This is a genomic window from Mycobacterium sp. GA-0227b, from assembly GCF_001499855.1.
Taxonomy (GTDB): domain Bacteria; phylum Actinomycetota; class Actinomycetes; order Mycobacteriales; family Mycobacteriaceae; genus Mycobacterium.
The window spans coordinates 56,352-99,662 of the sequence record NZ_LQIK01000010.1; the positions used below are offsets into that span (position 1 = coordinate 56,352).

At 68.6% G+C, this 43,311-nt stretch carries 46 protein-coding genes (1 of these 46 cut by a window edge); 17 read left to right on the forward strand and 29 right to left on the reverse strand.

Going from position 1 to position 43,311, the window contains the following annotated elements; all coding sequences use genetic code 11:
• Window positions 1-297, forward strand: partial view of an APC family permease gene (locus AU185_RS10010; RefSeq protein ID WP_059156968.1) — the 3' end only. 924 nt of this gene lie to the left of the window's left edge; only the last 297 of its 1,221 coding nucleotides appear in the window; its start codon lies off the left edge, out of view; it ends in the stop codon at window positions 295-297.
• Here AU185_RS10010 and AU185_RS10015 read toward each other — a convergent pair.
• The 6 genes from AU185_RS10015 to thiO are packed head-to-tail and all read right to left on the reverse strand — an operon-like array spanning window position 279 to window position 6,017.
• Window positions 279-1,730, reverse strand: a complete 1,452-nt coding sequence (locus AU185_RS10015) for a M28 family peptidase (protein WP_059099278.1) — start codon at window positions 1,728-1,730, stop codon at window positions 279-281. The two genes, AU185_RS10010 and AU185_RS10015, sit on opposite strands and share 19 nt — an antisense overlap.
• Window positions 1,727-3,241 (reverse strand): M28 family metallopeptidase, encoded by a 1,515-nt coding sequence (locus tag AU185_RS10020; RefSeq protein ID WP_059099279.1) that lies wholly within the window; start codon window positions 3,239-3,241, stop codon window positions 1,727-1,729. Before AU185_RS10020 ends, AU185_RS10015 begins: the two co-directional genes overlap by 4 nt.
• 6 nt (window positions 3,242-3,247) lie before the next feature.
• Window positions 3,248-4,036, reverse strand: coding sequence for an SGNH/GDSL hydrolase family protein (locus AU185_RS10025; RefSeq protein ID WP_059099280.1), 789 nt, complete (start codon window positions 4,034-4,036; stop codon window positions 3,248-3,250).
• A complete protein-coding gene (locus AU185_RS10030) occupies window positions 4,033-4,791 on the reverse strand; it encodes a thiazole synthase (protein WP_059099281.1) in 759 nt (252 codons plus the stop codon). Before AU185_RS10030 ends, AU185_RS10025 begins: the two co-directional genes overlap by 4 nt.
• The gene (thiS, locus tag AU185_RS10035) at window positions 4,784-4,981 is read right to left on the reverse strand and encodes a sulfur carrier protein ThiS (protein ID WP_059099282.1); all 198 of its coding nucleotides are present in this window, start codon (window positions 4,979-4,981) and stop codon (window positions 4,784-4,786) included. The genes AU185_RS10030 and thiS overlap by 8 nt, the downstream gene beginning before the upstream one ends.
• Window positions 4,982-5,003: 22 nt before the next feature.
• Window positions 5,004-6,017, reverse strand: a complete 1,014-nt coding sequence (thiO, locus tag AU185_RS10040) for a glycine oxidase ThiO (protein WP_059099283.1) — start codon at window positions 6,015-6,017, stop codon at window positions 5,004-5,006.
• A gap of 163 nt (window positions 6,018-6,180) precedes the next feature.
• Between thiO and thiE the strand changes: the two genes are divergently transcribed.
• Window positions 6,181-6,852 carry a thiamine phosphate synthase gene (thiE, locus tag AU185_RS10045; RefSeq protein WP_059099284.1) on the forward strand — a complete coding sequence of 224 codons (672 nt, stop codon included), beginning with the start codon at window positions 6,181-6,183 and terminating at the stop codon, window positions 6,850-6,852.
• Here the strand turns inward: thiE and AU185_RS10050 are convergent.
• Window positions 6,836-7,336, reverse strand: a complete 501-nt coding sequence (locus AU185_RS10050; protein ID WP_059099285.1) for an NUDIX hydrolase — start codon at window positions 7,334-7,336, stop codon at window positions 6,836-6,838. The genes thiE and AU185_RS10050 overlap by 17 nt on opposite strands.
• A gap of 112 nt (window positions 7,337-7,448) precedes the next feature.
• Here AU185_RS10050 and glnX point away from each other — a divergent pair, with 112 nt between their 5' ends.
• The 4 genes from glnX (at window position 7,449) to AU185_RS10070 (ending at window position 12,783) form a co-directional block, all read left to right on the forward strand.
• Window positions 7,449-8,768 (forward strand): protein kinase G-activating protein GlnX, encoded by a 1,320-nt coding sequence (gene glnX / locus AU185_RS10055; protein ID WP_059099286.1) that lies wholly within the window; start codon window positions 7,449-7,451, stop codon window positions 8,766-8,768.
• Window positions 8,769-8,785: 17 nt separating this feature from the next.
• Complete coding sequence (locus AU185_RS10060) at window positions 8,786-9,742, forward strand: glutamate ABC transporter substrate-binding protein (protein ID WP_156425472.1); 957 nt, start codon at window positions 8,786-8,788, stop codon at window positions 9,740-9,742.
• Window positions 9,742-12,012, forward strand: a complete 2,271-nt coding sequence (locus AU185_RS10065; RefSeq protein WP_059099288.1) for a serine/threonine-protein kinase PknG — start codon at window positions 9,742-9,744, stop codon at window positions 12,010-12,012. The genes AU185_RS10060 and AU185_RS10065 overlap by 1 nt, the downstream gene beginning before the upstream one ends.
• Window positions 12,013-12,336: 324 nt before the next feature.
• Window positions 12,337-12,783 (forward strand): STAS domain-containing protein, encoded by a 447-nt coding sequence (locus AU185_RS10070; RefSeq protein WP_059099289.1) that lies wholly within the window; start codon window positions 12,337-12,339, stop codon window positions 12,781-12,783.
• Here the strand turns inward: AU185_RS10070 and AU185_RS10075 are convergent.
• The 4 genes from AU185_RS10075 to fgd are packed head-to-tail and all read right to left on the reverse strand — an operon-like array spanning window position 12,718 to window position 17,991.
• The gene (locus AU185_RS10075) at window positions 12,718-13,860 is read right to left on the reverse strand and encodes an acetate kinase (RefSeq protein WP_059099290.1); all 1,143 of its coding nucleotides are present in this window, start codon (window positions 13,858-13,860) and stop codon (window positions 12,718-12,720) included. The genes AU185_RS10070 and AU185_RS10075 overlap by 66 nt on opposite strands.
• Entirely contained in the window at window positions 13,860-15,962 is a 2,103-nt protein-coding gene (pta, locus tag AU185_RS10080) for a phosphate acetyltransferase (protein WP_231740305.1), read from the reverse strand. Before pta ends, AU185_RS10075 begins: the two co-directional genes overlap by 1 nt.
• A gap of 21 nt (window positions 15,963-15,983) precedes the next feature.
• Window positions 15,984-16,955: an endonuclease/exonuclease/phosphatase family protein gene (locus tag AU185_RS10085; protein WP_059099291.1), complete on the reverse strand. Its 972-nt coding sequence runs from the start codon at window positions 16,953-16,955 to the stop codon at window positions 15,984-15,986.
• A 28-nt stretch (window positions 16,956-16,983) separates the two neighbouring features.
• Window positions 16,984-17,991 (reverse strand): glucose-6-phosphate dehydrogenase (coenzyme-F420), encoded by a 1,008-nt coding sequence (fgd, locus tag AU185_RS10090; protein ID WP_059099292.1) that lies wholly within the window; start codon window positions 17,989-17,991, stop codon window positions 16,984-16,986.
• Between the two features lie 35 nt (window positions 17,992-18,026).
• On the opposite strand from fgd, the gene AU185_RS10095 reads away from it, so the two are divergent.
• Window positions 18,027-18,764 carry an MBL fold metallo-hydrolase gene (locus AU185_RS10095; protein ID WP_059099293.1) on the forward strand — a complete coding sequence of 246 codons (738 nt, stop codon included), beginning with the start codon at window positions 18,027-18,029 and terminating at the stop codon, window positions 18,762-18,764.
• Here AU185_RS10095 and AU185_RS10100 read toward each other — a convergent pair.
• Both AU185_RS10100 and AU185_RS10105 read right to left on the reverse strand, forming a co-directional pair.
• Window positions 18,761-19,039 carry a hypothetical protein gene (locus tag AU185_RS10100; RefSeq protein ID WP_059099330.1) on the reverse strand — a complete coding sequence of 93 codons (279 nt, stop codon included), beginning with the start codon at window positions 19,037-19,039 and terminating at the stop codon, window positions 18,761-18,763. The genes AU185_RS10095 and AU185_RS10100 overlap by 4 nt on opposite strands.
• A gap of 53 nt (window positions 19,040-19,092) precedes the next feature.
• Window positions 19,093-19,599 carry a GNAT family N-acetyltransferase gene (locus AU185_RS10105; RefSeq protein WP_059099294.1) on the reverse strand — a complete coding sequence of 169 codons (507 nt, stop codon included), beginning with the start codon at window positions 19,597-19,599 and terminating at the stop codon, window positions 19,093-19,095.
• A 17-nt stretch (window positions 19,600-19,616) separates the two neighbouring features.
• On the opposite strand from AU185_RS10105, the gene AU185_RS10110 reads away from it, so the two are divergent.
• Both AU185_RS10110 and AU185_RS10115 read left to right on the forward strand, forming a co-directional pair.
• The gene (locus AU185_RS10110; protein ID WP_059099295.1) at window positions 19,617-20,480 is read left to right on the forward strand and encodes an SDR family NAD(P)-dependent oxidoreductase; all 864 of its coding nucleotides are present in this window, start codon (window positions 19,617-19,619) and stop codon (window positions 20,478-20,480) included.
• Window positions 20,481-20,500: 20 nt separating this feature from the next.
• A complete protein-coding gene (locus tag AU185_RS10115) occupies window positions 20,501-21,367 on the forward strand; it encodes an SDR family oxidoreductase (RefSeq protein WP_059099296.1) in 867 nt (288 codons plus the stop codon).
• Between the two features lie 85 nt (window positions 21,368-21,452).
• Here AU185_RS10115 and AU185_RS10120 read toward each other — a convergent pair whose 3' ends face one another.
• From AU185_RS10120 to AU185_RS10145, 6 genes are all read right to left on the reverse strand, one after another.
• On the reverse strand, window positions 21,453-21,872 hold the full coding sequence (locus tag AU185_RS10120; RefSeq protein WP_059099297.1) for a hypothetical protein: 420 nt from the start codon (window positions 21,870-21,872) through the stop codon (window positions 21,453-21,455).
• Window positions 21,873-23,099, reverse strand: coding sequence for an O-succinylhomoserine sulfhydrylase (locus tag AU185_RS10125; RefSeq protein ID WP_059099298.1), 1,227 nt, complete (start codon window positions 23,097-23,099; stop codon window positions 21,873-21,875).
• Between the two features lie 73 nt (window positions 23,100-23,172).
• Complete coding sequence (locus AU185_RS10130) at window positions 23,173-23,586, reverse strand: rhodanese-like domain-containing protein (protein ID WP_059099299.1); 414 nt, start codon at window positions 23,584-23,586, stop codon at window positions 23,173-23,175.
• A 20-nt stretch (window positions 23,587-23,606) separates the two neighbouring features.
• Window positions 23,607-24,065 carry an Rv0361 family membrane protein gene (locus tag AU185_RS10135; protein ID WP_059099300.1) on the reverse strand — a complete coding sequence of 153 codons (459 nt, stop codon included), beginning with the start codon at window positions 24,063-24,065 and terminating at the stop codon, window positions 23,607-23,609.
• 3 nt (window positions 24,066-24,068) lie between these two features.
• Complete coding sequence (gene purT / locus AU185_RS10140; RefSeq protein ID WP_059099301.1) at window positions 24,069-25,325, reverse strand: formate-dependent phosphoribosylglycinamide formyltransferase; 1,257 nt, start codon at window positions 25,323-25,325, stop codon at window positions 24,069-24,071.
• 27 nt (window positions 25,326-25,352) lie between these two features.
• Window positions 25,353-25,838: a MarR family winged helix-turn-helix transcriptional regulator gene (locus AU185_RS10145; RefSeq protein ID WP_502687985.1), complete on the reverse strand. Its 486-nt coding sequence runs from the start codon at window positions 25,836-25,838 to the stop codon at window positions 25,353-25,355.
• 55 nt (window positions 25,839-25,893) lie between these two features.
• Between AU185_RS10145 and AU185_RS10150 the strand changes: the two genes are divergently transcribed.
• From AU185_RS10150 to AU185_RS10160, 3 genes are read left to right on the forward strand one after another with little or no spacing between them, the layout of a single operon-like run.
• Window positions 25,894-27,912, forward strand: coding sequence for an MMPL family transporter (locus AU185_RS10150; protein ID WP_059099303.1), 2,019 nt, complete (start codon window positions 25,894-25,896; stop codon window positions 27,910-27,912).
• 53 nt (window positions 27,913-27,965) lie between these two features.
• Complete coding sequence (locus AU185_RS10155; RefSeq protein ID WP_059099304.1) at window positions 27,966-29,174, forward strand: cytochrome P450; 1,209 nt, start codon at window positions 27,966-27,968, stop codon at window positions 29,172-29,174.
• Window positions 29,175-29,178: 4 nt separating this feature from the next.
• Window positions 29,179-29,370 (forward strand): ferredoxin, encoded by a 192-nt coding sequence (locus AU185_RS10160; RefSeq protein WP_059099305.1) that lies wholly within the window; start codon window positions 29,179-29,181, stop codon window positions 29,368-29,370.
• Here the strand turns inward: AU185_RS10160 and AU185_RS10165 are convergent.
• From AU185_RS10165 to AU185_RS10175, 3 genes are all read right to left on the reverse strand, one after another.
• The gene (locus AU185_RS10165; RefSeq protein ID WP_082683818.1) at window positions 29,367-30,038 is read right to left on the reverse strand and encodes a hypothetical protein; all 672 of its coding nucleotides are present in this window, start codon (window positions 30,036-30,038) and stop codon (window positions 29,367-29,369) included. The genes AU185_RS10160 and AU185_RS10165 overlap by 4 nt on opposite strands.
• Before the next feature lie 91 nt (window positions 30,039-30,129).
• Window positions 30,130-30,765 (reverse strand): PaaI family thioesterase, encoded by a 636-nt coding sequence (locus tag AU185_RS10170; RefSeq protein ID WP_059099306.1) that lies wholly within the window; start codon window positions 30,763-30,765, stop codon window positions 30,130-30,132.
• Window positions 30,762-32,057: an adenylosuccinate synthase gene (locus AU185_RS10175; protein WP_059099307.1), complete on the reverse strand. Its 1,296-nt coding sequence runs from the start codon at window positions 32,055-32,057 to the stop codon at window positions 30,762-30,764. The genes AU185_RS10170 and AU185_RS10175 overlap by 4 nt, the downstream gene beginning before the upstream one ends.
• Before the next feature lie 79 nt (window positions 32,058-32,136).
• Here AU185_RS10175 and AU185_RS10180 point away from each other — a divergent pair, with 79 nt between their 5' ends.
• From AU185_RS10180 to AU185_RS10190, 3 genes are all read left to right on the forward strand, one after another.
• Window positions 32,137-32,715 (forward strand): hypothetical protein, encoded by a 579-nt coding sequence (locus AU185_RS10180; protein WP_059099332.1) that lies wholly within the window; start codon window positions 32,137-32,139, stop codon window positions 32,713-32,715.
• A 119-nt stretch (window positions 32,716-32,834) separates the two neighbouring features.
• On the forward strand, window positions 32,835-33,614 hold the full coding sequence (locus AU185_RS10185; protein ID WP_059099308.1) for a site-2 protease family protein: 780 nt from the start codon (window positions 32,835-32,837) through the stop codon (window positions 33,612-33,614).
• Between the two features lie 43 nt (window positions 33,615-33,657).
• A complete protein-coding gene (locus AU185_RS10190) occupies window positions 33,658-34,548 on the forward strand; it encodes a cation diffusion facilitator family transporter (RefSeq protein WP_059099309.1) in 891 nt (296 codons plus the stop codon).
• Here the strand turns inward: AU185_RS10190 and AU185_RS10195 are convergent, their stop codons facing one another.
• Complete coding sequence (locus tag AU185_RS10195) at window positions 34,549-34,965, reverse strand: DUF3151 domain-containing protein (protein ID WP_059099310.1); 417 nt, start codon at window positions 34,963-34,965, stop codon at window positions 34,549-34,551.
• A 116-nt stretch (window positions 34,966-35,081) separates the two neighbouring features.
• Between AU185_RS10195 and AU185_RS10200 the strand changes: the two genes are divergently transcribed.
• Complete coding sequence (locus tag AU185_RS10200; RefSeq protein ID WP_059099311.1) at window positions 35,082-35,972, forward strand: Rv0361 family membrane protein; 891 nt, start codon at window positions 35,082-35,084, stop codon at window positions 35,970-35,972.
• 19 nt (window positions 35,973-35,991) lie between these two features.
• On the opposite strand, the gene fbaA is transcribed toward AU185_RS10200, so the two are convergent.
• Window positions 35,992-37,032 carry a class II fructose-bisphosphate aldolase gene (gene fbaA / locus AU185_RS10205; protein ID WP_059099312.1) on the reverse strand — a complete coding sequence of 347 codons (1,041 nt, stop codon included), beginning with the start codon at window positions 37,030-37,032 and terminating at the stop codon, window positions 35,992-35,994.
• A 153-nt stretch (window positions 37,033-37,185) separates the two neighbouring features.
• Here fbaA and AU185_RS10210 point away from each other — a divergent pair, with 153 nt between their 5' ends.
• A complete protein-coding gene (locus tag AU185_RS10210) occupies window positions 37,186-37,869 on the forward strand; it encodes a DedA family protein (RefSeq protein ID WP_059099333.1) in 684 nt (227 codons plus the stop codon).
• Here the strand turns inward: AU185_RS10210 and nhaA are convergent.
• The 5 genes from nhaA to AU185_RS10235 are packed head-to-tail and all read right to left on the reverse strand — an operon-like array spanning window position 37,866 to window position 43,190.
• Window positions 37,866-39,722: a Na+/H+ antiporter NhaA gene (gene nhaA, locus AU185_RS10215; protein WP_502687788.1), complete on the reverse strand. Its 1,857-nt coding sequence runs from the start codon at window positions 39,720-39,722 to the stop codon at window positions 37,866-37,868. The genes AU185_RS10210 and nhaA overlap by 4 nt on opposite strands.
• Window positions 39,719-40,822, reverse strand: coding sequence for a glycoside hydrolase family 76 protein (locus AU185_RS10220; RefSeq protein ID WP_059099314.1), 1,104 nt, complete (start codon window positions 40,820-40,822; stop codon window positions 39,719-39,721). Before AU185_RS10220 ends, nhaA begins: the two co-directional genes overlap by 4 nt.
• A gap of 15 nt (window positions 40,823-40,837) precedes the next feature.
• A complete protein-coding gene (locus AU185_RS10225; protein ID WP_059099315.1) occupies window positions 40,838-41,509 on the reverse strand; it encodes a TrmH family RNA methyltransferase in 672 nt (223 codons plus the stop codon).
• Entirely contained in the window at window positions 41,502-42,401 is a 900-nt protein-coding gene (locus AU185_RS10230; protein WP_059099316.1) for a hypothetical protein, read from the reverse strand. Before AU185_RS10230 ends, AU185_RS10225 begins: the two co-directional genes overlap by 8 nt.
• A 12-nt stretch (window positions 42,402-42,413) precedes the next feature.
• Window positions 42,414-43,190, reverse strand: coding sequence for an SDR family NAD(P)-dependent oxidoreductase (locus AU185_RS10235; RefSeq protein WP_059156969.1), 777 nt, complete (start codon window positions 43,188-43,190; stop codon window positions 42,414-42,416).
• Window positions 43,191-43,311: the final 121 nt, after the last annotated feature.

Genomic DNA, 43,311 nt, shown 5'->3' on the forward strand with positions numbered 1-43,311 from the left:
TCGGCCGTGCACCCGCGGTTCGGCAGCCCGCACCGCGCCGAGGTGGTGGTCGGGGTGGCCGTCGCCGCGCTGGCCGTGGCCGTCGACGTACGCGACGCGATCGGGTTCTCGTCGTTCGCGGTGCTCCTCTACTACGCGATCGCCAACGCATCGGCCTGGACCCTGGGCCGCCGAACGATTCCGACGATCGGGCTGGCGGGCTGCCTGCTGCTGGCCGTCCTGTTGCCGCTCTCGTCTGTGCTTGTCGGCGGGGTCGTCGTGCTCGTGGGCGCCGTCGCCTACCGGCTGCGCCGCTGATCCCGTGGCGGAACGCCGTTGACCCCGTCGAGCGACCGCGCGTAGGTGCCGACGGCGTAGGCGACCGCCGGCCCGAGCACCGAGAGCGCGTCCCGGTTGATGCTGTCGACGGTGTCCCGTTTGGTCCGATAGTTCGGGTCGAACGGGACTCCCGCTCGGCCACCCCAAAGACGCGCCTGCACTTCACTTTTGCGTTGCGAGGCGCCGGCCGTCAGACCGCCGATCGGCACCCCCGCGGCGAGAAACGGGTAGTAGTCGGTGAACTGGCTCAGCGGCATGTCGGCGGGCCGCACGCCCGCGGTGTTGAGGTAGGCGGCCAGCGTGCGTTCGAGACCGGCCGAACCGGCAGGCACCGAGCGGGTGGGGATCTCCGGGTTGGGCTGGGCCGACTGGTCACCGTCGTAGGTGAAGTAGCCGGCATTGGGCGAGCCGAGCATGTCGAAGTTCAAATACAGCGCGATGTCGCGCAGTTCGTCCGGCGAGAGTCCCTGCAGGTATTTCGTCGGCCCGGCCGACCCGTTCTCCTCCGACGCCCAGAACGCGAAGCGCACCGCGTTGGCCGCCGGCGGCTGCGAACCCAACGCCGCCGCGGTCTCCAGCAGCGCAGCGATTCCCGTCGCGTCGTCGTTCACGCCCGGGCTGGCAGCGGAGCTGTCGAGATGTGCGCCGGCCAGGACGACGTTGTGAGGGTCTCCGGACCTGGTCTGCGCCACTACATTTCGGGTTCTCTTCATGACCGGCTCGCCGTCGAGGATCAGCCGCACCGGCGCCGTGGTCCGCCGCAGGGCGGTGTCGGCGTTCCGGTCGATCACCCCGACCGGAACGGTGAGGTCCTGGTAGTAGCCCGGCGTGAACAGACCGGCGGGGCTGCCGCCCGGTCCCGGGGTGCTGACCACGAGAAGGCCGACGGCGCCCTCGGAGACCGCCGCGTTCTGTTTGTCGACGACCGAGCAGCCGGTGTCGTCGACGACGGCGATCGCGCCCCGCACCGATGTGCCGTCGTAGTCGGACGCACGGCAGCCGGCGGCTTTGCGCGGCCGCAGCGTGACGGCGTTCAGACCGCCGGGCGGAGTGGTGATCAGTAGAGACGCCTGGTCGACGGGGAACTCGCGCCCGCCCACCCGCATCGCGGGGTTGCCGCCCTGGATACGGTCGAGCAGCTCGAACTCCGGAGTCGTGACGTCGAATCCCCTGTCGCGCAGGAAATTCGCGACATAGTCGACGGTGGCGTCGTAGCCGGCGGTGCCCTCGGCGCGGTTACCGTCGTTGCCGTCGGCGATCTCCTGCAGCTTGCGCAGGTGGGTGAACATTCCGTCGACGCCGACCTTGGCCGCCAGGTCCTGCGGCGTCGGCGGCGGCTCCTGCGATGAGCACGACGTCAGTGCCGCGACGACCCCGACAACGACTCCGATACTGGCCGCCCACCGTCTCATGAGGCGAGCGCGTGGCGGGTCCGCAGATCGCGGGTGGGCAAGCCGTTGGGGCCACCTTGATCTTGCGCGTAGATACCGATCGCGTACGACACCCCCGCGCCGTGGATGCCCAGCGCGGTGCGATCGATGTGGTCCAGGGTGTCGGAAGCCTTGTGGTAGTTGGGGTCGAACGGCTGGCCGGCCTCGCCGCCCCAACTCTCGGCCTGCTCGGGTGTCATGTCCTTCTCGGCGCCCGAGAAGGTGCCGCCTGACGGGATGCCGGCCAGGGCGAATCCGTCATAGTCGGAGCGGCCGTCGAAAGTCGTGTCCTCTGCCGGTTTTCCGGCCGCGTCGAGGTATGCCACCAGGGTGCGTTCGATGCCCGCCGAGCCTTCGGGTATCCGGCTCGGGGCGCCGTCCGCGTCGGGCGGCAGGGATAGGTTTCCGTCGTAGGTGAAGTAGCCCGGATTCGGCGATGCGACCATGTCATAGTTCAGGTACATCGAAATGTCTTTGAGCGCCTCGACATCCAGCGACTGCAGATAGTTGTTCGACCCGAACAGCCCGACCTCCTCAGCACCCCAGAAGCCGAACCGTACCGCGTTGCGCACGTCGGGGGAACCGCCCAACTGCACCGCGGCCTCGAGGACAGCTGCCACTCCGGAGCCGTTGTCGTTGATGCCGGGTCCCTCCGGGACACTGTCGAGATGGGCTCCGGCCATCACGACGTTGTGCGTGTCGCCGGTCTTGGTCTGGGCGATGACATTGCGGGTGTGTTCTGTACGCACGCCCGCATTGAGTTTGAGCGTGGTGTCGCCCGGAGCGGCCCGCAGCCGTTCGCCCTCGGCCTTGGAGATGCTCACGACGGGGATCTCCACCTCGGTGTCTTCCCCGAGGGTGCCTCCCATCTCGTCGTTCTCCTCGTTGTTGGCGACGATCAAGGCCACCGCTCCGCGTTCGGCCGCCGCCTGCTCCTTGTCCGAGAACGGGCACACGCCGCGGTCGACGAGCACGACGGCGCCCTTGACGGGTAGGCCCTCGTAGTCGGAGGCCGTGCATCCCGGCGTGTCCTCGACGCGGGCGGGCACCAGTGGCCCCGACACGCCGTCGGGCGGCGTGCCGATCGTGAAGTTCAACGGCTTCGCGGTGATCTCGGTACCGCCGACGGTCAGCGCAGGTTCGTCGGCGAACGGTAGCCGCACCTCGAACTCGGGTGTCTGCACGTCGAAACCGTTGTCGCGCAGTATGTCAGCGACGTACTCGACGCTGGCGTCGTAACCCGCTGTGCCCAGCGCCCGGTTACCGTCGTTGGCGTCGGCGATCTCCTGCAACCGGACCAGGTGCGCGTACATGGCGTCGGCGGAGGTTCGCTGCGCGAGCGTCCTGGCGAACTCCACGGCCGCGGGTGCGACGCCGGCCTGCGTGGTGGGCGGCTGCACCGTCGGTTGCTCTTTGTCGCGGCCGCATCCGCCGAGCACCACGACGGCGGCCGACATCAGCGCGATTGCTTTCGAAACCCTTGTGTGGCTCATTGCCCACTACGTTAGCGTCGCCGGGCCCGTCAGCTGAGCGACAACAAACTCCGCCACGGCGCGCATGCCCGCCGCGTTGGGATGCAAGGGGGCAGGGGTGCCAGGCTGGAAAAGTGTGAGCAGCCCGAAATTCGTGGCCCAGGGATCGGCCGACCAGGCGTGATGTGCGCGGCTGGGCTCGGCGACCCGTACCAGTCCGCAGCCGGTGGTGGCCGCCGCTTCGGCGGTCAGCCGCTCCAGCGTTGCGGCGACGTGACGGCCGGCCGCGACGTCGGTCTCGGACAGCGGCGGCGCCGCCGTACCGGCAGGCGGCAGCAAGGTGAGGTAGTCGACGAACAACACCGTCGCGCGCGGTGAGCGGGTACGCAAAGTCCGGCCGACCTCCTCGAGCGACGCGGCGACCTCGGTCAGCGCCGCCTCGCGGGCCCGCGGGTCCAGTTGTGCGCGCAGCAGCCCGCCCAGCAGCGGCACCTTTCGTAGGGCGGGCGGCAGGCCGGCGGCGAACAACATCTGTACGTAGCCGACATCGTTGCCGCCGATGGTCACGGTGACCAGGTCCTCGCTGCCGTCCAACGCCGAAACCTGCGGCGGCGCATCATATTGCGCCTCGTGCAGCACATTGGCTGTGGTCGCGCCGGAATACGTCACGTCGACGAGGTCGAGCCCCAACTTCTCGGCGACCAGGTGCGGGTAGTTGCGCGCCGATCGGCCCGCGCGCCGGGGTGCGCCATCGGCACGGGGCGCGATTCCCGGGCCGGCCGCCATCGAACTTCCCAGTGCGACATAACGACTCATGGGGCCGGACTGGAAGCCCGGGCCCAGAACCGCTTCGGAATGCGACCCGCCTGCCGCGCCAGATGACCGGCGGTGACGGCGGCGGCCATCGCTGCGGCCATGGCGGGCGGATCCGCGGCACGGGTGACGGCGGAGGCCAGGAGCACGGCGTCGCAACCGAGTTCCATCGCCAACGCGGCGTCGCTGGCGGTGCCGATGCCCGCGTCCAGCACCACGGGAACCGAAGCGGCCTCGACGATCATCTCGATGTTGTGCGGGTTGGCGATGCCCAGACCGGTGCCGATCGGCGAACCCAGCGGCATCACCGCCGCGCATCCGATGTCTTCGAGCCGGCGCGCGAGCACCGGGTCATCGTTGGTATAGGGCAGCACGATGAAGCCATCGTCGACCAATTGCTCTGCCGCCCTGACCAGTTCGACCGCGTCGGGTAGCAGCGTGCGTTCGTCGGCGATGACCTCGAGCTTCACCCAGTCGGAGTGCAGCGCCTCGCGCGCGAGTTGCGCGGTCAGCACCGCCTCGGCCGCGCCGCGGCAACCCGCGGTGTTGGGCAACGGCGTGATGCCCAGGCGGTTGAGCAGCTCGAGCACTCCGGTGCCGCCCTCGGCGTCGACGCGCCGCATCGCCACGGTGGTCAATTCGGTACCGGAGGCGACGAGCGCCTCTTCCAGCACAGCGAGGTTCGCCGCGCCGCCGGTGCCGAGGATGAGCCGCGAACCGAACTCGCGACCGGCGATGGTCAGTTTCGTATCAGCCACCCTGCACCGCCGTCACCACCTCGACGCGGGCGCCCTCGGACAGCGCGATATGCCACTCCGACTTCGGCAACACCGACCAGTCCACCGCGACCGCGATGCCCTTCTCCGGGAAGCCCAGTCGTTCCATGAGCGCGGCGACCGTCGTCTGCGCATCCACTTCAACCGCTTCGTCGTTGACAAGTACCTTCATCGCATTGCTCCTCGCGTACGCGTCATCGCATTGCTCCAACCATCACATCGAGTTCGGCCGCGATCCGTTCGGCGGTCCACGGCGCGAGAAGAAATCCGTTGCGCCCATGGCCCGCAGCGACCAGTGTGCGCTCATCGAGGCGTTCGACGAGCGGCAGTCCATCGACGGTCATCGGCCGAAGGCCCGCAGCGCATTCGGCGAATTCGTACTCGCCCAGGGCGGGCATCACCGCACATGCGTCGTCGAGCAGTTCGCGTACTCCCGTCACCGCCGGTGCGGTGTCGCGGCCGTGTTCGTATTGGGTCGCGCCGACCACGACTCCGTCGGCGCGGGGCACCAGGTACACCTGCCTGCCGTGAACCCGGGCGCGAACGACCCGCGTCGGTACGGGCATGCAGCCGCGGCGCCACCGCAGTCGCAGCACCTCGCCCTTGACCGGGCGGATCGGCAGATCGGGCCAAAGGGTGGGCGCGTCAACGCCGTTCGCGATGACCACGGCGTCGGCCTCTACCTGGGCGAGATCTGACACGGGCGGCGCCCACTGCACCCCGAGCCGCTCACACAGCGCGGCCAGCTCCCGCACCACCGCGCGGTTGTCGACGGCCAGTTCGGTTTCGGCGCGAAAGCCGTGCCGGATACCTTGTGCCAGCAGCGGTTCGATGTCCCGGGCGCTCGACGTCACCGTCACCGGATGCCCCTGGGCCGCCAGCCACTCGCCGACGGTCCTGAGGTCGGCGGCGTCGGCGCGGTCGACGGCGACGACCAGGGACTCACGTGCGGTGACGACGTCGTCGGGCAGGCCGTCGAGGAAGCCGCCGTGCCACAGGTGCAGCGACTCCAGCCCCAGCTGCAGCAGCTTCTCCTCGCCGGGCCAGCCCTCGCTGTGCGGGGCCAGCATGCCGCCCGCGACCCACGACGCGCCCCGTTCGTCGGTGCGGTGCACGCGCACGTTCCAGCCGCCCATCAGCGCGCGACGCGCCACGGCCAACCCGATGACGCCGCCGCCGATCACGGCGAGACTTGCGTTGGTCAACATCCCTCCCTTCGCCGGCATGACCCGGATCAGGTGCGACGGTAAGGGCAGGTGCGCATGCCCACTCTCAGTCCCCGGTCCCGGGACTCCCGCGTTCGTCAATCCACCCTACCCGGCGGCGTCAGCGACGATCGGGCGTGCGGCGCCGATCGGCTAGCGTCGCGGTGTGCACGAACCTCGGAAGCGCCTGGCCACCGCGTCGCTGTACCTGTGCACCGACGCCCGCCGTGAACTGGGCGATCTCGCGGAGTTCGCCGACGCGGCGTTGGCCGGCGGCGTCGACCTCATCCAGCTCCGGGACAAGGGGTCAGCGGGCGAGCAGCGGTTCGGCCCTCTGGAGGCGCGTCAGGAACTCGAGGCGCTCGAGGTGCTCGGCGACGCCGCGCGCCGCCACAACGCACTGCTGGCCGTCAACGACCGCGCGGACATCGCCGTGGCCGCCGGCGCGGACGTGTTGCACCTGGGCCAGGACGATCTTCCGCTTGCTGTCGCCCACGACATCGTCGGCGATCGGCCGGTGATCGGCCGTTCCACCCACGACGTCGATCAGGTCGACGCCGCGATCGCCGAAGCCGTCGACTACTTCTGCGTCGGCCCCTGCTGGCCCACGCCGACCAAACCGGGCCGGCCCGCCCCCGGCCTCGACCTGGTCCGGCACGCGGCCCGGCGGCATACGGCCAAGCCGTGGTTCGCGATCGGCGGCATCGACGCAGCGCGGTTGCCCGAAGTGCTGGCGGCCGGCGCGCGGCGCATCGTCGTGGTGCGGGCGATCACAGCCGCCGAGGATCCTCGAGCGGCCGCCGCACAGTTGAAGGCGGCGCTCAGAGCTGCGGGTTGACAAGAAGCGGGATCGAGGCGAACTCGTCGCGCAGCCGCTCCCAACTCGCGGCGAAGCCGGGATGCAGCGGCAACTCGGCGACCTCGTCGACGGCGACCCAGCGCAACTCGGCGCTTTCCTGGTTGGGCACGGTGTGCAGCATCGCGGGCGCATCGGCGATGACCGTGCTGTACGTCCAGCTGACTCCATCGGCCGCGACGATCTTCGTCTGGACCACCTTGCGCACGGTCAGCCGGTCCTGCGGCAGGCCCGCCTCTTCGTGCGCCTCCCGGATGGCGGCCTGCTCGGCCGTCTCGTGACTGTCCCGCGCGCCGCCGGGCAGACCCCAGGTGCCGCCCTGATGACTCCACGGCGCCCGGTGCTGGAGCAGCACCACCGCAGCGCCGTTGTGGCCGGGAGCCCGCAGCAGTAGGCCGGCCGCGCCGTACCTACCCCAGTAGGCCTGGCCCGCCGAAACCACCCAGCCGTCACCGTCGCCACGCACGCCTCAACAATAGGGGCGCCCGCGTTGCCGGAAACTCTTAGACTTCTTTTATACAGTTGAGAGCGGTCGGAACGACGAGCCGGAAAGCGATGCTGATGAGGTCCGCGCGAACGTGACTGTGGAGTTGGCGCACCCGTCGACGGAGCCGCTCGCCTCGCGGTCACCGGGAACACCGGCGCACCAACGGTGGTGGTTCCTGTGGACCACACCCGGCCGGATCCTGACCATCGGGGTGGTGCTCTCCGCGCTCGTGATCGCCAGCGCATTCGCCACCTCGACGACGATCAACGACCGTCAGCAGGCACTCACCACGGTGCTCAACCACACCGAACCGCTGGCGTTCGCCGCCGGACAGCTGTATACGACGCTCTCGGTGGCCGATGCCGCCGCGGCCACGGCGTTCATCGCCGGCGCGGAGCCCCGCGACGTCCGGCACCGATACGAACAGGCGATCACCGACGCGTCGGTCGCGGTGACCCGGGCATCGAGCGGGCTCACCGACGAGGATCTGGTGCAGTTGCTCGGCCGGGTCAACGCCGAGCTGTCGATGTACACCGGTCTGGTCGAGACCGCGCGCACCAACAACCGATCGGGCAACCCGGTCGGCTCCTCCTACCTGTCCGAGGCGTCGGCGTTGATGCAGACCCAGATCCTGCCCAGCGCGCAGCGGCTCTACGAAGAGACCTCGGCACGGGTGGATGCCGAGACCAGCGCGTCCACCCGGATCCCGGGCCCGGTCATCCTCGTCGTTCTGGCGACCCTGTTGTTCGGCGTGTTCGCCAACCGCTGGCTGGCCCGCCGCACCCGCAGGCGGATCAACATCGGCTTCGTCGCGGGCGGCCTGGCGGTGCTGATCATGTTGATCTGGGTGGGGACGGCGCTGATCATCTCGACCGCCGACAGCCGCAGCGCCAAGGACACCGCCGCGGAGTCCCTGAAGACCATCACGAACCTCGCGATCACCGCCCAGCAGGCGCGCGCCGATGAGACGCTCTCGTTGATCCGGCGCGGCGACGAGGAGGTGCGCAAGCAGTCCTACTACCAACGCATCGACATGATGCAGCAACAGCTTTCGGACTATCTGGCTCGCGACGACGCGATCGACAAGACCGATCTCGCCGAGGCCGAACAACTGTTGAAGAAGTGGCGCGCCGCAGACGACCGGATCAACGCCTACATCGGCGTCGGTAACTACCAGGCCGCGACCCAGGTGGCGTTGGGCACCGGCGAGGACGACTCCACGCCGGCGTTCAACAAGCTCGACGAGGCGCTGAGCAAGGGCATCGAAGAGAGCCGGAACCAGTTGCGCAACGACATCATCAACGCTCACCGGGTGTTGTCCGGCGCGACCGTCGGAGCCGCGGTACTCAGCGTCGCCGCGGCAGTCGCGGTGGCGCTGGGACTCTGGCCGAGGTTGAGTGAGTACCGGTGACAGCCAGGCTTTTCGGGGTGCTCTTCGGGATCCTCACCAGCGCCGCACTGGTGCTCACCGGATGCGGACAGGCGGCGTCGGTGACGTCGACGCCCAATGTCACGCTGCCGCCGCCCACCCCGGCCGGCATGGAGGAGCTGCCGCCCCGGCCAGTTCGCCCGCCGGACGAATCCGAGGACGAGTGCAACCGCACGGCGAGCCTGCGACCGTTCAACACCCGAGCCGAGGCCGATGCGGCGGTCGCGGACATCCGCGCGCGCGGCCGGCTGGTCGTGGGGCTCGACATCGGCAGCAACCTGTTCTCGTTCCGCGACCCGATCACCGGTCAGGTCACCGGATTCGACGTCGACATCGCCGGTGAGATCGCGCGCGACATCTTCGGCACCCCGTCCCAGGTGGAGTTCCGCATCCTGTCGTCGGCCGACCGCATCGCCGCCCTGCAGAACAACCAGGTCGACGTCGTCGTCAAGACCATGACGATCACCTGCGAACGCAAGAAAGTGGTCGGCTTCTCCACCGTCTACCTGACTGCCAATCAGCGCATCCTCGCGCCCCGCGACTCGACGATCCGGCAGGCGTCGGACCTGTCGGGCCGGCGGGTGTGCGTCGCCAAGGGCACGACGTCGCTGCAGCGGATCCAGCAGATCACCCCGTCACCGATCATCGTCGGGGTGGTGACGTGGGCTGACTGTCTGGTGGCGCTGCAGCAGCGGCAGGTCGACGCGGTCAGCACCGACGACTCGATCCTGGCCGGCCTGGTGTCACAGGATCCGTACCTGCACATCGTCGGGCCGAGCCTCAATGAGGAGCCTTACGGCATCGGGATCAACCGGGAGAACACCGGTTTGATCCGGTTCGTCAACGGCACGCTCGAACGTATCCGCCGTGACGGCACGTGGAACACGTTGTACCGCAAGTGGCTCACGGTGCTCGGGCCCGCGCCCGCGCCCCCGGTTGCGAGGTACTCCGACTGATGTCCGAGACACAGCGCGAAGAGTTCGACGAGGGCCCGGGCACACAACCCGCGAGCTTCGACGACATGGGCATGGACTCGGCGTCGACCATCCGCCCGATGGCCACCCAGGCGGTGTTCCGGCCGCAGTTCGACGACGACTCCGAGGGCGCCTCGGTGGGCACCGGCGACACCGAGCCGCAGGACCACACCACCACGACGAGGGCATTGTCGCGGACGCGGCGCCTCGGTGGCGGCCTGGTGGAGATCCCGCGGGTGCCCGCCAAGGACCCGCTCGAAGCGCTGATGTCCAGCCCGGTGGTCGCCGAGTCCAAACGGTTCTGCTGGAACTGCGGACGTCCCGTCGGCCGCTCCGGCGGCGGCAAACGCGCCCAGTCGGAAGGCTGGTGCCCGCACTGCGGTAGCCCGTACTCCTTTCTGCCCCAGCTGAATCCGGGTGACATGGTCGCCGACCAGTACGAGATCAAGGGCTGCATCGCGCACGGCGGACTGGGCTGGGTGTACCTGGCGTTCGACCACAACGTCAACGAGCGGCCCGTGGTGCTCAAGGGTCTGGTGCACTCCGGCGACGCCGAGGCGCAGAAGATCGCGATGGCCGAACGGCAGTTCCTCGCCGAGGTGACCCATCCCGGCATCGTGAAGATCTACAACTTCGTCGAGCACGAGGACAAGCACGGCAACCCCGTCGGCTACATCGTGATGGAGTACGTCGGCGGCACCTCGCTCAAACAGGCCAAGGGTGAGAAGCTGCCCGTCGCCCAAGCCATTGGCTACATGCTCGAGATCCTGCCGGCGCTGGGCTATCTGCACTCGATCGGGCTGACCTACAACGACCTCAAGCCCGAGAACATAATGATCACCGAGGAGCAGCTCAAGTTGATCGACCTCGGTGCGGTGTCGACGATCAACTCGTTCGGCTACCTCTACGGCACCCCGGGATACCAGGCGCCCGAGATCGTGCGCACCGGGCCGACGGTGGCGACCGACATCTACACCGTCGGGCGCACCCTCGCCGCGCTGACCCTCAACCTGCGCACCCGCAAGGGCCGTTACGTCGACGGGCTGCCCGAGGACGATCCGGTGCTGGCCGAGTACGACTCGTTCGGCCGCGCGCTGCGCCGGGCGATCGACCCGGACCCCCGGCGCCGGTTCGGCAGCGCGGACGAGATGTCGGGCCAGCTGCTCGGCGTGCTGCGCGAAGTCGTGGCCAAGGACACCGGGTCGCCGAGACCCGGTCTGTCGACGGTCTTTTCGCCCGCCCGGTCCACGTTCGGCATCGATCTGCTGGTCGCGCACACCGACGTGTACCTGGACGGGCAGGTGCACTCCGAACGGCTGACGGCCCAGGAGATCGTCAAGGCGCTGCCGGTTCCGCTGGTGGACCCGACCGACGTCGGCGCGGCGGTGTTGTCGGCCAGCGTGTTGAGCCAACCCGTGCAGACGCTCGACCAGCTGCGGGCGGCTCGGCACGGGGCGCTGGAGTCCGAGGGCATCGATCTGTCCGACTCGGTCGAGCTGCCGCTGATGGAGGCGCGCGCCCTGCTGGACCTTGGCGACGTCGCCAAGGCCACCCGAAAGCTCGACGACCTGGCCGGGCGGGTGGGCTGGCCCTGGCGGCTGGTCTGGTTCAAGGCGGTGTCCGAGCTGCTGACCGCCGACTATGTCTCTGCGACAAAGCATTTCACCGAGGTGCTGGACACCATGCCCGGTGAGCTGGCGCCCAAGCTGGCCCTGGCGGCCACGGCTGAACTGGCCGGCGGCGCCGCTCAGCAAACCCCCGCGGGCAAGTTCTACAACACAGTGTGGTCCACCGACAACGGAGTGATCTCGGCGGGCTTCGGACTGGCCCGCGCACAATCTGCGGCCGGTGAGCGAGACGCCGCCGTCAAGACGTTGGACAAGGTGCCGGCGATGTCCCGGCATTTCACCACCGCCCGGCTGACCAGTGCGGTCACGCTGCTTTCCGGCCGGTCGTCGAGCGAGATCACCGAGCAGCAGATCCGTGACGCGGCCCGCCGCGTGGAGGCGCTGCCCGACACCGAACCGCGGGTGTTGCAGATTCGGGCCCTGGTGCTGGGCACCGCGATGGACTGGCTGGCCGACAACACCGCGAGCACCAACCACATCCTCGGCTTCCCGTTCACCGAGCACGGGCTGCAGCTCGGCGTGGAGGCGTCGCTTCGCGCCCTCGCCCGCGTGTCGCCCACCCAGGCGCACCGCTATGCGCTGGTCGACCTCGCCAACAGTGTCCGCCCGACGAGCACGTTCTAGCGGTCCGGCCACGCCGTCCTGGCCGCCCGCCGCTTGGCAAAAGTCGTCGTCGCCGCCGGCGACCCCACACGATGGGAGCCTACGGAATCCGTAGGCGGCGTCAGCAAACCCGACCCTACGGAGCGCTTCTTTACAGCGTCCGCGCATGTAGTAACACTCGATGGTCTGCTCGCGGAATCCGTAGTAATCTGCATCACAGGTTGAGGTCACAGCCAACTGCAGAAGTCATCGGGGTGTGAACTCCCGACGTGCGGCTCGGAGAAACAGTAAGGCGCCCTGACGGCATCGGCGGTTTCATATGCGTCTCGACAACAGGAGTGCACCGTGTCCGCTGTAGGAACCTGCAGGGTATTCCGGCCGGATCCCCGGTCGTTCGATCGGTGCGAACACCATCACCGCGCCAGCTTCTCGGCGTCTCACCGGAAAGGTTCGACGGTCCTCGTGACGGTCGATGGAGAGCTCGATGCCACCAACAGCCGCGCCCTCGCCGGATACGTGGAAGGACAGATCGCGGGCACCAGACGCCTGGTGATCGACCTTCGGCTCGTCGACTTCTTCGGCACGGCGGGATTCGCCGCCCTGCACTACATCAACGTGATCTGTTCACGGAGCGGGATCGACTGGGAGGTGCGCTGCGGCAGACAGGTGCGCCGGCTGCTGGCCATCTGCGATCCCGCGGGCGAGCTGCCGCTCGACAAGCCGCGCTCACTGCTCGACGAGGTGGGTGCAGGCGCGGGCGATCGCCAACTCCTCATCAGTGGGAACCACTAGCACCGCCGTCGGGGAACTATCGGCCGAGATGTGCCGGGCCGTCTTCTCGGGGCTGGCGTTGAGCCGTTCATCGAGCTCGATTCCCAACGGCGCCAGCCCGCTCAGCGCGTCGCGGCGCACCGCCGCGTCGTTCTCACCGACACCCGCCGTGAACGTGATGACGTCGGCGGAGCCCAGCAGCGCCAGGTACGCGCCGATGTACTTGCGCAGCCGGTGGATATACACGTCGTACGCCAATTGTGCTGCGGTATCCCCGGATTCGATGCGCTGGTGAAGGACCCGGAAATCGATTTCGCCGCCGAGCCCACGTACGCCGGATCGGCGGTTGAGCATCTCCTCGATGTCCTCGACGCCCATGTTCGCGGTGCGCCACAGGTACACCAGCACACCGGGATCGATGTCTCCGGACCGGGTGCCCATCACCAGCCCCTCCATCGGAGTCAATCCCATGGAGGTGTCCACCGGGCGCCCACCGACGATGGCCGACGCCGATGCGCCGTTGCCCAGGTGCAACACGATCTGGCGCAGTGAGTCCAGCGGCTCTCCCAGATACGCGGCGGCCTGTTCGCTGACGTACTGGTGCGACGTGCCGTGGAAGCCGTATCGACGGATGTGCCACTGCGCGGCAACGTCGCGGTCGATCGCATAGTTCGCGGCCGCAGGCGGTAGATCGTGGAAGAACGCGGTGTCGAAGACAGCGACATGGGGCAGGTCGGGCAGCGCCTTGCGCGCCTCCTCGATACCCAACAGCGCGGGCGGATTGTGTAGGGGCGCAAGAGCGGACAATTCGTCGATCTTGGCGACCAGCGCGTCGTCGATGAGTGTCGGCTGATAGATGTCCGGACCGCCGTGGACGACCCGGTGCCCGACGGCGACGAGCCCGAGCGTGTCGAGCCGCTGCCCCGACTCAGCCATCTGGTCGAACGCCTTCTGCAGCGCCTCGGCGTGGTCGCGAACCTGGCCCTCCCCGATACGCTCGACGATGCCGTCCACCACCATATTCTCTGAATCAGGCTCGACGACAGCATATTTGAGCGACGACGAACCCGAGTTGAGCACCAGGACGCTGCGGGCCATCAGAGTGTCTGCGCCTGGATGGCGGTGATCGCCACGGTGTTGACGATGTCCTCCACCAACGCCCCGCGCGAGAGGTCGTTGACGGGTTTCTTCAGCCCCTGCAGCACCGGTCCGATCGCGATCGCGCCCGCGCTGCGCTGCACCGCCTTGTAGGTGTTGTTGCCGGTGTTGAGGTCCGGGAAGATCAGCACCGTCGCTCGGCCGGCCACCTTCGAGTCCGGCATCTTCGACTTCGCCACCGAGGGCTCCACCGCGGCGTCGTACTGGATCGGCCCGTCGACGAGTAGATCCGGCTCTCGCGCGATGACCAGTTCGGTTGCCGCCCTGACCTTCTCGACCTCCGCGCCGGATCCGCTGGTGCCCGTCGAGTAGGACAGCATGGCGACCCGCGGTTCGATTCCGAAGCTGGCCGCGGTGCGCGCCGACGAGATCGCGATGTCGGCCAGTTGCTCCGAGGTCGGATCCGGGACGATCGCGCAGTCACCGTAGGCCAGTACCCGGTCGGCCAGGCACATCAGGAAGATGCTGGACACGGTCTCGACGTCGGGCAGCGTCTTGATGATCTCGAACGCCGGTCGCACCGTGTGCGCGGTGGTGTGCCGCGCCCCGGACACCATGCCGTCGACCATGTCGTTGTACACCAGCATGGTGCCGAAGTACGAGACGTCGTGGATGGTCTCGCGGGCCTGTTCGACGGTGACGCCCTTGTGCTTTCGCAGTTCGGCGTACTGCTCTGCGAACTTGTCGCACAAGTCGCTGGTCTGCGGGTTGAGCACCGTGGCGCCGGAGATGTCGACGCCCAACTCGGCTGCGCGGGGCCGGATCTGCGATTCATCGCCGAGGATCGTCAGCTCGGCGACGCCTCGGTGCAGCAGTCGGCCCGCCGCGGTCAGGATGCGGTCGTCGTCTCCCTCCGGCAGCACGATGTGCTTGCGGTCGGACCGGGCCCAGTCCAGCAACTGGTAGGTGAACATCTGCGGAGTGACTACCGCCGGTATCGGGATCGCCAGCTGGGCAAGCAGTTCCGCGATGTCGACGTGGGACTCCATCAGCGCCAGTGCCGTGTCGATCTTGCGCACCGAGGTCGCCGTCACCCGGCCGCGGGCCGACGCCACCCGGCTCGCCGTCTCGAACGTCCGAAACCTGGTGGCGATGATCGGCAACCGCAACCCCAGCCCCGACACCAACGCGGCGATCGCCGGATGCAGTTCCAGCCCACCGTTGAGGATGATGCAGGACAGCGATGGAAAGCCCTCGGCAGCATGGGCGCTCGCCAACGCGAGCACGACGTCGGACCGGTCACCGGCCGCGATCACGGCGACACCCTCGGTGAGTCGCTCGAGTACCCGTTCGGCGGTCATGCCCGCGACCATCAGATCCATCGCCTCACGCGACAGCAGCGCCGGATCACCGCTGAGCAGCGTGCCTTCCACGGCCTGCTGCAGTTCGGCGACCGAGGGCGCGACCAGCAGCGGCTCCTCCGGCAGCGCGTAGCACTTGGGCTCGAATCGTTTCAGCGCGTCGGTCACCGCGGACAGTTGAGCCGGATCGCAGCGGTTGGCGACGACAGCCGCGGTGTGCGCGTGCTGGGCGGCGATCTCGCCGAGGCAGATGTCGACGATGTGGGCGACCTGCTCGGGAGTGCGATCCTTGGCTTTCACCGCCAGCACCACCGGGGCGCCGAGGTTGGCCGCGATACGCGCGTTGGTCGACAGCTCGCTGGGCGCGGCGACGTCGGTGTAGTCGCTGCCGACGATCAACACCGCGTCGCAGCGGTCGGCCACTCGGTGGTACCGGTCGACGATGTCGGCCAGCGCGCCGTCGGGGTCGTCGTGCAGCCGCTCGTAGCCGACGCCCACGCAGTCGTCGTAGGGCAGCCCGGCAGTGCTGTGCTCGAGCAGCAGTTCGAGGATGTAGTCGCGGTCCTCGCCGAGCCGGGTGATCGGCCGGAAGACACCGACTTTGGCCACCGTGGCCGTCAGCCGGTGCAGGATGCCCAGCGCGACCGTCGACTTGCCGGTGTCCCCTTCCGGCGATGCCACGTAGATGGCGGTTGAGCGCTCGCGTGAAGACAACGGCTCCGGGACGGGGTCGGCGGGCACGCGACCCAGCCTAAGGCAATCTCATCCTGCGGTCGGTTCCATCGGCACGTCGACGGTGGTCGCGAGTCCGCGGTGGTCGGAGCCTGGCAGCGGGACGGTGTAGGCCACCGTCGCCGCACAGTTACGCGTCAGCACATGGTCGATGCCGATCACCGGCAACCGGAACCGCTTGCTGGGATAGCTGCGGGTCATGCCCGCGCCGGCCTGCTCGGCAGCGTCCCGATACCCCTCGGCCAGCAGGGCCCGGAACGGGCGCATGTCGTAGGTGGCGTTGAGGTCGCCGGCGACGACGACCGCGCCGGAACCGGCGTCACGGGCGACGGCCCGCAGCGTCTCGGGTAACCGCGCGATGTCGCCGCTGAACCAGCGCAGCGGCTGCACCCACGGCGCGGCCAGGTGCACGGCGAGCACGGTCAGGTCGGCCCGCACCCCGGGCACCCGGACGCGGGCGCGGAGCATCGGCATCTGATAGCCCGCGACGGAGGCGGAGGCCACGATCGGATGCCGGCTCCACACGCCGATGCCCGCCGCCATCGGGCGCGGGTCGAGCACCCGGTGGCCGAACGCGGCGTCGAGTCCGGCGGCCGACATCGCGTTCGCGGCTTCCGGCGTCATCTCCTGCACGACGAGCACATCCGCCGATCCGGTCGCCAGTTCGACGATCGCACGCGCGTCGGCCCGCCCCATACCGAGGTTGGCCGTCACGACCCGCAGCGCAACCGAGGGCACCGAGGTCTTCTCCGGCCCGAAGTACCGCGGGGCGAGCACGGCGAGCATCATCAGGCACAACACCGCGGCCAGGATCGTCGGTACCCACCGCCGCGCCACGGCGAACAGCGCCATGGCCGCGATGCCCGCCGCCGTCAGGTACGGCGCCGCCGCCGCGAGGATCAGCACGATCTTGTGATCGATCGGCAGATAGCGTGACAGCAGCCCGGCGAGCGCCACCGCGAATGCGAGCGCGCCGAGGACCGTTGCCGGTACTCGAATCACGTTGTGCGGGAAGGGTTCTCGAGGTGGATCAGCCGAGGCGGCGCAGCCGCGGCTCGAGGTCGCGCTGAAACAGCTCGAGGAACCGGCGCTGATCGTGGCCGGGGGCGTGGAACACCAGGTGGTTCAGCCCCCACTCGACGTACTGGCCGACCTTCTCGACGGCCTCGTCCGGATCCGACGCGACGATCCACCGTTTGGCCACCTGCTCGATGGGCAGTTCGTCGGCGGCCTTCTCCATCTCGATCGGATCATCGATGGAGTGCTTCTGCTCTGCGGTCAGCGACAGCGGCGCCCAGAACCGGGTGTTCTCCAACGCAAGCTCGGGGTCGGTGTCGTAGGAGATCTTGATCTCGATCATCCGGTCGATGTCGTCGACGTTTCTGCCCGCGGCCGCTGCGCCTTCGGAAACGGCGGGGATGAGCTTGTCCTTGTAGAGCTCCTCGCCCTTGCCGCTGGTGCAGATGAACCCGTCGCCCGCGCGCCCCGCGTACTTGGCGACCACCGGTCCGCCCGCGGCGATGTACACCGGGATGCCACCCTCGGGCACGTCGTAGATCGAGGCACCCTTCGTGCGGTAGTACTCGCCGTCGAAGTCGACCCGGTCCCCCAGCCACAACTCGCGCATCAGCTTGACCGACTCCCGCAGCCGGGCGAAACGCTCCTTGAACTCCGGCCAGTCGCCCTCGTAGCCGGTGGCGATCTCGTTGAGCGCCTCGCCGGTGCCCACGCCGAGGAAGATCCGGTTCGGATACAGACAGCCCATCGTCGCGAAGGCCTGCGCGATCACCGCGGGGTTGTACCGGAACGTCGGGGTCAGCACCGAGGTGCCGAGGATCAGGTTCTTGGTGCGCTCGCCGACCGCGGTCATCCACGCCAGGGAGAACGGTGCGTGACCGCCCTCGTGGCGCCACGGCTGGAAGTGGTCGCTGACCGTCGCGCTGTCCATGCCGTGCTCTTCGGCGGCCACGGCCAGCTCGACCAGTTCCCGTGGCGCGAACTGCTCCGCCGACGCCTTGTATCCGAGTTTCAAGTCCACACGTCGTTTCTACTCCACCCTCCTAAACTCGCGGCATGGCAGCAGAGCTGAGCGCCATCACCGACAGCGTCCATTTCGCCTACACCGACCTGGTCAACTGGACGCTGATCACCGACGACACCGGGGTGGTGTTGATCGACACCGGCTTCCCCGGCAACCGCGACGACGTGTTGCGGTCGGTGCGCCAGCTCGGCTTCGACGTCGACGACCTGCGCGCAATTGTGTTGACGCACGCGCACATCGACCACTTCGGCTCGGCGATCTGGTTCGCGAAGACGCACGGCACGCCGGTGTACTGCCACGCCGCCGAGGTCGGACACGCCAAGCGGGAGTATCTCGAGCAGGCGTCGCCGGTCGACATCGCCAAGCACATCTGGCAGCCGCGCTACCTCACGTGGTCGGTGGCGATCACCCGCAAGGGCGGGATGGTGCGCGACGGCATACCCTCCGCGCAGGTCCTCACCGCGGAGGTCGCGGCGGGCCTGCCCGGCAAGCCGATGGCGATTCCGACGCCGGGCCACACCGGCGGGCACTGCTCATTTCTCGTCGACGGTGTGCTGGTGAGCGGTGATGCGTTGGTCACCGGTCATCCGCTGCTGTCGCACGACGGGCCGCAACTGCTGCCGGGCCTGTTCAACCACGACCAGGACGGCTGCGTGCGCAGCCTGGCCGCGCTCGGCCTGTTGGACACCGAGGTGCTGCTGCCGGGGCACGGCCCGGTGTGGCGGGGGTCGATCCGAGACGCGGCGGAGGCCGCGGCGGCCAGACCTTAGACGATTTTCTGGTAGCCGAGCAGGAAGACCGCGGTCAGGCACAGGCCGCACGCGACCACGATCGTCGGCATCAGGATCATGGCGTCGAGCTCGTCGTCATCGAGCACGTCGCTTTCGAAGCGGCCGAACAGCACCCGCGCCACCCCGGTTCGGCGGAACGTGTGCACCATGGTGCGGACGGCTTTGCTCTCGCGTCGGCGACCGATGAACACCCGCGACGCCACCCCGATCAGAAACGTCAGCAGACCGGCCGCAACCAGCAGCCAGCCGACCATCGTCTGCGATAACGCCACAATCACCCCCGGTGTCGGCGACACCTCGATTCAGCTTATCGGCCGGGACGCAGGTCCTTGGCGAACGCGATCGGATACACCTCGCCGTCGGCGGGTAGCGGCTCGGCGAGGCGCGTGTAGCCCGCGGACACGTACAGCGCCTCGGCTTCGGGCTGGCGGTCGCCGGTCGTCAGGTAGACGCGGGCATAGCCGCGGGCGACGATCTCGCGCTCCAGTTCACCCAGCAGCGCCTTGGCGTAGCCACGCTGCCGGTGGTCACTGTCGGTCCAGATCCGCTTGAGTTCGGCGGTGGCATCGTCGAACCGGCGGAACGCACCGCCGGTAACGGGTCGTCCGCCGCTCAGGCCGATGAGCAGACCGCCGTTCGGGGCTTCGAACTCGTCGGCGGGATGGCTCCGCAGCCACGTCATCACCCGTTGTTCGGTGCCGCCGTAGCGACGGGCGTACTCCACCGCGAGTTCGGCGAGAAGCGGCTCGGCCAACGGATCGTCCTGACCGACCGACACGAAGCGGAGCTGATGGACTGCGGCGGACTCGCTCACGCGCTTATCCTTCCGCAATGACCTCGGAGCCGAGCGTGTCGGGCAAGGTGGCTTTCATCACCGGAGGGGCGTCTGGCATCGGCGCAGCGCTGGCGGCGAGGCTCGCTGACGGAGGCGCCGAGGTATGGATCGCCGATCGCCAGATCGGCCCCGCGCAAGAGTTGGCGCAACGGCTCAACAGCGGTGGCGCAACGGTACATGCGGTCGAGCTCGACGTGCGTGACTTCCCATCGTTCGAGAGCGGCGTCGCCGACGCGGTGCAGCAGTCCGGACGGATCGACTTCCTGTTCAACAATGCCGGCATCGGGGTGGGCGGCGAGATCGACTCGTACACACTCGACGACTGGAACGACGTCATCGACGTGAACCTGCGCGGTGTCGTGCACGGCATCCAGGCGGTCTATCCGATCATGATTCGTCAACGCTCCGGCCATATCGTCAACACCGCGTCCATGGCCGGCTTGATGACGAACGGCAGCCAGGCGAGTTACGCCGCCACCAAACATGCCGTCGTGGCGCTCACCAGGACACTGCGGATCGAGGCCGAGCGTCACGGCGTGCGGGCCTCGGTGCTGTGTCCGGGCGTGATCCGGACGCCGATCCTCACCGGCGGTGAGTACGGACGCCTCAACCTGCGCGGCGCCAGCAGGGACGACATCCTCAAATCGTGGGAGCAGCTGCGGCCGATGGCGCCCGAGAAGTTCGCCGACCGCGCCCTTCGGGCCGTCCTACGGAATGACGTCGTCATCGTGGTGCCTGGCTGGTGGAAGGCGTTCTGGTATCTGGAACGGCTCTCACCGGCGTTGACGCTGCGGCTTGCGAAACGCGTGCTCAAACAGTGGCGCGAGCTGGAGTCCTCCGGCCTTTCAACGAAAACTTGACAGGTGTAAAGTTCGGCCGCATGGACAACATCAGGGGTAGGACCATCGCGATCACCGGCGCCGCCCGCGGGATCGGCTACGCGACCGCGAAGGCGCTGCTGGCTCGCGGGGCGCGCGTGGTCATCGGCGATCGCGATGTCGCGCTGCAGGAGTCGGCCGTCGCTGCGTTGACCAAGCTCGGCTCGGTGTCCGGTTACCCGCTCGACGTCACGGACCGGCAGTCGTTCGAGACGTTCCTCGACAAGGCCCGCGTCGACGGCGGCGGCCGCATCGACGTGTTGATCAACAACGCCGGCGTGATGCCGATCGGCCCGTTCCTCGAGGAGTCCGAGCAGTCGATCCGGTCGACGCTCGAGGTGAACCTGTACGGCGTGATCACCGGCTGCCAGCTGGTGCTGCCGGAGATGATCGCGCGGCGCAGCGGCCACGTCATCAACATCGCCTCGCTGTCCGGGCTGATCCCGGTGCCGGGTCAGGTGGTCTATGTGGGCGCCAAGTTCGGCGTGGTCGGGTTGACCGCGGCGCTCGCCGACGAGGTCGCACCGCACGGCGTCGACGTGTCGGTGGTCATGCCGCCGTTCACCCGCACCGAGCTGATCTCGGGCACCAAGGAGACGATCGGCACCAAGCCGGTCGAGCCGGAGGAGATCGCCGCAGCGATCGTGAAGACGCTCGACAAGCCGAAGACGCATGTCGCGGTCCCGCCGTTCCTGCGCTTCACCGCCCAGGCCGCGCAGATGCTCGGCCCCCGCGGGCGTCGGTGGATGAACCGCAAGCTCGGGCTCGACAACGTATTCCTCGAATTCGACACCACCGCCCGCAAGAACTACGAGGACCGGGCCCGCACCGCGCAGGGCGTCGTCGAGGGACAGGCCGACAAGTCCTAACCGGCCGCCTACGCTCGAGATTGCATACAGGGTCGTGATTCGGGACGAACAGCCCTGGGTGCAATCTCGCGCGTAGGACCCGCCGCTAAGCGTCGGGGAACGTCGGCGCTGGATCTCCCAGCCGATAGCCCTCGATGACCTCCACACAGTCGAACAGTTCCTCGAGGCCGAACTGATAGTCGTCGGCAGTGCCCACGAACACCACATGTGCGACGTCCGCGGCGTCGTCAGCGGTCAGCACGATCGTCGTCACGTTGACGAGATCCTCATCGGGCACGTCGGCGTGCGACGGCGGATAGAACCACAACGCCGACTCCTCATCGGAGAGCTCGTCGTCGAACACCCAGCCCCGCTCTGTGATTCGCGCGTCGAATGCCTCCAGCACCGCCGCCGTCGCGGTCTGCTCGGTCAGCGCCTCCATCACGCCGTCGGGAACCCACCGCTCGTTGCGGGCGGCCTGCCGCTTGCGCCGGCGCGCCTTCTTCGCATCGCTGCGCTTGGACACCTACGCGAGCGCCTGGTCCAGGTCGTTGAGCAGATCGTCAGTTCCCTCCAACCCCACCGAGATTCGCACCACGCCGTCGCCGAGCCCGATGGCCGCGCGGCCCTCTGGCCCCATCGCGCGGTGTGTGGTGGTCGCGGGGTGGGTGATCAGGGACTTGGCGTCGCCCAGATTGTTCGAGATGTCGATGATGCGCAGTTTGTCGAGCACCTCGAACGCCCGCTCCTTGCTGCCACCCTTGAGCTCGAACGTGACCACCGTTCCGCCCCCGGTCATCTGGCGCTTGGCCAGGTCGTACTGCGGATGGGAGTCCAGGAACGGATAGCGCACCCAGCTGACCGACGGGTGCTTCTCCAGGAACTCGGCGATGCGCTGCGCCGACGCGTTCTGGTAGTCCACCCGAACCGCCATCGTCTCCAGGCCTTTGAGCAGCGTCCACGCGTTGAACGGGCTCAGCGCGGGCCCGGTGTGACGCATCAGCTTCTGCACCGGCTCGTCGATGTAGGCCTTGTCGCCCAGGATCGCGCCGCCGAGCACACGCCCCTGCCCGTCGATGTGCTTGGTGCCGGAGTACACGACGACGTCGGCCCCCAACGGGAAACCCTGCTGCAGGATCGGCGTCGCGAACACGTTGTCCAGCACGACTTTTGCGCCCGCGGCGTGGGCGAGATCGCAAACCGCGGCGATGTCCACCAGCTGCTGCATCGGGTTGGACGGCGTCTCGAAGAACACCGCCGCCGTCGGCACCGAGAGCGCCTCTTCCCACTGCGACAGGTCGTCGCCGTCGACGAACACCGTCTCCACGCCCCAGCGCGGCAGGATCTCGTTGCAGACGACGAAGCACGACCCGAACAGGCTGCGCGCGGCGACCAGCCGGTCGCCGGCCGCCAGCAACGCCCCCAGCGACGTGAACACCGCCGCCATCCCCGACGCCGTCGCGAAACAGGCAGGCGCGCCTTCGATCAGCCGCAAGCGCTCCTCGAACATCGAGATCGTCGGGTTGCCGTAGCGGGAGTAGACATAGCGGTCGCTTTCACCGGTGAACGCCCTCTCCGCCTCGGCAGCGGAGGAGTAGACGTACCCGGAGGTGAGAAACAACCCCTCGGCCGTCTCTTCGAACTCCGACCGCAACAGCCCGCCGCGCACGCCGATGGTGGCCTGGCTGACGCCGTCGGGCAGTTCCGCGGGTGTTCGGACGGACGGCACGGGGTTCTCCGGGCCAGAAGTCATGCCTCGACTCCCGCTCGCTCCGGTCCTCGCTCGTTCCTCGCTGCGATCCTCACTCGCGGTCGTCTTCGGGAAGTCATGACTGCTTCCAGGGCAGGCCGACGGCCTTCCACCCGGCGCGGCCGCGATGGCGATCCTGGTCGAGGTTGCCCTCGAAGCCGTCGAGCACGTTGTACGACGGCGCGATGCCCGCCTCGGTGGCGGCCTCGGCGGCGCCGATCGACCGGTTACCGGACCGACACAGGAACACCACCGGCCTTTCCCCGGGGGTGATTCCCGCCGACTTCAGCTCTTCGACGAACGACTCGTTGTGCGTGCCGTCGACGCGATTCCATTCGATGAACACGACATCGCGCTGCAGCGAGGACAGGTCGGGCACGCCGACGAAGCGCCACTCGGCGTCGGTGCGGCAGTCCACCAGCACGGCGTCGGGGGTGCCGGCCAGCAGTGACCATGCCTCCTCGGGCGTGATGTCTCCGGCATAACTCACGATCGTTGAGTGTCCCACAGCTACTTGGGTCCGGGGGAACAGACCTTCCACGCATCGCCGTCGCGCACGAAGGTCATCTCGACCGCTTTCTTCTCGTCCAGGGCCTTGTCGAAGTGATACGTCACCGTGGCGGTCGCGCGGTCCCCGTCGATCTTCACATCGGTGACGTCGTCGACGAACCGCTCACCGCGCTGGTCAATCGAATTGCGTTGCGCTGCGAGCACTTCCGTCTCAGTACCGGCGTGGGCCGGACACGTGTAGCCGCGGAAGTCGGAGTAGTTCTGCCGCTGCAGCGCGTCGTTCTGCCCGACCGCGGCCCGGGCGACCTGCTGATCGGCGGGCGGCTCGTCGTCCTCGAAGAGATTCAGCAGGCCGATTGCGATCACCACGAGCACAAAGATTGTGAGCGCGATCAGGAACGGTGCCGCGGTCGATCGGTCGGCGGGTTCCGACTCGGGGTCTGGCGTGGCGTCTGTCACGGGCTACCAGAGCCGGCGCAACGCGGCGGTGACGCGCCGGGCGCGGTCCCGGGCGACGATCGGATCGGGCGCGGTGGCCAGCGCCACCGCGAGTCGCCGCCTGGCCTCGGTTTCGTCGGGACGGTTGAACAGCCGGACGTCGCTCTCGGCGACGGTGAGAGCGTCGGCGAGCACCGCCTGGGGGTCGCCGATCGCCGGGTTCGCCTCCGCCCCGGCATAGCTGATCTCCGCGGCGGCCGGCGAGATCATGATGGTGTCGACGGGCAGCCCCAGGATCGCGCGGGCATGCAACTCGAATTCCGAGAGTCGCTGCGAGCGCAGCGTGACCAGGCCGCTGTCGTGCGGTCGTGGGCGGACGTTGTCGAAGTAGACCTCGTCACCGCTCACCAGCAGCTCGACGCCGAACACGCCGCGGCCGCCCAGCGAATTCACGATGCGCGCGCCGATCGACTTCGCGGCGTCCAGCGCGGCCGGCGCCAACCGCTGCGGCTGCCACGACTCGAGGACATCGCCGTCCGCCTGGCGGTGCCCGATCGGCTCGCAGAAGTGCACCGCGGGTCCCGTCGGCCCGACGGTGCGGATCGTCAGCAGCGTGACCTCGAAGTCGACCTCCACCACCGACTCGACCATCACCCGGTTGTGCGGCATCCGGCCGGCGGCAACGGCGCGCTGCCAGGCGGGTTCGACATCCTCCGGGCGTACCAGCACCGACTCGCCTTCGCCGGGCGCCGAGGCGATCGGCTTGACCACCAACGGAAAGCCGGCGTGTTGCGCGATCGCGGTCAGTTCCTCGGTTGAGCCCGCGAACCAGAACGGCGCCGTGGGCAACCCGAGCTCGTCGGCGGCCAACCTGCGCAGGCCCTCCCGATCCAGCGACAGCCGGGTGCTGCGGGGGGTCGGGAAAACCTCGACCTCGCCGCGTTCGGCGACCGTGATCAGCGCATCGGCCGCGATCAGGCCCGCCTCGGCCACCAGGTAACGCGGGTTCTCCTTCTCGATCAGCGCCGACAGCACCTCGGCGTCGTTCATCTTGGCGACGATCGGGCGGTCGGCCACCCCGTGTGCCGGGGCGTCGGCGTAGCGGTCGACCGCGATGACCTCGGCGCCGAGCCGCTGGAACGCCAGCGCCAACTCGCGGCTCAGTTCGCCCGAGCCGAGCAGCATCACCGAGGACGGACCGGCCGTCCCGGCGGCAGGTTCCGGTCCGGTCACCGCTTCACCGGCGTCGAGCGGCGTCTGGTTGTCAGGGGTGTCACTCATCGCGCGTCCAGCCTGCCAGACGTCGACTCAGTTCGAGAGAGCAGACTGGTCGAGCTGCCCACGGAATTGGCGCATGGCGTCGATGACGGCGGTGAACGTGCGGTGCGCCGCGGCCAGCTCGGCATCGGACAGCCCGGCCAGCGCGTCGTGCGTGCGTTCGGCCAGCGGGGTGAAAAACCCTCGTGCGACATCCATTCCGTGATCGGCCACCCGAAGGATCACCTTGCGGCGGTCAAGCGGGTCGGACTCCCGCCGGAAGTGCCCGGAGGCGATCATCCGCTCGACGAGGTACGTGATCGCTGCGGCCGACATTCCCATCCGTTTGCGCAGGTCTCCGGCCGTCAACGGGGACCCCTGCGTCTCTGCGACCATCACATACAGCAGAGCGCGAAAGTCGTTGGCGGCGACGTCGTGTCGGCTCGCGAACAGCCTGCCGATGCCGTCGGATTCGGCGTTGATCGCGCGCACATCGGCGGCGATCGTCGCCTCGAGAGCGTCGCGGTCCTCCGGCACGATCGAAAGCATAGGCCGTTTGCCTGGTCGTTAAGTATCTGAAATATTCGTCGTCATGTCCCGGCGCATCTCCTGGGTACTCGCGGTTCTCGTCGTGCTGGTCTCCGGCGCCCTGATGGCGCTTGTCGGCAGCGACGACTCGAGCGCGCGATCACCGGTACCCGTGCCCGACTCCGCCGAGTCGGCGCGCGTCGACGCGCTGCGGGCGCAGTTCCCGGGCGGCGACCGGGTTCCGGCGATAGTCGTGATCACCCGCGACGACGGCGCGCCGCTGCGCCCGGACGACGTCGCCGCCGTCAAGCAGAGGTGGCCCGCGGCCCAGGTGTCGGCCGACGGCGTGGCCGCACTGGCGGTCGTGCCGCTGGATGCCGACCTGACCGGGTTCGCACTCACCGACGAGGTCGAGAAGCTGCGTGCGGCGGCCGCCGACGGCCTGCCCGCAGACCTGCGCAGCGAGGTCACCGGCGGCCCGGCGTTCGGCGCCGACATCGCGGACTCGTTCTCCGGAGCCAATTTCACGCTGCTGGGCGTCACCGCGGCCGTGGTGGCGCTGCTGCTGATCATCACCTACCGCTCCCCTGTCCTGTGGCTGGTGCCGCTGGCGGTGATCGGTTTCGCCGACCGGGTGGCAGCGGTGCTGGGCAGCGCGGTCGCCCAGGCCTTCGGCATGACCCCGGACGGTTCGACGTCGGGCATCACCAGCGTGCTGGTCTTCGGTGCGGGCACCAACTACGCGCTGCTGCTCATCTCGCGGTACCGCGAGGAACTGGGCCGCACGGAGAACCACCGCGACGCGCTGGGCACCGCGGTGCGCCGCGCCGGTCCTGCGATCGTCGCCAGCAATGCCACGGTGGTGCTGGCCCTGCTAACGCTGGTGTTCGCGTCGTCGCCGAGCGTGCGCAGCCTCGGCGTGCAGGCGGCTGCCGGCCTGATCGTGGCCGCGGTGTTCGTGATGCTGGTCTTGCCGCCGCTGCTGAGCCTGTTCGGCAAGCGGTTGTTCTGGCCGTTCGTCCCCGCTGACGGGGCCGAACCGCTCACCGACAGCGGCGTCTGGCACCGCATCGCCGAGGCGGTGGCTCGCAGGCCCGGACGCGTCGCCGCGGTGACGGTGGCCGCCCTGGCGGTGTTGTCCCTCGGGATCTTGAGCACCCCGGTCGGGCTGTCGCAGACCGAGCAGTTCCGGGTGCAGGCCGAATCGGTCAGCGCATACGAGACGCTGGCCGACCACTTCCCCAGCGGCCTCACCGACCCGACCCGCGTCATCGCGGCGACGGACCGCGCCGCGGCGGTGCAGCGCGCGATCACCGAAACCCCTGGTGTCGTCTCGGCGCACCCGGCCGGACAGAGTCCCGGTGGGCTGACCCAATGGTCGGTGGTGCTCGACGCCGAGCCGGCTTCGGACCGTGCCTTCGAAACCATTGACGCACTGCGCAACTCAGTGCGCGGCGCCGATCCTGAAGCGCTGGTCGGCGGCTCCGATGCCACCGCGCGCGACGCCAGCGCCGCCGCCTCCCGCGACCGGCTGGTGGTGATACCGGCCATCCTGGTCGTGGTGCTGGCGGTGCTGTACGTGTTGCTGCGCGCAGCACTGGCCCCGCTGATCCTGGTGGCGGTGACCGTGTTGAGCGCCCTGGCGGCGCTGGGCTTGGGCGGCTGGGCCAGCGTTCACCTGTTCGGTTTCCCCGCGCTGGACAACACCGCACCACTGTTCGCGTTCCTGTTCCTGGTGGCGCTCGGCGTGGACTACACGATCTTCTTGGTGACCCGGGCCCGCGAGGAGACCCCCGAACACGGCACGCGCAATGGGATCGTCCGCGCGGTGTCGGCCACCGGCGCGGTGATCACCAGCGCGGGCATCGTGCTGGCCGCGGTGTTCTGCGTGCTCGGGGTGCTGCCGCTGATCGTGCTGACACAGGTCGGCATCATCGTCGGCCTTGGCATCCTGCTCGACACGTTCGTCGTGCGCACGGTGATCATCCCGGCGCTGTTCACGCTCATCGGGCCGCGCATCTGGTGGCCTGCGCTGCGGGGCCGGGTCGCCGAAGCCGACGTTTCGGTCGATCAGCGCGAGTGAAAACGACCACAACGTCGATCTCGGCGACGGCGCCGCGCCTGTAACGTCGTGTCATGACGCAAGCGCCCGAACGGCCGCCTCTGCACATGCGTCGCGACGCCTTCGCCCCGACGCCGGAGTTGGGCGAGATCCGCGAGACCACCGGCGTGCGCACCGTGTCCAATGCGTTCGGCATGACGGTCTACCTGATCACCCGGCACGACGACGTCAAAGAGGTGCTCTCGGATCACGAGCGTTTCTCCAACGGCCGCCCGCCGGGCTTCGTCCTCCCCGGCGCACCAACGCTTTCCGAGGACGAGCTGGCCCGTTCCCGGGCGGGCAACCTGCTCGGACTGGACCCACCCGAACACCAGCGGCTGCGGCGCATGCTCACCCCAGAGTTCACGATCCGGCGGATCAAGCGGCTGCAGCCGCGCATCGTCGAGATCGTCGACGCGCAGCTGGACCTGATGGAAAGTGCCGGTGCGCCCGCCGATCTCGTCGAGCACTTCGCGCTGCCGGTCCCGTCGCTGGTGATCTGCGAGCTGCTCGGGGTGCCCTACGAGGACCGCGACGACTTCCAGCACCGCAGCGCGCGCCAACTCGACCTGTCTCTGCCTGTCGCCGAGCGGTTCGAGTTGCAGCGGGCCGGCCGCGCGTACATGCGGTCGCTGGTCGAACGCGCGCGCCAGGATCCGGGCGACGACATCCTCGGAATGCTGGTGCGCGAACACGGCACCGAGCTCACCGACGACGAGCTCGTCGGCATCGCCGGGCTGTTGCTACTGGCGGGCCATGAGACCACCTCGAACATGCTGGGCCTCGGCACCCTCGCGCTGCTGCGACATCCCGAACAGCTCGCCGCGGTGCGCGACAATCCCGACGCAGTCGCCCCCGCGGTCGAGGAGCTGCTGCGCTGGTTGTCCATCGTGCACACCGCCATCCCGCGGATGACCACCACCGACGTCGAGATCGCGGGTGTTCGGATCCCGGCCGGACAACTGGTGTTCGTATCGCTGCCGTCGGGTAACCGCGATCCCGACTTCATCGACGCCCCCGACATTCTGGACATCGGCCGCGGTGCCGCCGGGCATCTGGCGTTCGGCCACGGCGTGCACCACTGCCTTGGCGCGCCGCTGGCCCGGATGGAGATGCGGGTGGCGTTTCCCGCTGTGCTGCAACGTTTCCCGGCGCTGCGGCTGGCGGAGGATTTCGCCGATGTGCAGTTCCGGTCATTTCATTTCATCTACGGTTTGAAGTCGTTGTCAGTCGACTGGAGGTGACGGCATGAGGGTGCAGGCCGACCGTGACGTGTGCATTCAGGCGGGCAACTGCGTGATGTCGGCCGACGCCGTGTTCGACCAGGACGACGACGGGATCGTGGTGGTGCTGGTGGATGAGGTGCCCGACGACGAACTCGACCATGCCCGCGAGGCCGTGAAGCTCTGCCCCTCACAGGCTTTGCGGTTGATCGACTAGTCGGTGCGGTCGAGGTCGAGCACGCCGGCGCGTACCAGCAGCAGCACGCTGACCACCAGCACCCAGACGGGGAAGGCCAGCACCAGCCACATGCTGACGTCCGCTGCGACGAGGAGCACGAGAGCGGTCACATACGTGACGGCGACCAGCCAGTGCGGCATCAGGTTGGTCCGCAGCCAGATGGTGGCCAGCGAGATCATGAACACCGCCGCCATCCGCAATCCGTATGTGGTGCTGAGGACTTCGAGCATCGCGATACCGAAGTCCGCCACCTGATCGCGGGACGTGACGTCGGCCTGGTCCGCCCTGCTGGCGACCAGCCCGGCGCCCACCGCCGACGTCGCGAACGTCATCGCCAGAAACAGCAGGCCGCTGCCGATGAACACCGACGAGAAGAACTTGTCCTCGTAGCGCCCGAACCCGTCGCGGATCACGCCGATGAACCACAGGAACGCGATGCCTGCGAACGGCGTCAGGATCGCCGACAGCCGTAGCTGGCCGCTGGCCCCGGCGATCCACTGCGACCCCGGCTCGGCGCCTGCGGGCAGCGCGATGCGGACGAGCACCAGCGCGGTGCCGAACAGCAGCGCGAACAACACGCCCGCCAGCGCCGCCGCGCGCGGGGTCGTCAGCCGTCGCAGATGCCGATCGGCAGGATGGGTCGCCACGCGGTCATGGTGTCAGGTCTGCGATCGAAACTGCGGACAGATCGCGAATGTGCGCCAGATCGCGATCTGTCCGCAGTCTCGGCGCAAGAGTTCACGGCTGGCCGGCGAGCAGCTGGATCATCAATCCGTTCGCCTCGGCGAGCAGGTTGTCCTCGGGATCCCGCAACTCGGCGTTGACGAAGGCCTTGCGCCCGTCGGCCTCACGCAGCCAGCCACGCGCCGTCAACTCGGTGTCGATCGGGGTCACCTTGCGGTAGTCGACATGCAGGAAACCGGTGCGGCTGATCGGACGTCCGACGGCGTGAATCACCATGCCGAACACGGAATCGAACAGCAACGGCAGCACCCCACCGTGTACGGCGTGGTTGCCGCCGACGTGGTACCGGCTGAACTGCACCTTGAGGTCCACACCGTTCGAGTCGAGCAGCACCTTCCGGTACGGCGGCATCAGCAGGCTGCCCGCACCGGGAAGCGACGGCACGCGGTTGGCCGGGCCGACGCCCTCGGCCGCTTCGAACGGGTCGAGCAGCGCGACCAGCGCCTCGGCCTGATCGGCGGCCTCGTCCCAGGTGTCGCTGTCAGGATCGGCGGACACGGCCAGGTCCTGCGCCCGGCGCATCGCCGCGAGGAACCGGCCGAAGCCCGGACCGGGTTGGGCGCGTTGAAAGTTCGGGAAGCCGCCGTGTTTGTCGTAGTCGGGGTCGACGAGGTGGGGATCGTCGGTCACGGGCGCGCCAGGATGTCGCGGCGCACGATGGTCTGGTCCCGGCCTGGCCCGACGCCGATACACGAGACATGCGCTCCGGCAAGCTCTTCCACCCGCAGCACGTAATCGCGGGCCTTGGCGGGCAGATCCTCGAATTCGCGGGCGCCGGAGATGTCCTCCCACCAGCCGGGCAGTTCCTCGTAGATGGGTTCGGCGTGGGCGATGTCGGACTGGGTCATCGGCATGTCGTCCAGACGCTGGCCGTGGACACGGTATCCGACGCAGACCGGCACGGTTTCGAGGCTGGAGAGCACGTCGAGCTTGGTGAGGAAGTAGTCGGTGATGCCGTTGACCCGGGTGGCATACCGGGCGATCACCGCGTCGAACCATCCGCAGCGGCGCCGCCTGCCGGTGGTCACGCCGAATTCGCCGCCGGTCTTGGACAGGTACTCACCGTTGGCGTCGAACAGTTCGGTCGGGAACGGGCCCGAGCCGACCCGCGTCGTGTAGGCCTTGAGGATGCCGAGCACGGTGGTGATCCGCGTCGGTCCGATACCGGAGCCCACCGCGGCGCCACCCGCTGTCGGATTGGACGATGTCACAAAGGGATACGTGCCGTGGTCGACGTCGAGCAGGGTGCCCTGCGAGCCCTCCAGCAGCACCGTCTCGCCTTTTTCCAACGCCGTGTTGAGCAGGTAGCGGGTGTCGGCGATGCGGTGTTTGAAGCCCTCGGCCTGGTTGAGCAGGTTGTCGACCACCTCCGCGGCGTCGAGCGCCTTGCGGTTGTAGATCTTGACCAGCACCTGGTTCTTGAATTCCAGTGCGGCATCGATCTTTTCGGCCAGCAGAACCGGGTCGAGCACGTCGGCCATCCGGATCCCGATCCGGGCGATCTTGTCCTGGTAGCAGGGGCCGATGCCGCGGCCGGTGGTGCCGATCTTCTTGCTGCCGGCGTAGCGCTCCACGACCTTGTCGATCGCGACGTGATACGGCATCAGCAGGTGCGCATCCGCCGAGATCAGCAGCCGCTCGGTGTCGACGCCGCGGTCGACCAGCCCCTGCAGCTCGGTGAGCAGCACACCGGGATCGACCACCACACCGTTGCCGATGACGTTGGTGACGCCGGGCGTGAGGATCCCCGACGGGATCAGGTGCAGGGCGAAGTTCTCCCCCGTCGGCAGGACGACGGTGTGGCCGGCGTTGTTGCCGCCCTGGTACCGCACGACCCACTGGACGCGCCCACCGAGTAGGTCGGTGGCTTTTCCTTTGCCCTCGTCGCCCCATTGCGCGCCGATGAGCACGATTGCCGGCATGGCTTGGTCTCCCGCTAATCTGCATCAACACTGTGCAGCCGGTGAGCTACCTTATCCCAGCCGTATGCGAGGAGCCGCGTTGAACGCCACTGACGTCGTGGTGTTGCTGTTCGGCGGCCGGCGATCGCCTCGCGCGCTGCGGGCTCTGCCCGTCGCCGAGGACCCCGACACACCCTGCCGACGCCTGATCGTGGTCGGCTCCGACGCCGACCTGGCGACAGTGCTGACCCGGCTGATGCGCACCGACCGGCTCGGCGTCGAGGTGGCGCACGTGCGGCGCCCGTGGCAGGCGCGACGGGCCCTGCGCGGCAGCGCGGCCCGGGTTCCGCTCATCCGCGACGACGCCGGCGCGGTGATCGTCGGCGCCGCCGAGTGGCGGGGCGAACCGGCCGGACAACCGCTGCACGGCGAGGCCGTCGTCGACGACACCGTGCTGTTCGACGGCACGGTGCCCGCGGTGCGCATCGAGCCGACGGACACCATGCCCGGCTTGCGTGCGGCCGTCGTCGGGGCCGGGCCGCGGCGCTGGGCCGCGGGCCGCGCCGCCCAGCTCGGCACCAGCGGCGCCCGCGTCGTCCGCGACGGTGTGCCTGCGGCCCGGCCGGTGAAGCGTTCGACGTTCTACCGGCACACCGAAGGGTGGCTGCGGGTCGGGTAGCCAGCCGCCCCAGGCCGCGGGTCGCTTCTAAACAACTCGACGAGACCGACGCAATGGCGGAATCCACCCGCACTTTTCCGCCATTACGTCGGTTTCGGCGAAGCGGTAGGTTTCGTGAGGTGACGATCCATCCGCTGCATCAGTCGGTGCGGCCGAGCCCGATCTTCCTGGCGATCGTCGCGACAACGGTGGTCGGCGGCGTGCTGGCGTGGCTGTCAGCGGACAAGGTCGAAGCGCTCGCCTACGTCGGCGTGTTCGTCTTCGTCATCGCCGGCTGGGTGGTGACGCTGTGCCTGCACGAGTTCGCGCACGCATACACCGCGTGGAAGTTCGGCGACCACGACGTCCCGGTCCGCGGCTATCTGACGCTGAACCCGCTGAAGTACTCGAATCCGCTGCTGTCGATTGGGCTTCCGGTGCTGATCATCGCGATCGGCGGAATCGGGCTGCCGGGCGGGGCGGTTTGGGTGCGCACGTCGTTCATGACCAAGCGTCAGAAGTCTCTGGTGAGCCTCGCAGGTCCGGGCACCAACCTGGTGTTCGCGGTGCTGCTGTTGGCTCTGACCGCGCTGCTGCGCGACTCGGAGCGTTCGGTGTTCTGGGCCGGTGTGGCCTTCCTCGGGTTCCTCCAGGTGACGGCGTTCGTGCTCAACATGCTGCCGATCCCCGGCCTGGACGGCTACGGCGCGCTGGAACCCCACCTGAGCCCCGACACGCAGCGGGCGCTGCAACCCGCAAAGCAGTGGGGGTTCTTCATCCTGCTGCTCTTGCTGCTGGCGCCCGGGCTCAACCAGTGGTTCTGGGACATCGTGCTGTGGTTCTTCGACATCTCCGACGTGCCGCGCCAGCTGGTCGGCGCAGGCAATTCGTTGACAAGGTTCTGGTCGGCCTGGTTCTGATCGCCACTTGCGACATATGCGAAGTTTTGCATAGATTGCTGGCATGGGTGCCGGCCACGATCACAGTCAGCGTGACACCCGCGTCAGCCGGATGGTCATCGCCGCGGCGATCCTGACCGGGTTCTTCGCGCTCGAGCTGATCACCGCGCTGCTGATCAATTCCATCGCGCTGCTGGCCGACGCAGGCCACATGCTCACGGACCTGGTCGCGATGTTCATGGGCCTGACCGCGGTGCTGCTCGCCCGCCACGGCAGCGCCTCACCCGCCCGCACGTACGGCTGGCATCGCGCCGAGGTCTTCACCGCCGTGGCCAACGCGGTGCTGTTGCTGGGGATGGCGGTGTTCATCCTCTCGGAGGCGTTCGAGCGCCTCGGCGACGCGCCGGAGGTGCCGGGCGTGCCGATGATCGTCGTCGCGTTGGCGGGTCTGGTGGCCAACGCGGTCGTCGTCCTGCTCTTGCGGGCGCATTCGGAGAACAGCCTGGCCGTCCGCGGCGCCTACATGGAGGTCGTCGCCGACACGGTCGGCAGCATCGGCGTGCTGATCGCGGGCATCGTCACGGTCACGACGGGCTGGCCGTACGCCGACGTCGTGGTCGCCGTGTTCGTGGCGCTGTGGGTGCTGCCGCGGGCGATCTCGCTGGCACGCGCGGCGTTGCGCATCCTGTCGGAGTCGTCGCCCACCCACATCGACGTCGAGGAGCTACGCACCGCGTTGTGCGCCGTCGAAGGCGTGACCGAGGTGCACGACCTGCACGTGTGGACGTTGGTCCCCGGTAAGGACATGGTGACCGCGCACCTGACCAGCGACCGGGACTCGGCCTTGGTGCTCGACGACGCGCGCGCGGTGCTCACCGCGCGCGGGCTGGACCATTCGACGGTTCAGGTGGAACCGCCCGACGGCGACACCGACTGCAGGTGTGAAGCGGAGTAGTCAGGCAAGCCCGAGTTCGGCCCGCGCCGACGGGTCGCAGTCGTCGAGCAAATCGAGGCAGCGCTGGTTCTCGTCGGTCTCGCCGATCGCGTCGGCCGCGCGCGCCAGCGCGGCCACACAGCGCAGGAAGCCGCGGTTGGGCTCGTGACGGAAGGGCACGGGACCGAAACCCTTCCACCCGTTGCGCCGCAACTGATCCAGCCCGCGGTGGTAGCCGGTGCGTGCGTAGGCGTACGCGGTGATGGCCCTGTCGTCGGCCAGCGCCTCCTCGGCCAGCGTCGCCCACGCGACCGAGGCCGACGGATGTGCGGCCGCCACGATCGCCGGGTTCTCGCCCGCGGCGAGTTCGGCCTCGGCGTCGCTGTCGCCCGGCAGCAGCACCGGATCCGGACCCAGGAGATCACCCATCCGTGTCATGGCCCCCATTGTGCCGTGCACGTCACCGGCACCGATGGGCGCACGGGTTCGAGCGACGGGCCGGACCAGTGACTAAGCTTCCCGCCGTAGCGTCGTAAGGGAGGACCGCAGCAGGCATGTCGAACCCATCAGGGCCTGACCAGCCGGAAGACGTCTCGGCCGCGCCGGACGCTTCGGACATTGAAGCCTCCGAGAACCCCGAAGCGCCCGAGCCCGCGGATTCCACAGGCGACGAGGCAGCCGTCGACGACGCCCCGGAGGCAGAGGGCTCGCACGATCCGGAACCGGCGACCGAGGTGATCGAGCAGCACGGTGACCACGAACCCGCGACCGAGGTCATGGCGGCCGCCCAACCGCAGACAGCGGAGGCGCCGCACATCCAGGAGGGTGAGCGCCGATTCACCGCGCCGTCGGGTTTCGACGCGGGCACGACGCAGCGGATCGACACCCCGGCCGAACCGGCCACCGAGGTGTTCGCCTCCCCCTCCGAAGTGGCGGGACAGCAGAAACCCGTTGCCCCGCAAGTCATTCCGGCGCGTGGCGAGGCGCCCAAGCCACCTGCGCAGCGCCGCAGCTGGGGCTGGGTGGTGGCTGTGGTGCTGGTCATCGCCGCGCTGGTCGCGATCGCGGTGCTCGGCACCGTGCTGCTCACCCGGGACTCGCAACCGAGGGCGTCGCAGGAGGAGATGGTCCGCGCCGCCATCGAGGAGTTCGACACGGCGATCCAGAGCGGTGATCTGGCGAAGCTGCGCGGTATCACCTGCGGAAGCAAACGGGACAGCTACGTCAAGTACGACGACAAGACCTGGGCGGAGATCCACGAGCGGGTGAGCAAGACCAAACAGTATCCGGTGGTCGCCAGCATCGACCAGGTGGTGATCAACGGCGATCACGCCGAGGCGAACGTCACCGCTTTCATGGCGTACGCACCTGCGGTCCGGTCGACCCGAAGCTTCGACCTGGAGTTCCGCGACGACCAGTGGAAGATCTGCCAAGCGCCCCAATAGGCGACTTCACTGGTTTGCTTCACTGGTTTGCGGTGACCGAACGACCGGCGCTGTGCAGATCCCGGCACGCCTCGATGACGCGTTCGGTCATCGACGCCTCCGCCTTCTTCAGATAGCTGCGCGGGTCGTAGGCCTTCTTGTCCCCGACCTCCCCGTCGATCTTCAGCACGCCGTCGTAGTTGGTGAACATGTGCGCCGCGACGGGCCGGGTGAATGCGTACTGGGTGTCGGTGTCGACGTTCATCTTCACCACGCCATAGCGGAGCGAATCCTCGATCTCGGACTTCAGCGAACCCGAACCCCCGTGGAAGACGAAGTCGAAAGGCTTTGCATCCGAGGCTAATCCGAGCTTGGCGGCCGCGACCTTCTGTCCCTCGGCGAGCACCTCGGGCCGCAGTTTGACGTTGCCGGGCTTGTACACGCCGTGCACATTGCCGAACGTCGCCGCCAACAGGTATCTGCCGTGTTCGCCCGCGCCGAGCGCCTCGACCGTCTTCTCGAAATCCTCTGCGGTGGTGTAGAGCTTGTCGTTGATCTCGTGCGCCACGCCGTCTTCCTCACCGCCGACCACGCCGATCTCGATCTCCAGGATGATCTTCGCCGCGGCGGCCTCCTTGAGCAGTTCACGGGCGATCTCGAGGTTCTCGTCGATCGGCACCGCTGACCCGTCCCACATGTGCGACTGGAACAGCGGCTGACCGCCCTCGGAGACGCGTTGCTGTGAGATCGTCAGCAGCGGCCGGACATAGGTGTCGAGCTTGTCCTTCGGACAGTGGTCGGTGTGCAGCGCGACGGTGATCGGATACTTCGCGGCGACGACGTGGGCGAACTCGGCCAGCGCGACCGCACCGGTGACCATGTCCTTGACACCCAGGCCGGAGGCGAATTCGGCTCCGCCGGTGGAGAATTGGATGATGCCGTCACTGGCGGCGTCGGCGAAGCCCTTGATCGCGGCGTTTACGGACTCCGACGACGTGCAGTTGATGGCCGGAAACGCGAACCCGTGCTCCTTGGCCCGGCCGAGCATCTCCGCGTACACCTCGGGCGTTGCGATGGCCATGAGCGGTCCTCTCGGCGGTTTCGGCGATTATCCCACCGAACGGCCCACCTCACATGGCCAAGACCATGCGATACCGGGGCCGGCACGCGCTGGCCGGTATCTTGGGGCACTGTGACCATCTCGGCCCTCGCGGCGACCGACCAGCTGGCGCTGATGCCGGACTTCCTCGACCCGATGACGCTGCTCGGCTACTTCGGCACGTGGGCGCTGGTCGGGCTGCTGGTGGTCATCTTCGTCGAGTCGGGGGTGTTGTTCCCGATTCTGCCCGGTGACTCGCTGCTGTTCGTGGCGGGCATGCTGGCTGCCGGTACGGCCGCGTTGGCCGAAGGCGGCGGCGAGGTCATCAACTTCCAGCTGTGGCAGCTGCTGGTGTTCATCCCGATCGCCGCCATCCTGGGCGGCCAGGTCGGCTACTGGATCGGCCGCAACCTCGGCACCGCGATGTTCAAGCCGGATGCGCGGTTCCTGAAACAGAAGTACCTCGAAGAAGCACACGTGTTCTTCGAACAACGCGGCCCGTTCGCGATCGTCATCGCCCGGTTCGTGCCGATCGTGCGCACGCTCGCACCGCTGACCGCCGGCGCCGCCCGGATGAACTACGGGGCCTTCACGCTGTTCAACGTGATCGGCGCGGTCGTCTGGGGCGTCGGGCTGACGCTGCTGGGCTACTGGCTCGGCCGGTTCGAGATCATCCAGAAACTGCTGGAGCCGATCGTCATCGCGATCGTGGTGGTCTCCGTGCTGCCGATGTTCATCGAGTGGTTCAAGCGGCGCCGGGCCGCCAAGCGGGCCGGGATCGCGGCGCCGCCGGTCGACTCCGGCGAGCAGCCGGGCTAACGGCCGACTCGACCGCTCTCGAGCGCGCGGATCAGGCTGGCGGCGTCGAACGGGCCCCTGTGCCGCTTGCCGTTGACGAAGAACGTCGGCGTCGAGTTCAGGTCCATCAGCTCCGCGTCCTGCGCGTCGTCCTGCACGTGGTGCAACGCCTTCGACGGGTGCGCGCGCACGTCCTGGTCGAACCGCTCGATGTCGCAGCCCGCCGCCACCGCGTAGCGGTACATGTCCGACCACTCCAGGTCGTCCTGGTGGCCGAACAGCTCCCTGGCCATCTCCCAGAATCTGCCCTGCGCCGCGGCTGCCTCGCTTGCGCGCGCGGCGTCGAACGCGCGCGGGTGGGCACGTTCCAGCGGCAGATGACGCCACACATAGCGCAGTTCGGCGCCGAAGTGGTCGCGCACTTCGTCGATCGCACCGGTGGCCCGGCTGCAGAACGGGCACTCGAAGTCGCCGTACTCCACGAGCGTCAGCGGGGCGTCGGGATCTCCCTTGATGTGGTCACGGTCCGGGTCGATCGGCCGCAGCAGTTTCAGCCCGACCGGGTCCGGCGGGCTGAGCCAGTCGGTGATGCGGAAGATCGCCCACCCGAGCAGGAATGCGACCACCGAGGCGATCAGCACGCCGATGATCGCCTGCTCCTGGCGCCCGGGGTCGTCGATCGCGATGTCGACGATGAAAAGCGAGATCGTGAAACCGATTCCCGACAGCGCAGCACCGCCGGCGATCCGGCGCAACGTCAGTCCTGGCGCCAGTTCGCCGACACCGCTGCGCCGCATCACCCACGTCGAGGTGGTGATGCCGACGAACTTGCCGACCACCAGACCGACGACGATGCCCCATGTCAGCGGCGAACGCAGGGCCGCCGACACGCCGGCCGCATCGAGCACCACCCCGGCGTTGACCAACGCGAACAGCGGCAGCACCACGAAGGACACATACGGCCGCACGCCGGTCTGCAGGCGTTCGTTGATCGAGATCGAATCCCGCAGGCCGCGGGTCACCTCGCGGGCGTAACGCGAGTTCGGCGACTGCCGGAACGCGCGGATGCGCGCGACGACCTCCTCGACCTGGCTGCGCTCCGGCGAGTACACCGGGATCAGCAGCGCCACGGCGACGCCCGCCAGCGTCGGGTGTACACCGGCCATGAACAGCCCGATCCACAGCGCGAAGCCGAGCGCGGCGTAGGCGGGGCCGCGCGCCGCCGGCAGGAACTGCACCAGCGCGAGCGCCACGATGATTGCGATCGAGACCGCAAGCGGCGCAACGCTGATGCGGTCGGAGTAGAACAGCGCGATCACGCCGAGCGCGCCGACGTCGTCGACGACGGCCAAGGTCAGCAGGAAGATCCGTAGCCGCGCCGGGAACTTCGGCTTGATGACCGCCAGCGCACCGATCAGAAACGCGGTGTCGGTGGATATCACCACACCCCACGCCTCGGCGTTCTCGCCGGACGGATTGAACATCAGGAAGATCGCGGCGGGCACCGCCAGTCCGGCGATGGCCGCCACCACCGGCACCGCCGCCCTGGCCCGGTCGGTCAGCTCACCGATCGCGAATTCGTGCTTCACCTCGAGCCCGACGATGAAGAAGAAGAACGCCATCAGCCCGTCGTTGACCAGATGTTTGACGGTCAGCTCGAAGCGGTGCTCGGCGAAGGTGAACCCGACGTGGGTATCGAGAAACGCCCAATAACCATGCGCCCACGGCGAATTCGCCCAAACGAGCGCGGCGATCGTGAAGAGCAGCAGCAGGGCGGCCGCCGTGTTCTCCTCGGTCTTGACCGCCTTGGCGTCGCGGCTGAACCGTGTCGGCAGCAGGCGGACGATCCGCGGAACCGAGTGCGAGGCGCTCACTCCTCGGTCACGGCGTGGGCGGCTTCCATCAGCATCCATCCCGACAGCTGCACCGACAGGTCGCGCTCGGGCACCTCGGAGGCGTTGACCGCACCCTCGACGAACTGCGCCTGACTGCCTGCGGCGGTGGGGATTTCGGCGGTGCGCTCCCAGAACGCGCTGAACAGGGGCAGCCCGTCGACGGTCTGGCGGTTCTGCCACGCCGCCTCCGCGGAACCCAGCACCAGTGAGCGGGCGGTGTCACGGGCCGCGCCGTCGTCGTCGTCGTGCTGCGGCAACGTGGTCGCGACCAGTGCGAGATAGCGCGCCAGGATGCCGTTGAACAGGCCGCCGTCGCCGCCACCGGCGCCCTTGATGACACCGTCGGGCGCCATGTTTTCGGCGACCGCCGCGACCAGCCGGTGCACCCGCCTGGCGTGGTCGGGGTCATCGGTGCGCGCGGCCAGTTCGGTTTCCAGGCCCAGCACCACGCCCTGGCAGTACGTGTACTGGGCGCGCACCAGCGAGCCGCCCTTGATCCCGTCGAACACCAGGTGGGTGTCCGGGTCGATCAGGGTCTCGTCGATCCAGTCCGACATCTGCTGGGCGCGACGCAACCGGTCGTCGTAGCGGGCCAGGAAGATCGCTGCCGGGCCGTTGGCCGGGGCGTTGAAGAACTGGTCCTGCTTGCGCCACGGGATGCCGCCGCCGTCCTCGGGCACCCAGGCGTTGACGAACTGATCGGCCAGTTTCTCGAGCGCCTTCGGTCGCTGCACCCCCGCCAGCCTGGCTGCGCGTTCGAGCGCCAGCGCCAGCCACGCCATGTCGTCGTAGTAGTCGTTGGTCCACCGCAGGTTGTTGCGCAACCGGTGCGTGCGGATCTGGCGGACGATCATCTTCTGCCGCTCGGGTCGCGGGTCGCGCACCTGCGCGTCGACGAGGTTGTCCAGCAGATGCGCCTGCCACCAGTAGTGCCACGTGCCGAACAGTCGGTGCTGCCGCGCCGCGGGCCAGGCGACCACGCCCAGTTGTGTGCCGGGCAAGCCCCACAGCCGTTTGAGGTGTCGCTTGGCGATCGCGGCCTCAGCGCTGGTTGCGCGGTTGGCCCAGAGCTGATCCATGGTGTCGATCCTGCCCTACCAGGCCGCCGAAAGGTCCCCGTGTTGAGTGATCCAGGTGTGCATCGCGATACCGGCGGCGACGCCGGCGTTGATGCTGCGGGTCGAGCCGAACTGGGCGATGGACACGGTCAGCGCGGCGCCGGCCCTCGCCTCGTCGGTGATGCCGGGCCCCTCCTGGCCGAAGATCAGCAGGCAGTCCCGCGGCAGCGAGGTGGTCTCGAGACGCGCGGCGCCCGGGATGTTGTCGACGGCGACGACGGTGAGGCCGGCCTCGGCGGCGAACGCGAGCAGTGCGGCGGTGGTGTCGTGGTGGCGCAGTCGCTGATAGCGATCGGTCACCATCGCGCCGCGGCGGTTCCAGCGCCGTCTGCCGACGATGTGCACGGTGTGGACGGCGAACGCGTTGGCGGTGCGCACCACCGCGCCGATGTTGGCGTCGTTGCCGAAGTTCTCGATCGCAATGTGCAACGGGTGTCTGCGGGTATCGATGTCGGCGATGATCGCCTCCTGCGTCCAATACCGGTATGCGTCAACGACGTTGCGGGTGTCACCGTCGCGCAGCAGCACGGGGTCGTAGCGCGGGTCGTCAGGCGGCGGGCCGGGCCACGGACCTACGCCGGGGCCCTCACCCCACTCCGTCGGTCCCGGAGGCGCGGCGGCGACATCCTGGCCCGGCGGCTCAGGCATCCTCGGTCCACAGCGCGGCATGCGTGCCGACCAGCGAAACCGTCGCATACAGCAGGGCTCTGTTGATCTCTCCCTGGGTGCACAGCGACGCACGAACCTGGACCGCGTCGCGGGAGGCGTCGGGCAGCACCAGCACCGAATCGCCGTAGATGTCGCACGCGTGGTTGAGTCCGGGTGGGGGCAGCGTCGGCGACACCAACACCATCGCGGGCCCGCCACGCTGCTCGGAGACGTCGCGGTACTGCTCGGCCAGGCCGCTGATCTCGAGGCCGATCAACATGTAGCCGTTGCCGGTGAACGCGTTCGGGTCGCCGAGCGCCGTCGCGTCGAGCATGGCGCCGTCGGCGCGGAACGCGTCGAGGCTCGTGGTCTCGAGCGACAGCCCGGTGTCGTTGTCCCTGACCGCGGGCAGCCCGACGGGGAACGCCAACGGGTGCGCGATAGTGGTGCCCGGCACCCGGTCGCTCGGCGAGTAGGCGTACACGCCTCGCAGCTGCACCTGGTCGCGCGCCGGCCCGATGCATACCGTGCCGGTGAGGCGGTCCGGCGTCGGAGCCGAAAGTGGTTGCACCTCAAGGTTGGTCACATCGCGGCACGCTCCGATCGCGTTGGCCTCGATCGGGTGTGCGAGGGCACCGTAGAGGCCGAACCGGATGTCTTCGGGCTTGGTGTGCGCGCCGCCGGGCTCCGATGGTGACGCGTCGACGTCGAACAAGACGTAGTCGCCGTCGAAACGCAGGTTCGACACCGACATGTTCCAGCCCAGCGTCGCAAGCGATTCGCCGATGGTCGCGGTCTGCGCGGCGTAGGGCCGCTCCAACCGGTCGTCAGTGGAACACGAACAGGCCGCGACGACGATGATCGCTGCCAGCGCTGCGGTCAGGGCACGCACGTGAGGCAAGCTCTACGTCCTGCTGCGGCCACGGCCGACGACTTTCGTCATCGCTCGCACCAGGTTTCGCGGCACGAGCCGCCCGCCGACGGTCAAAGCCTTGTACTGCAGGCCGGGCACGATGACCACCTTGTTCTTGGCCACGCCCGCCATTGTCTCGCGCACCACGTCGTCGACTTCGAGCCAGAACCACGACGGCGTGCCGTCCATGTCGATACCGGCGCGCTGGTGGAACTCGGTGCGGACGAAGCCCGGACAGAGTGCGTGCACGCCGACGCCGGTGCCGCCCAGGCCGTTGGCGAGGCCTTCGGAAAACGCGATCACCCACGCCTTGGACGCCGAATACGTCGAACCGCGGCCGGGCAGCAGGCCGGCGACGCTGGCGACGTTGATCACCGTGCCCCGGTGCGCGGCCAGCATCGGCGGCAGCGCGGCGTGCGTCAGCTCCATGACCGCGGTGACGTTGACGTCCAGCTGCGACTGCAGCAGCGCGAGGTCGGCGGTCCAGAACTCCCCGGAGGTGCCGAACCCCGCGTTGTTGACCAACACCCGCACGCCGGCGGCCAACCGGTCGGCGACCTTGGCCCGGTCGGCGGCCTCGGCGAGGTCGGCGGTGAGCACCTCGACGTCCGCGCCGGTTTCGTCGCGCAGTTCGGCGGCCAGGCGCTCGAGTCGCGCTCCGTCGCGGGCGACGAGGACCAGGTCGTGACCGTCGCGGGCGTACCTGCGGGCGAAACCCGCGCCGATGCCGGACGTCGGCCCGGTGATCAGTGCGACGGGGCGAGACATGCTCTAGAGATTACTTACCGCTGATAGTGCGGCGACTGCCGTCCGTTGCGCGACGGCGGTTGCCGCCGGGCCGCATCGGGGCGGGCGGGCGGCGGCTGGGGGTAGCGAGCGGCTTGGTGGT

What these genes read in the sequence shown, in the direction of transcription:
- AU185_RS10015 (WP_059099278.1), bottom strand. Translation starts at nt 1,730, where the DNA reads ATGAGACGGTGGGCGGCCAGTATCGGAGTCGTTGTCGGGGTCGTCGCG.
- AU185_RS10020 (WP_059099279.1), bottom strand. Translation starts at nt 3,241, where the DNA reads ATGAGCCACACAAGGGTTTCGAAAGCAATCGCGCTGATGTCGGCCGCC.
- AU185_RS10025 (WP_059099280.1), bottom strand. Translation starts at nt 4,036, where the DNA reads ATGAGTCGTTATGTCGCACTGGGAAGTTCGATGGCGGCCGGCCCGGGA.
- thiS (WP_059099282.1), bottom strand. Translation starts at nt 4,981, where the DNA reads ATGAAGGTACTTGTCAACGACGAAGCGGTTGAAGTGGATGCGCAGACG.
- thiO (WP_059099283.1), bottom strand. Translation starts at nt 6,017, where the DNA reads ATGTTGACCAACGCAAGTCTCGCCGTGATCGGCGGCGGCGTCATCGGG.
- AU185_RS10065 (WP_059099288.1), top strand. Translation starts at nt 9,742, where the DNA reads ATGTCCGAGACACAGCGCGAAGAGTTCGACGAGGGCCCGGGCACACAA.
- AU185_RS10075 (WP_059099290.1), bottom strand. Translation starts at nt 13,860, where the DNA reads ATGGCCCGCAGCGTCCTGGTGCTCAACTCGGGTTCGTCGTCGCTCAAA.
- AU185_RS10095 (WP_059099293.1), top strand. Translation starts at nt 18,027, where the DNA reads ATGGCAGCAGAGCTGAGCGCCATCACCGACAGCGTCCATTTCGCCTAC.
- AU185_RS10100 (WP_059099330.1), bottom strand. Translation starts at nt 19,039, where the DNA reads ATGGTCGGCTGGCTGCTGGTTGCGGCCGGTCTGCTGACGTTTCTGATC.
- AU185_RS10110 (WP_059099295.1), top strand. Translation starts at nt 19,617, where the DNA reads ATGACCTCGGAGCCGAGCGTGTCGGGCAAGGTGGCTTTCATCACCGGA.
- AU185_RS10115 (WP_059099296.1), top strand. Translation starts at nt 20,501, where the DNA reads ATGGACAACATCAGGGGTAGGACCATCGCGATCACCGGCGCCGCCCGC.
- AU185_RS10125 (WP_059099298.1), bottom strand. Translation starts at nt 23,099, where the DNA reads ATGACTTCTGGCCCGGAGAACCCCGTGCCGTCCGTCCGAACACCCGCG.
- purT (WP_059099301.1), bottom strand. Translation starts at nt 25,325, where the DNA reads ATGAGTGACACCCCTGACAACCAGACGCCGCTCGACGCCGGTGAAGCG.
- AU185_RS10150 (WP_059099303.1), top strand. Translation starts at nt 25,894, where the DNA reads ATGTCCCGGCGCATCTCCTGGGTACTCGCGGTTCTCGTCGTGCTGGTC.
- AU185_RS10155 (WP_059099304.1), top strand. Translation starts at nt 27,966, where the DNA reads ATGACGCAAGCGCCCGAACGGCCGCCTCTGCACATGCGTCGCGACGCC.
- AU185_RS10160 (WP_059099305.1), top strand. Translation starts at nt 29,179, where the DNA reads ATGAGGGTGCAGGCCGACCGTGACGTGTGCATTCAGGCGGGCAACTGC.
- AU185_RS10175 (WP_059099307.1), bottom strand. Translation starts at nt 32,057, where the DNA reads ATGCCGGCAATCGTGCTCATCGGCGCGCAATGGGGCGACGAGGGCAAA.
- AU185_RS10190 (WP_059099309.1), top strand. Translation starts at nt 33,658, where the DNA reads ATGGGTGCCGGCCACGATCACAGTCAGCGTGACACCCGCGTCAGCCGG.
- AU185_RS10195 (WP_059099310.1), bottom strand. Translation starts at nt 34,965, where the DNA reads ATGACACGGATGGGTGATCTCCTGGGTCCGGATCCGGTGCTGCTGCCG.
- AU185_RS10200 (WP_059099311.1), top strand. Translation starts at nt 35,082, where the DNA reads ATGTCGAACCCATCAGGGCCTGACCAGCCGGAAGACGTCTCGGCCGCG.
- fbaA (WP_059099312.1), bottom strand. Translation starts at nt 37,032, where the DNA reads ATGGCCATCGCAACGCCCGAGGTGTACGCGGAGATGCTCGGCCGGGCC.
- AU185_RS10210 (WP_059099333.1), top strand. Translation starts at nt 37,186, where the DNA reads ATGCCGGACTTCCTCGACCCGATGACGCTGCTCGGCTACTTCGGCACG.
- AU185_RS10220 (WP_059099314.1), bottom strand. Translation starts at nt 40,822, where the DNA reads ATGGATCAGCTCTGGGCCAACCGCGCAACCAGCGCTGAGGCCGCGATC.
- AU185_RS10225 (WP_059099315.1), bottom strand. Translation starts at nt 41,509, where the DNA reads ATGCCTGAGCCGCCGGGCCAGGATGTCGCCGCCGCGCCTCCGGGACCG.
- AU185_RS10235 (WP_059156969.1), bottom strand. Translation starts at nt 43,190, where the DNA reads ATGTCTCGCCCCGTCGCACTGATCACCGGGCCGACGTCCGGCATCGGC.